59 protein-coding genes and 1 tRNA gene (1 of these 60 cut by a window edge) are annotated in these 57,671 nt (G+C 35.6%); 46 read left to right on the top strand and 14 right to left on the bottom strand.

The window, feature by feature from the left end:
• From EV142_RS20600 to EV142_RS20570, 7 genes are all read left to right on the top strand, one after another.
• Nucleotides 1-753: the 3' portion of a carboxypeptidase-like regulatory domain-containing protein gene (locus tag EV142_RS20600; RefSeq protein ID WP_132037729.1), read on the top strand. Its footprint begins 15 nt before the window's first position; the window shows 753 of its 768 coding nt (coding positions 16-768); its start codon lies off the left edge, out of view; the stop codon is at nt 751-753.
• Entirely contained in the window at nt 740-1,465 is a 726-nt protein-coding gene (locus EV142_RS20595) for a carboxypeptidase-like regulatory domain-containing protein (RefSeq protein WP_132037728.1), read from the top strand. The genes EV142_RS20600 and EV142_RS20595 overlap by 14 nt, the downstream gene beginning before the upstream one ends.
• A complete protein-coding gene (locus EV142_RS20590; RefSeq protein WP_132037727.1) occupies nt 1,455-2,210 on the top strand; it encodes a hypothetical protein in 756 nt (251 codons plus the stop codon). The genes EV142_RS20595 and EV142_RS20590 overlap by 11 nt, the downstream gene beginning before the upstream one ends.
• Nucleotides 2,207-2,713 (top strand): DUF6702 family protein, encoded by a 507-nt coding sequence (locus EV142_RS20585; protein WP_132037726.1) that lies wholly within the window; start codon nt 2,207-2,209, stop codon nt 2,711-2,713. The genes EV142_RS20590 and EV142_RS20585 overlap by 4 nt, the downstream gene beginning before the upstream one ends.
• Nucleotides 2,714-2,778: 65 nt before the next feature.
• The gene (locus tag EV142_RS20580) at nt 2,779-5,022 is read left to right on the top strand and encodes a M1 family metallopeptidase (RefSeq protein ID WP_132037725.1); all 2,244 of its coding nucleotides are present in this window, start codon (nt 2,779-2,781) and stop codon (nt 5,020-5,022) included.
• Between the two features lie 188 nt (nt 5,023-5,210).
• Nucleotides 5,211-5,570 (top strand): Sec-independent protein translocase subunit TatA/TatB, encoded by a 360-nt coding sequence (locus EV142_RS20575; RefSeq protein ID WP_132037724.1) that lies wholly within the window; start codon nt 5,211-5,213, stop codon nt 5,568-5,570.
• Nucleotides 5,570-6,154 (top strand): phosphatase PAP2 family protein, encoded by a 585-nt coding sequence (locus EV142_RS20570; protein WP_132037723.1) that lies wholly within the window; start codon nt 5,570-5,572, stop codon nt 6,152-6,154. Before EV142_RS20575 ends, EV142_RS20570 begins: the two co-directional genes overlap by 1 nt.
• Before the next feature lie 54 nt (nt 6,155-6,208).
• Here the strand turns inward: EV142_RS20570 and EV142_RS20565 are convergent, their stop codons facing one another.
• The 4 genes from EV142_RS20565 to EV142_RS20550 all read right to left on the bottom strand — a co-directional run bounded on the left by EV142_RS20565 (nt 6,209) and on the right by EV142_RS20550 (nt 8,845).
• Nucleotides 6,209-6,925: a phytanoyl-CoA dioxygenase family protein gene (locus tag EV142_RS20565; RefSeq protein ID WP_132037722.1), complete on the bottom strand. Its 717-nt coding sequence runs from the start codon at nt 6,923-6,925 to the stop codon at nt 6,209-6,211.
• A gap of 33 nt (nt 6,926-6,958) precedes the next feature.
• A complete protein-coding gene (locus tag EV142_RS20560; protein ID WP_132037721.1) occupies nt 6,959-7,600 on the bottom strand; it encodes an O-methyltransferase in 642 nt (213 codons plus the stop codon).
• A 113-nt stretch (nt 7,601-7,713) separates the two neighbouring features.
• A complete protein-coding gene (locus EV142_RS20555; protein WP_132037720.1) occupies nt 7,714-8,046 on the bottom strand; it encodes a hypothetical protein in 333 nt (110 codons plus the stop codon).
• 205 nt (nt 8,047-8,251) lie between these two features.
• Complete coding sequence (locus EV142_RS20550; RefSeq protein ID WP_132037719.1) at nt 8,252-8,845, bottom strand: YceI family protein; 594 nt, start codon at nt 8,843-8,845, stop codon at nt 8,252-8,254.
• 440 nt (nt 8,846-9,285) lie between these two features.
• Between EV142_RS20550 and rlmN the strand changes: the two genes are divergently transcribed.
• Both rlmN and EV142_RS20540 read left to right on the top strand, forming a co-directional pair.
• Entirely contained in the window at nt 9,286-10,329 is a 1,044-nt protein-coding gene (rlmN, locus tag EV142_RS20545) for a 23S rRNA (adenine(2503)-C(2))-methyltransferase RlmN (protein ID WP_132037718.1), read from the top strand.
• 247 nt (nt 10,330-10,576) lie between these two features.
• Nucleotides 10,577-11,554, top strand: a complete 978-nt coding sequence (locus EV142_RS20540; RefSeq protein WP_132037717.1) for a polyprenyl synthetase family protein — start codon at nt 10,577-10,579, stop codon at nt 11,552-11,554.
• Nucleotides 11,555-11,600: 46 nt separating this feature from the next.
• On the opposite strand, the gene EV142_RS20535 is transcribed toward EV142_RS20540, so the two are convergent.
• A complete protein-coding gene (locus EV142_RS20535) occupies nt 11,601-12,125 on the bottom strand; it encodes a GNAT family N-acetyltransferase (RefSeq protein ID WP_132037716.1) in 525 nt (174 codons plus the stop codon).
• A gap of 342 nt (nt 12,126-12,467) precedes the next feature.
• Here EV142_RS20535 and EV142_RS20530 point away from each other — a divergent pair, with 342 nt between their 5' ends.
• The 4 genes from EV142_RS20530 (at nt 12,468) to dnaG (ending at nt 17,051) form a co-directional block, all read left to right on the top strand.
• Nucleotides 12,468-13,028, top strand: a complete 561-nt coding sequence (locus EV142_RS20530) for an RNA polymerase sigma factor (protein ID WP_132037715.1) — start codon at nt 12,468-12,470, stop codon at nt 13,026-13,028.
• Nucleotides 13,015-13,734, top strand: coding sequence for a hypothetical protein (locus EV142_RS20525; RefSeq protein ID WP_132037714.1), 720 nt, complete (start codon nt 13,015-13,017; stop codon nt 13,732-13,734). Before EV142_RS20530 ends, EV142_RS20525 begins: the two co-directional genes overlap by 14 nt.
• Before the next feature lie 74 nt (nt 13,735-13,808).
• Entirely contained in the window at nt 13,809-14,861 is a 1,053-nt protein-coding gene (locus EV142_RS20520) for a hypothetical protein (RefSeq protein ID WP_132037713.1), read from the top strand.
• A 126-nt stretch (nt 14,862-14,987) separates the two neighbouring features.
• A complete protein-coding gene (gene dnaG / locus EV142_RS20515) occupies nt 14,988-17,051 on the top strand; it encodes a DNA primase (RefSeq protein WP_132037712.1) in 2,064 nt (687 codons plus the stop codon).
• On the opposite strand, the gene EV142_RS20510 is transcribed toward dnaG, so the two are convergent.
• A complete protein-coding gene (locus tag EV142_RS20510; protein ID WP_026730588.1) occupies nt 17,048-17,677 on the bottom strand; it encodes a response regulator transcription factor in 630 nt (209 codons plus the stop codon). The genes dnaG and EV142_RS20510 overlap by 4 nt on opposite strands.
• 92 nt (nt 17,678-17,769) lie before the next feature.
• Nucleotides 17,770-18,576 carry an NAD(+) synthase gene (gene nadE / locus EV142_RS20505; RefSeq protein ID WP_132037711.1) on the bottom strand — a complete coding sequence of 269 codons (807 nt, stop codon included), beginning with the start codon at nt 18,574-18,576 and terminating at the stop codon, nt 17,770-17,772.
• A 102-nt stretch (nt 18,577-18,678) separates the two neighbouring features.
• On the opposite strand from nadE, the gene gldB reads away from it, so the two are divergent.
• Nucleotides 18,679-19,635, top strand: coding sequence for a gliding motility lipoprotein GldB (gene gldB, locus EV142_RS20500; RefSeq protein WP_132037710.1), 957 nt, complete (start codon nt 18,679-18,681; stop codon nt 19,633-19,635).
• Nucleotides 19,635-19,970, top strand: a complete 336-nt coding sequence (gene gldC, locus EV142_RS20495; protein WP_026985662.1) for a gliding motility protein GldC — start codon at nt 19,635-19,637, stop codon at nt 19,968-19,970. Before gldB ends, gldC begins: the two co-directional genes overlap by 1 nt.
• Nucleotides 19,971-20,161: 191 nt before the next feature.
• On the opposite strand, the gene yihA is transcribed toward gldC, so the two are convergent.
• Entirely contained in the window at nt 20,162-20,782 is a 621-nt protein-coding gene (gene yihA, locus EV142_RS20490) for a ribosome biogenesis GTP-binding protein YihA/YsxC (protein ID WP_132037709.1), read from the bottom strand.
• Between the two features lie 42 nt (nt 20,783-20,824).
• Nucleotides 20,825-21,589 (bottom strand): alpha/beta fold hydrolase, encoded by a 765-nt coding sequence (locus EV142_RS20485; RefSeq protein ID WP_132037708.1) that lies wholly within the window; start codon nt 21,587-21,589, stop codon nt 20,825-20,827.
• A 378-nt stretch (nt 21,590-21,967) separates the two neighbouring features.
• Between EV142_RS20485 and EV142_RS20480 the strand changes: the two genes are divergently transcribed.
• The 16 genes from EV142_RS20480 to EV142_RS20405 all read left to right on the top strand — a co-directional run bounded on the left by EV142_RS20480 (nt 21,968) and on the right by EV142_RS20405 (nt 39,482).
• Nucleotides 21,968-22,441 (top strand): division/cell wall cluster transcriptional repressor MraZ, encoded by a 474-nt coding sequence (locus EV142_RS20480; protein ID WP_127339382.1) that lies wholly within the window; start codon nt 21,968-21,970, stop codon nt 22,439-22,441.
• Nucleotides 22,416-23,324 carry a 16S rRNA (cytosine(1402)-N(4))-methyltransferase RsmH gene (gene rsmH / locus EV142_RS20475; protein ID WP_194100185.1) on the top strand — a complete coding sequence of 303 codons (909 nt, stop codon included), beginning with the start codon at nt 22,416-22,418 and terminating at the stop codon, nt 23,322-23,324. The genes EV142_RS20480 and rsmH overlap by 26 nt, the downstream gene beginning before the upstream one ends.
• 12 nt (nt 23,325-23,336) lie before the next feature.
• Nucleotides 23,337-23,684: an FtsL-like putative cell division protein gene (locus EV142_RS20470; RefSeq protein ID WP_132037706.1), complete on the top strand. Its 348-nt coding sequence runs from the start codon at nt 23,337-23,339 to the stop codon at nt 23,682-23,684.
• The gene (locus EV142_RS20465; RefSeq protein WP_132037705.1) at nt 23,675-25,684 is read left to right on the top strand and encodes a penicillin-binding protein; all 2,010 of its coding nucleotides are present in this window, start codon (nt 23,675-23,677) and stop codon (nt 25,682-25,684) included. Before EV142_RS20470 ends, EV142_RS20465 begins: the two co-directional genes overlap by 10 nt.
• Nucleotides 25,681-27,144: a UDP-N-acetylmuramoyl-L-alanyl-D-glutamate--2,6-diaminopimelate ligase gene (locus EV142_RS20460; protein ID WP_132037704.1), complete on the top strand. Its 1,464-nt coding sequence runs from the start codon at nt 25,681-25,683 to the stop codon at nt 27,142-27,144. The genes EV142_RS20465 and EV142_RS20460 overlap by 4 nt, the downstream gene beginning before the upstream one ends.
• A 110-nt stretch (nt 27,145-27,254) precedes the next feature.
• Nucleotides 27,255-28,484, top strand: a complete 1,230-nt coding sequence (gene mraY, locus EV142_RS20455; protein WP_132037703.1) for a phospho-N-acetylmuramoyl-pentapeptide-transferase — start codon at nt 27,255-27,257, stop codon at nt 28,482-28,484.
• A gap of 51 nt (nt 28,485-28,535) precedes the next feature.
• Nucleotides 28,536-28,886: a four helix bundle protein gene (locus EV142_RS20450; protein ID WP_132037702.1), complete on the top strand. Its 351-nt coding sequence runs from the start codon at nt 28,536-28,538 to the stop codon at nt 28,884-28,886.
• 69 nt (nt 28,887-28,955) lie between these two features.
• On the top strand, nt 28,956-30,287 hold the full coding sequence (gene murD / locus EV142_RS20445) for a UDP-N-acetylmuramoyl-L-alanine--D-glutamate ligase (protein WP_132037701.1): 1,332 nt from the start codon (nt 28,956-28,958) through the stop codon (nt 30,285-30,287).
• A gap of 141 nt (nt 30,288-30,428) precedes the next feature.
• Nucleotides 30,429-31,748, top strand: coding sequence for an FtsW/RodA/SpoVE family cell cycle protein (locus EV142_RS20440; protein WP_132037700.1), 1,320 nt, complete (start codon nt 30,429-30,431; stop codon nt 31,746-31,748).
• Nucleotides 31,749-31,790: 42 nt separating this feature from the next.
• Nucleotides 31,791-32,876: an undecaprenyldiphospho-muramoylpentapeptide beta-N-acetylglucosaminyltransferase gene (murG, locus tag EV142_RS20435; protein WP_132037699.1), complete on the top strand. Its 1,086-nt coding sequence runs from the start codon at nt 31,791-31,793 to the stop codon at nt 32,874-32,876.
• A 154-nt stretch (nt 32,877-33,030) separates the two neighbouring features.
• Nucleotides 33,031-34,380, top strand: a complete 1,350-nt coding sequence (gene murC, locus EV142_RS20430; RefSeq protein ID WP_132037698.1) for a UDP-N-acetylmuramate--L-alanine ligase — start codon at nt 33,031-33,033, stop codon at nt 34,378-34,380.
• On the top strand, nt 34,367-35,089 hold the full coding sequence (locus EV142_RS20425; protein ID WP_132037697.1) for a cell division protein FtsQ/DivIB: 723 nt from the start codon (nt 34,367-34,369) through the stop codon (nt 35,087-35,089). The genes murC and EV142_RS20425 overlap by 14 nt, the downstream gene beginning before the upstream one ends.
• A 6-nt stretch (nt 35,090-35,095) precedes the next feature.
• Nucleotides 35,096-36,517: a cell division protein FtsA gene (gene ftsA / locus EV142_RS20420; protein WP_132037696.1), complete on the top strand. Its 1,422-nt coding sequence runs from the start codon at nt 35,096-35,098 to the stop codon at nt 36,515-36,517.
• Between the two features lie 84 nt (nt 36,518-36,601).
• Nucleotides 36,602-38,587: a cell division protein FtsZ gene (gene ftsZ, locus EV142_RS20415; RefSeq protein ID WP_132037695.1), complete on the top strand. Its 1,986-nt coding sequence runs from the start codon at nt 36,602-36,604 to the stop codon at nt 38,585-38,587.
• Nucleotides 38,588-38,878: 291 nt separating this feature from the next.
• The gene (locus tag EV142_RS20410) at nt 38,879-39,328 is read left to right on the top strand and encodes a GatB/YqeY domain-containing protein (RefSeq protein WP_132037694.1); all 450 of its coding nucleotides are present in this window, start codon (nt 38,879-38,881) and stop codon (nt 39,326-39,328) included.
• Between the two features lie 80 nt (nt 39,329-39,408).
• Nucleotides 39,409-39,482, top strand: a tRNA-Arg gene (locus EV142_RS20405).
• Nucleotides 39,483-39,616: 134 nt separating this feature from the next.
• On the opposite strand, the gene EV142_RS20400 is transcribed toward EV142_RS20405, so the two are convergent.
• Nucleotides 39,617-40,129, bottom strand: coding sequence for a hypothetical protein (locus EV142_RS20400; protein ID WP_132037693.1), 513 nt, complete (start codon nt 40,127-40,129; stop codon nt 39,617-39,619).
• 241 nt (nt 40,130-40,370) lie between these two features.
• On the opposite strand from EV142_RS20400, the gene EV142_RS20395 reads away from it, so the two are divergent.
• From EV142_RS20395 to EV142_RS20385, 3 genes are all read left to right on the top strand, one after another.
• Nucleotides 40,371-40,778 (top strand): MFS transporter, encoded by a 408-nt coding sequence (locus tag EV142_RS20395; protein WP_132037692.1) that lies wholly within the window; start codon nt 40,371-40,373, stop codon nt 40,776-40,778.
• Nucleotides 40,779-40,808: 30 nt separating this feature from the next.
• Nucleotides 40,809-41,687 (top strand): LytR/AlgR family response regulator transcription factor, encoded by an 879-nt coding sequence (locus EV142_RS20390; protein ID WP_132037691.1) that lies wholly within the window; start codon nt 40,809-40,811, stop codon nt 41,685-41,687.
• A 154-nt stretch (nt 41,688-41,841) separates the two neighbouring features.
• Complete coding sequence (locus tag EV142_RS20385; protein WP_132037690.1) at nt 41,842-42,984, top strand: acyltransferase family protein; 1,143 nt, start codon at nt 41,842-41,844, stop codon at nt 42,982-42,984.
• A gap of 195 nt (nt 42,985-43,179) precedes the next feature.
• Here EV142_RS20385 and EV142_RS20380 read toward each other — a convergent pair whose 3' ends face one another.
• Nucleotides 43,180-43,647: an Mpo1 family 2-hydroxy fatty acid dioxygenase gene (locus EV142_RS20380; RefSeq protein WP_132037689.1), complete on the bottom strand. Its 468-nt coding sequence runs from the start codon at nt 43,645-43,647 to the stop codon at nt 43,180-43,182.
• A gap of 286 nt (nt 43,648-43,933) precedes the next feature.
• Here EV142_RS20380 and EV142_RS20375 point away from each other — a divergent pair, with 286 nt between their 5' ends.
• The 3 genes from EV142_RS20375 (at nt 43,934) to EV142_RS20365 (ending at nt 45,835) form a co-directional block, all read left to right on the top strand.
• Nucleotides 43,934-44,803, top strand: a complete 870-nt coding sequence (locus EV142_RS20375; protein ID WP_132037688.1) for a hypothetical protein — start codon at nt 43,934-43,936, stop codon at nt 44,801-44,803.
• A gap of 1 nt (nt 44,804) precedes the next feature.
• A complete protein-coding gene (locus EV142_RS20370; protein ID WP_132037687.1) occupies nt 44,805-45,143 on the top strand; it encodes a hypothetical protein in 339 nt (112 codons plus the stop codon).
• A gap of 137 nt (nt 45,144-45,280) precedes the next feature.
• Nucleotides 45,281-45,835: a DUF4494 domain-containing protein gene (locus EV142_RS20365; protein WP_132037686.1), complete on the top strand. Its 555-nt coding sequence runs from the start codon at nt 45,281-45,283 to the stop codon at nt 45,833-45,835.
• A 343-nt stretch (nt 45,836-46,178) separates the two neighbouring features.
• On the opposite strand, the gene EV142_RS20360 is transcribed toward EV142_RS20365, so the two are convergent.
• On the bottom strand, nt 46,179-47,069 hold the full coding sequence (locus EV142_RS20360) for a winged helix-turn-helix domain-containing protein (RefSeq protein ID WP_132037685.1): 891 nt from the start codon (nt 47,067-47,069) through the stop codon (nt 46,179-46,181).
• A gap of 102 nt (nt 47,070-47,171) precedes the next feature.
• Between EV142_RS20360 and EV142_RS20355 the strand changes: the two genes are divergently transcribed.
• Nucleotides 47,172-48,245, top strand: a complete 1,074-nt coding sequence (locus EV142_RS20355; RefSeq protein WP_238698609.1) for a ligand-binding sensor domain-containing protein — start codon at nt 47,172-47,174, stop codon at nt 48,243-48,245.
• A gap of 60 nt (nt 48,246-48,305) precedes the next feature.
• Complete coding sequence (locus EV142_RS20350) at nt 48,306-48,959, top strand: YceI family protein (protein ID WP_158286355.1); 654 nt, start codon at nt 48,306-48,308, stop codon at nt 48,957-48,959.
• Between the two features lie 145 nt (nt 48,960-49,104).
• Here EV142_RS20350 and EV142_RS20345 read toward each other — a convergent pair whose 3' ends face one another.
• Together EV142_RS20345 and EV142_RS20340 are read right to left on the bottom strand one after the other, a co-directional pair.
• Nucleotides 49,105-50,334: a TMEM143 family protein gene (locus tag EV142_RS20345; RefSeq protein ID WP_132037683.1), complete on the bottom strand. Its 1,230-nt coding sequence runs from the start codon at nt 50,332-50,334 to the stop codon at nt 49,105-49,107.
• 55 nt (nt 50,335-50,389) lie between these two features.
• A complete protein-coding gene (locus EV142_RS20340) occupies nt 50,390-51,082 on the bottom strand; it encodes a hypothetical protein (protein WP_132037682.1) in 693 nt (230 codons plus the stop codon).
• Nucleotides 51,083-51,460: 378 nt separating this feature from the next.
• Here EV142_RS20340 and EV142_RS20335 point away from each other — a divergent pair, with 378 nt between their 5' ends.
• From EV142_RS20335 to EV142_RS20305, 7 genes are all read left to right on the top strand, one after another.
• Complete coding sequence (locus EV142_RS20335) at nt 51,461-52,891, top strand: hypothetical protein (protein ID WP_132037681.1); 1,431 nt, start codon at nt 51,461-51,463, stop codon at nt 52,889-52,891.
• 7 nt (nt 52,892-52,898) lie between these two features.
• Nucleotides 52,899-53,477, top strand: coding sequence for a DUF6705 family protein (locus EV142_RS20330; protein WP_132037680.1), 579 nt, complete (start codon nt 52,899-52,901; stop codon nt 53,475-53,477).
• A gap of 59 nt (nt 53,478-53,536) precedes the next feature.
• Nucleotides 53,537-54,115: a DUF6705 family protein gene (locus EV142_RS20325; RefSeq protein WP_132037679.1), complete on the top strand. Its 579-nt coding sequence runs from the start codon at nt 53,537-53,539 to the stop codon at nt 54,113-54,115.
• 59 nt (nt 54,116-54,174) lie between these two features.
• Nucleotides 54,175-54,723, top strand: a complete 549-nt coding sequence (locus EV142_RS20320) for a DUF6705 family protein (RefSeq protein WP_132037678.1) — start codon at nt 54,175-54,177, stop codon at nt 54,721-54,723.
• A gap of 84 nt (nt 54,724-54,807) precedes the next feature.
• Nucleotides 54,808-55,251 carry a hypothetical protein gene (locus EV142_RS20315; RefSeq protein ID WP_132037677.1) on the top strand — a complete coding sequence of 148 codons (444 nt, stop codon included), beginning with the start codon at nt 54,808-54,810 and terminating at the stop codon, nt 55,249-55,251.
• Between the two features lie 300 nt (nt 55,252-55,551).
• The gene (locus EV142_RS20310; RefSeq protein ID WP_132037676.1) at nt 55,552-56,037 is read left to right on the top strand and encodes a hypothetical protein; all 486 of its coding nucleotides are present in this window, start codon (nt 55,552-55,554) and stop codon (nt 56,035-56,037) included.
• A gap of 228 nt (nt 56,038-56,265) precedes the next feature.
• The gene (locus tag EV142_RS20305; protein WP_132037675.1) at nt 56,266-57,234 is read left to right on the top strand and encodes a toxin-antitoxin system YwqK family antitoxin; all 969 of its coding nucleotides are present in this window, start codon (nt 56,266-56,268) and stop codon (nt 57,232-57,234) included.
• Nucleotides 57,235-57,671: the final 437 nt, after the last annotated feature.

The following is a 57,671-nucleotide window of genomic DNA, read 5'->3' as shown; positions in this document are numbered from 1 at the left end:
TTATGTCTTTTTATTATTGTTTTGAGCCAGACTATATGGGGGCAAAATCAGGAACGTATCATTATTAATGGAAAGATAACGTCCAATACCTATGATTTGGAAGGTGTTTACGTGGTAAATGCCGAAACAGAAAGTATGGTTACAACAAATGCCGACGGAACTTTTTCGATCAAAGCCAGGGCAGGAGACACACTTGTTTTTTCTTCCATACAATTTAAAGAAAACAGAACCGTATTGACACAGGAAAATTTTTCGGATCTCAATTTTTCCGTAAAATTAAATTTGGTAGTACATCAGTTGCAGGAGGTAATTGTTCGAAATTATAATAATATTAATGCAGTCTCTTTGGGAATTATTCCGCAGGGGCAAAAATCCTATACGGAAGCAGAGAGAAAGTTACATACGGCCAATGCTCTGAATCCAACTGCGAGCGCCGGAGGAATGGCAGGAGGATCAATTTCGGCAGACCCTTTCTTAAATTTTTTATCAGGCAGGACGGCAATGCTGAAGAAAGAAGTGGCAGTAGAGAAAAAAGAATTTTTCATGAAACTTTTGGAAAGCATGTTCAGCCTGGATCATTTTGTGAACAGGCTCTCAATTCCTGCTGAATATGTAAAAGGATTCGAGTATTACGCTGTTGATAATGATAAATTTACGATTGTTTTGAACTCCAAAAATAAAACATCAACTGAATTTTTGCTGGGCGAATTAGCGGTGAAATATAAAGAAATACTAGCGATTGAAAACAAATAATATTTTACTGGCCCTCTTTTTATTCATTGCCGAAATCACTTTTGGCCAGTCGGCTGCGCCAAAAGAAATCCTGGGGCAGATTTTGCAGCAGTCTGTAACAGTTGAAGGAGTGAATATTATCAATAATAACAGTCAGGTTTCAACGGTCTCAGATAAAGACGGTCGATTTTCTATTGTGGCGAAAGAAGGGGATGTGCTGGTTTTTTCGGCCGTTAATTTAGACCCGGTCAAACGTCGCATTACAACAGAAGATTTAAGTGAGGCTGTGCTTCTTATTAAAATGACAGCTAATGAAGTTGAACTGAAAGAAGTAATTGTAAATGAAAATGCCAATATTACTGCCGAAAATTTAGGGATTATTCAATATGGACAAAAAAAATATACGCCGGCTGAAAGAAAAGTGTATACCGCAACTTCAACCTCGGTAGATAACTTGCTGAATAGTATTTCGGGTCGGACTACTATGTTGAAAAAAGAAGCTAATGTAGAGAAAAAAGAAGCTCTTTTCAGAAAAATAGAATATCTTTTTGAAGAGGATTATTATACGAATCGTTTGAGAATTCCGTTGGATGATATAAAAGGATTTCAATTATATTGTGTAGATGATGCCGAATTTGCTGTATCTTTGAATACAAAGAACAAAACAATGAGCATGTTTTTGATCACCGAACTAGCCAGAAAATACTTAATAATTCTAGAAAATGAAAAATAAATTAGGAATACTTATCGCGTGCTTATTTTGTCAAATCGTTTTAGGTCAGAGCAATTCAAGAAAATCATTGCACGGTCAGGTATTAAATGATTTTCTTGCCATAGAAAGTGGTTATGTAATGAATATCAATGCAAATGTCAGAACATTTATCGGAGCTGGCGGATTGTTTGATATTATGGCGAAACCAAAAGATACATTGTTGTTTTCGGGTTTGGCGTTTCAGTCTAAAAAGATTGTTCTTACAGAGAAAGACTGCTCTCAGATACTTTTTTCAGTAAAATTAGATTTGGTAAACAATCAGTTGAAAGAGGTTGTGGTTCATAAAGATTTAAAAGTGAAATCATTGGATGGCGGGTCTCAGAAGTTTGTAGACATGCAATTTGAAGATGATAAACAATCCACCGCAAAAAATACAGCGATGTACTCGGATCAGACCATTAAATACGGAACCGATTTTGTGCGTATTTTTAAGGATGTAAAGAAACTGCTGCGTAAAAAAGAAGATGTACAGGAAGATGTGATTTCTGATATTGCATTTGCAGAATATGCGAAAGATAATTTTACACCAGATTTTTTCAGTAAAACCCTGGATTTGAAACCGGACGAAATTGAGCTGTTTTTAATGTACTGCTCCAACGATGCTGAATCAAAAAAATATTTAAAACCGGACGATAAATTCCAATTGATGGATTTTATGGTCAATAAAAATAAAGAGTTTAAAAAAGCTACTATTATTCAAAAATGAAAAATAAATTAGTTTATCCTTTAATCGGGGTCTTATTTTTATCACTTTCGGCGTTTACATTTCATAAGTTTTACATGGGTGTTTTTCAGGTTAATTATGTGACTGAGAAAAAGATGATCCAGATTACCTCCCGTATTTTTGTTGATGATCTGAATAACGGGATGGAAAAAAAGTACCATAAAAAAACCTTTGTGGGTACAGACAGGGAAACTCAGGCTGATATTGATCTGTTGAAAAAATACCTTGCCGATAATTTTTCTGTAAAGACAGACGGTCAGCTCAAAACGATTACGTTCTTGTCTAAAGAAGTAGAAGCAGGTGACGTTTTAGTTTGTTATTCGCGAATAAAAGACATCGATAAATTCAAAACAATTGAAATTTCGAACTCTGTTTTAGTGGATTGGAATAGCGAACAGCAGAATATTACACATGTTTCAGCATTTGGAATCAAAAAGAGTGTTCTTTTTACAGAATCTTCAAGGAAAGAAGTGTTAAAGTATTAATTGATAGGTAGAATTATCATATTAATTGTTATTTTCACAACCTCAAAAAAAACCAAAAAGCATTTATGAAGAAGCTTTCTTTATTACTACTTTTCCCTGCTATGATGATAGCTCAGGAGAAGTCAGCACCTGTTGCACCCAAACAACAAGGTAAATACGATACGAACAAATTTAGCCAGATGTACGATTTACTGGCAACGCCTAATATGTTTCGTACCGCTTCCGGTGCACCCGGACCTGCTTATTATCAACAACAGGCAGATTACAAAATTGATATTGAATTAGATGATAAGAACTCAAAATTAACGGGTTCTGAAGTTATTACGTATTCAAATAATTCTCCGGATAGTTTAGAATACTTATGGATTCAGTTAGATCAGAACCAGGCTAAAGCAAACACTCAGACTTCTTTGGCTGAAAGCGAAAAAATAAATCAGGTTTTACCACTTGACGGGTTTTCGGGCAAGTATCTGAAAAAAGATTTAGAGCGCGGTTTCAATATCGAACAGGTTAAAGATGCTAAAGGGAATCCAATGTCGTATACCATTAATGAAACCATGATGCGTATTAATCTGGCAACTCCCTTAAAACCGGGTGAAAAAATTGCATTGGCTATAAAATGGTGGTACAATATCAATAATTATAGAAAAGAAGGTGGACGTTCCGGTTATGAATTATTTGAAAAAGACGGAAATAAATTATATGTAATTGCACAGTTCTACCCAAGAATGGCCGTTTACAACGATGTTGAAGGATGGCAAAACATGCAATTCTGGGGAAGCGGAGAGTTTGCGCTGCCTTTCGGAAATTTTGATGTGAACATTACTGTTCCTGCAGATCACGTTATTGATGCTACCGGAGAGTTAACCAACAGAGCCGAAGTTTTTACGGCCGAACAGGTAAAACGTTACGAACAAGCTCAGAAATCATTTGATAAGCCAGTAGTAATTGTAACGCAGGCTGAAGCTGAAGCAACTGAAAAAGGGTTCTCTGAAAAGAAAAAAATATGGAAATTCAGCGCTAAAAACGTACGTGATTTCGGAATTGCCTCTTCAAGAAAATTCATTTACGATGCAATGGCTGTAAAATTAGGGGGTAAAATTGTTATGGCAGAATCCGTTTATCCTAAAGAAGCAAATCCGCTTTGGGGAGAAACTTCAACAATGACAGTGGCACATACTTTAAAAAGTTATTCTTCACATACTTTCGACTATCCTTATCCAAAAGCAGTCTCTGTTTCAGCAGAAGATCAGGGAATGGAATATCCGATGATTTGTTGGAATTTTGGTCGTCCTGACGAAAACGGGGTGACGAGTAAAGAAGTTAAAAACGGAATGATTGGTGTTGTAATTCACGAAGTGGGTCATACTTTCTTCCCGATGATTGTAAATTCAGATGAACGTCAATGGACCTGGATGGACGAAGGTTTAAATTCGTTTTTGGAGTATTTGGCAGAGCAGGAATTAGATCCTAATTTCCCTTCAAGACGTGGACCTGCGAAAAATATTGTTCCTTACATGAGTGGGGATCAAAAGTTTTTAGAGCCAATTATGTCAAACTCTGAAACCATTGCACAGTTTGGTAATAACGCTTACGGAAAACCGGCTACAGGACTTAATATGTTAAGGGAAGTAGTGATGGGACGAGAATTGTTTGATTATGCATTCAGAACGTATGCCAACAGATGGAAATTCAAGCATCCGACTCCTGAAGATTTCTTCAGAACTATGGAAGATGCTTCTGCAGTAGATTTAGACTGGTTTTTCAGAGGATGGTTTTATTCAACAGATTTTGTAGATATCGGAATCAAAGAAGTGAAACAATATTACGTTTCTGATACGCCAACAGCAGATATTAAAGATGTAAAAGTTAGAAAAGGACGTTTCGGATTCGAAAAAGGTCCATTTGTTTACTTAGTGTCCGGAGATAATACCGAAGTAAATACGTCTAAGAAAAAAGCGTTAAAAGTTGAAGATGTTAAGCTATTGGCGGATTACGTGGATCAGACTTTTACAGCGGAAGAGAAGGCAGGTTTGAAATCTCCTAAATATTTCTATGAAGTTGAGTTTAACAAACCAGGCGGAATGATCATGCCAATTTTGGTGGAGATCACTTACGAAGATGGTTCTGTTCAAAACTTTCAATATCCGGCACAAATCTGGAGAAAAAATAATGATACGGCCAAGAAAGTTTATGCAACCGAAAAAGCAATCAAAAGCATTCAGATCGATCCGAAATTAATGACTGCTGATATTGATGTTACCAATAATTCCTGGCCAAAAGTAGAGCAGAAATCAAAATTTGACTAAAAATAAAAGTTAACTACAGGGTTCACAAAGACAATAGGCAGTAATGGAAAAATTTCCTTTGCACACCTTTCCGCATCTTTGTGAACTTTGCGGTTAAAATAAATAGTACTTAGAGCTTCTTTTTAAGTAAATTTTAAAACTCTCGGCTACAAAATTTAATATCTTTGTGGCACATAAAAATAAAAGATATGTTTGGTATAGGAGGAGGAGAACTAGTTTTTATATTGTTTATAGTATTAATGCTTTTTGGTTCAGACAAAGTGCCGGAAATTGCCCGTACAATGGGTAAGGCGATGGCGCAGTTAAAAAATGCAACCAACGATATTAAAAGCGAAATTCAGAAAGGAGCTGAGGCTAATGGTCTTGATGCGAAATCTTTGACCGATATCACCGGAAATATCAATGCCCAGATTAACGATGCAAAAACGAATTTGCTGGGAGATACTACTAATTTATCAAGTAATTTATTGGGTGATACTGCTACAGAAATCAATAAAGTAAAAGAAGACATTGACTCTATTTCCGGACCTGTAAAACGCCAAGGATAATGCTCGAAAAAATACAAGAATTAGATACCAGACTCTTTGTGTATCTTAATGGTTTAGGTTCTGAAAATTACGATAAATTATGGCTGATCATTACAAATCAATTGTATTGGACACCGCTTTTTTTATTCCTGTTTTTTCTTATTTATAAAAAAATTGGAGGAAAACAAACCTTGTATTTATTACTTTTTATTGCCATTCTAATTGCTTTTACAGACCAGACCACCAACTTGTTTAAACATACTTTTGAGCGTCTGCGTCCCTGTAACAATCCTGAAATCAAATCGTTTATCCGAATTGTTCAGGTTAGGACATCCTTTAGTTTTTTCTCAGGTCACGCTGCAAATACAATGGCTGTAGCAACCTTTTTATACTTAGTTTTAAAACGCCATTTTAAATATTTGGGATTCCTGTTCTTGTGGCCCTTAATTTTCGCTTACAGCCGTATTTACCTGGGACTACATTATCCGGGAGATATTCTTACGGGTTATTTCTTCGGAGCACTTTTCGGTTTTTTACTTTATTTAGTTTATAAAAAATTAAAACCACAATATTTTCCGGATACAATTCTGGAAAAAAGCGTCTAGGCTGACGTTGGAAAAACTCAAAGTCTTATTGTATCATTGCCTTAAAATAATTATTTAATTTCGAATAGAATCTTTTTCGCTCCAGTCCAATCCGTCTGGAAGTTGTTGGTTGCTGAATTCGATGTGAATGACGCGCCTTCTTTCGTTATTTGTTGTTTTATTGGAAGCGTGAAAAAGTAAAGGTTTCATAATCATGATGCCCCCTTTTTCAACTTCACAAATGGTTTCATTTTCAATCTCCAGATTTTCGACTCTGAAAATTCCTTTGGAATGGGAATTGTTAATCACTTTTAAAGCACCATTTTCTTTTGTAGTTTTATCCATATGAATTCTTATGGTGAAATTTTTCTCAAGAATTGCAGCAGGAGGCTGAACAGCAAACTGATTTTGTTTTACAGTCCAGTTTTCAAAATTTTCGATTTCAGTTTTTTTATCCACAGAAATCGTTAAATCCTGATGGTAAGCAACAAACCAATTTGATTTTTCAGGTTTATCAAAATAGATTGACTTGGTGATGAAATATCCTTTTCCAAAAGTATTTTCGATAATGTTTTTTAAGTTCTTATTAAAAATAAAAGCTAAAGTTTCAGGAATTTCTTTATGAAACTGCCTGATCGCAAATAAATCCTGAGATTTTCTAAAAGTTGTATTTTCAGTTTTCTTTTCAGTGGTATTTTCAATCAAAGAGATTATCTTCTCAATCTCATCGTCGCTGTAAACATTTTCAATTATTGTAAAACCTTCAGTATTTATTTCGCTTAGATATTTCATTTTGTAATTAATTTTTTATAAAAAGGGAGATATCTAAAGCACCCTGCTAACGGTCAAACCATCACGAATAGGCAATAAAACCGTTTCAACTCTCGGATCATTCTTAAGAAGTAAATTGTACTCCAGAAGCACTTTTGTACTCACATCATTAGGATGTACCGGTTCCAGGATTTTACCGCTCCATAAAACATTGTCAGACAGAATAATTCCGCCCTTATTCATTTTCGGAACAATTAGTTCCCAATAGTTGAGGTAGTTTTCTTTGTCAGCATCAATAAAAACCAAATCAAATTTTACATCCAGCCCCGGAATGATATCGACTGCTTCTCCTAAATGCTGAAAAATTTGATTTCCCCATGGAGATGCATCAAAGTATTTACGTTGAAAATCCATTAATTCTTCCTTGATGTCAATGGTGTGCAGTTGCCCGTTTTCCTGCATTCCTTCACACAGACACAAAGCGGCATAACCTGTATAGGTTCCAATTTCAAGGATGTTTACAGGGCGAATCAGTTTTGATAACATACTTAAAACACGACCTTGAAAATGCCCGCTCAACATTCTCGGCAAAAGTATTTTTTGATACGTTTCCTTATTTAATTTCGCCAATAACTCCGGTTCGTTTTCAGAATGCTGTTCGATGTAATCTTCTAATTCCTGTGATATAAAATGCATGGGATGATCTTCTAAATTTAAAGCACAAAAATACAAAAAATATCGTGTAACTTTTTTGCATAAAAAAACCATTCGTTGTTACGAATGGTTTCAGTTTTGAATTCTAAAAAAAATTATTTTTTCAAAGCTTCATTTACATCTTTAGCTGTTTTTACAGTTCCGTCTTTAGCTGCTTTTGCAGCGGCTTCTACTTTATCAGCCCCTTTTTTAGTGGCATCTTTTGCGTCCTGTACAGCATTTTCTGAAGCTTCTTTAGCTTTAGCGGCAGCATTTTCGGCTTTAACTACAGCACTGTCTTTTACTTCTTCGATATCACTTGTCAGGGTATCGACTTTGTTTCCAAGAGTTAATTCTTCTTCAGGTTTCGTTTCTTTTTTGTTATCGCATGATTGTGCAGTGAATCCCAATAAAGCAATAAGAGCTAAGCTTAAAATTTGTTTTTTCATGATTAATTAAATTTTTAAAGTTGATAAAATATAAAGGTTATAAAGCTGAAAAAATAAAAGTACAAATTTTAAAATGATTGAGCTCTTTGTAAGATTATCTTTCTGTCGACAGAAAGACAATTCTCGTGCCAGAATTTTGTTTTTTAGAGCTGAAGCTTAATTTTTTTTTAAAATAATTTAATTTTAAAAACAGCATAGTTTGTTACTATTTGATTACCAGAACATTTTCATTTTTAGCGTAATCAGTTAAAGTAATATGGAATAAGACGGTTAGTTCTTTGCCTGCTTTAACCACTCCAAGAGCTGCTGTTGGAGGTGTCATTTCAAAATCAAGAAAAGTCATTCGGTTAGAGCCCTGTAATGTAAAAGTGCCATTATCATTGGTTGTTATTTTTATCTGGGTTTTATAATCTTTACTGACACCTGCAATGGTGTAAGTTCCGGTTAACAGCCAGGTGGTTTCGTTTAGTTTTTCAGCAGCTTTTAAAACGTACCTGATGTTTTTGTATGTTTTGGTATCTAAAGCTTCATAAGCCACATCATCCATGCTTGTTTTGCTGCTTTTTATGCTTTCGGCTAATAATGTAATCGTTAAATTTTTAATGTCCGTCAGTTTAGAATCCGTAACCGTAAAAATGGCACTGCCGGTTCCTTCCGTAGATCGCATTACCCAGTCATGTATGTTGGAAGTTCCTGCAACTTCAAAAGTTGATTTTGCAACGCTATATCTTCTTTGTGCGTTTACCTGTAATGACAATGTGATTACTATTGCCCATAAAATTGATTTGATCGTTTTCATCTGTATGTGGTATTTAGTTAATTCAGCTTGTTTTTGAGATGATATAAACAGCTGTCTTTTTCTTGGATCAAATTTATTACGACTGAATAGGAAAAGAGCTGATAAAAATCATGGCCAGGATTTTATTAAAGACTTATAATAAAATCGTAAAGAAGTGTTTTTGGGTCAGTGTTTCTTTCTAAAAAGATATTTCTATAAGTTAAAATACTGATTGTTATAGGTATAATTGTTTTTTATTTGAATAGAGTTTTCTTTTTAATTTTGAGGAATTTTCAAAGTCAAAAAAAAGAACAATCTGGAAAAAAGAAAGTGAGCAGGTAAAGGTTTTAGATTCAATACAGCAGTAGAAATTTTCAAAAAAATAGTTTCCTTCTTTTGGTTTTAACTAAGAATGGTTATAAAAATCAGGAAAAAATAACAAAAGTGATTAACTTTGCACCATGCAAATCGAGAAAAAAGACATACGAGCTTTATCAAAAGATCAATTACGGGATTTTTTTGTCGCCAATAACGACAAAGCTTTCCGTGGTAACCAGGTCTATGAATGGTTATGGAGTAAAGGAGCACACAGTTTTGATGATATGACCAATGTAGCGAAACCTACCAGGGCCATGTTGGAGGATAATTTTGTAATCAACCATATTAAGGTAGATACCATGCAGCGCAGCAGTGACGGAACCGTAAAAAATGCCGTTCGTTTACATGATGGTCTGGTGGTAGAATCTGTTTTGATTCCTACCGAAACCAGAACAACGGCCTGTGTTTCAAGCCAGGTGGGCTGTAGTCTGGATTGTAATTTCTGTGCGACCGCAAGATTAAAAAGAATGCGAAATCTGGAACCGGGAGAAATCTACGATCAGGTTCTGGCAATAGATAAGGAAAGCCGTCTGTATTACAATCATCCGCTTTCCAATATTGTTTTTATGGGAATGGGTGAGCCTTTGATGAATTATAATAATGTCATCAAAGCCATCGATATGATTACCTCACCGGAAGGTTTGGGAATGTCACCAAAACGAATCATGGTGTCAACATCCGGAATTCCGAAGATGATTAAAAAAATGGCCGACGACGATGTGAAATTCAAATTGGCAGTTTCCCTGCACTCTGCGATTGATGAGATTCGTGCCCGGATCATGCCTTTCAGTAAAAATTTCCCTTTAGCGGATTTACGGGAAGCATTGGAGTACTGGTATAGAAAAACAAAAAACAAAATCTCATACGAGTATGTTGTCTGGAAAGGAATCAATGACGATAAAGCTTCCATTGATGCCCTGGTTAAGTTTTGTAAATATGTGCCTTGTAAGGTCAATTTAATCGAATACAACCCAATTGATGACGGTGAGTTTCAACAGGCTTCGGAAGAATCTATTCTGGCGTATATAAAAGCCTTAGATAATATTGGAGTAGTTTGTAAAGTACGCAGAAGTCGCGGAAAAGATATTGATGCTGCCTGCGGACAACTGGCGAATAAGGAAGGATAAATTTTCTAATTTCAAAATAAATAAAAAGCATTAAAAACGAGAGTTATTCTTGTTCTTAATGCTTTTTTGGGCAAAAAAGGATTATTATTGTTCAGCTCTGTTTGTTTCCGTAATAAAGTAGAAGTCAGTTTTGGTATTAAATCAAGAATGCTTTTGGTCTGTTTTCTTAATTATTCTTTAAATTGTTACTATACTAACCTAAAATAGACAACGTTTTTTTATTAAAAATAGTATATTTGGAGTCGAAATGAATATTACTTCTCAAATAAAACAGCCCATCTTTCACGAGATGGAACTTTTTGAAAAAAAGTTCCATGAATCGATGACTTCAAAGGTCGCACTGCTAAACCGTATTACCTATTATATTGTAAACAGGAAAGGAAAACAAATGCGTCCGATGTTTGTTTTTTTAACCTCCAAGATGGTTTCAGGAGGTGTTGTAAACGAAAGAACCTATCGCGGAGCATCCGTAATTGAGCTGATTCATACAGCAACTTTAGTACACGATGATGTTGTGGACGATAGTAACCGCCGTCGCGGATTTTTCTCGATCAATGCACTTTGGAAAAACAAAATTGCGGTTTTGGTTGGAGATTACCTACTTTCAAAAGGACTGCTGCTTTCTATCGATAATGGCGATTTTGATTTGCTTCGAATTATTTCTGTTGCCGTTCGCGAAATGAGTGAAGGAGAATTACTTCAAATCGAAAAAGCCAGAAGACTAGACATTACCGAAGCTATTTATTACGAAATTATCCGAAAAAAAACCGCAACACTTATTGCAGCTTGCTGTGCACTTGGTGCAAAATCGGTAATTGAAGACGATATTCAGGTCGAGAACATGCGCAAGTTTGGAGAGCTTATCGGAATGGCTTTTCAAATTAAAGATGACTTATTCGATTATAGCGAAGAAGCCATCGGAAAACCAACCGGAATTGATATTAAGGAACAAAAAATGACTTTGCCTTTAATTCACGTTTTAAACACCTGCACACCTCAGGAAAAAAAGTGGCTGATTAACTCCATCAAAAACCACAATAAAGACAAAAAACGCGTCAAAGAAGTGATTGCTTTTGTAAAGGATAATAATGGTTTGGCTTACGCCGAAAACAAAATGGTCGAATTCCAGCAGGAAGCACTTGCATTACTCCAGAACTTTGAAGATTCTGAATACAAAGACGCTTTGATTTTGATGGTGAATTATGTTATTGAGCGAAAGAAATAAGGTCAGTTTTTTTTCAGAAATCCTATTCCTTTTGCTTTAAAGTAATTTACGCTTTCAATTGCAGCTTCATCATGATATCCGTCTGTTCATCATTTCCTAATCTGAAAATGTGTTTATCAAATTCTGTAAAACCATTTTTCTTATAGAAACTCAGTGCTCTGTGATTTTCTTCCCAAACACCTAACCATACATAATCTACATTTTTATGTTTGGCCACCTGAATTGCTTTTTCATAAAGAACCTGACCTACACTTTGACCGTGATATTCTTTTGGCACATAAATTCTTTCGATTTCCAATGCTTTGCTGTCCTTCAATTCTGTTTGGGATGCTCCGAAGTTTAGTTTTAAATATCCAATGACAGCAGTATCAAGAACAGCGAAATAAAATTCAGAGTCGGTGTTGTTGAGTTCAGCCGTCAGCTTTTCTATTGAAAAATGCTCCTCTAAATATTTGTTCATGTCCTCTTCAGAATTGTCTCCTGAAAAAGTCTCAGAAAAAGTTTGCTTGCCTATTTGCTGTAATTGATCAATATCGTTTAGGGTTACTTTTCGGATGTCAATATTTTTCATTTTATGCTGAAGTGTTTCTTTATGGGATTTTAGCTGTAATTTCTACAGTTTTATTACATTCAAAAATACCAAATTAGAAGACGGTTTGCAACTCAAAGGATAACTTTCGATTAACTTTGTGTAGGAGTGGCATTATTCCGGTAAAAATAATTACATTTTTTGAATTTTATGAAAACTTGTATTTACTTGTATATCAATACTGTAATGTTGGTATTTGGAATTTTTACAGATAATCATTGGATTTTAAATTTAAATATTTTCCCCTTCATGCAACCATTTTACAACTTCACTCGTCTATGCTAATAGAAGACTATTCCAAAAACAAAACCTGAACGCTTATTAATGAAAATTATTCGTTTACATCAAGAAGAAACCGAAATCATAAAGTTGGCTGTTGAGAATAATCGACAAGCACAGCAACAGATTTATAGTCGGTTTTCATCGAAAATGCTGAGTGTTTGCCGACAATATATAAAAGACATTCAATTGGCCGAAGATGTAATGATAACTGCCTTTATGAAAGTGTTTACCAATTTAAACAAATTTGAAAACAAAGGAAGTTTTGAAGGCTGGATCCGCCGAATCATGGTTAACGAATGTATATCATATTTAAGAGTTCAGAAGAAAGTAAAATTTGCCGAAGATGAGATTTATACGGAAGAAAGTTTTAATGCCATCGACAGCCAGTTTTCGACAGATCAGATTCAGTTTTTAATAGATGCTTTACCGGATGGCTATAAAATGGTTTTCAATTTATACGCTATTGAAGGTTACAAACACAATGAGATCGCAAAGATGTTAGGAATTAATGAAGGAACATCGAAATCACAATTATCGCACGCCAGAAAAATGCTGCAAACACAAATTAATACCTTAAAAAAACAAGATAATGGAACCGAATAATTTTGAAAAGGATTTCCGTGAAAAACTAAATCAGCGCAGGATCGAACCAAGCGAAAAAGCTTGGGACCGATTAGATGCCATGTTGAGTGTCGCCGAAGAAAAGAAACCAAAAAATAAAAATAGATGGTTGTATATCGCCGCCAGTATTGTGGGGTTTTTAATGGTAGGGACTTTCTTTTTTAATCAGGAAAAAAAGGTAGAACTTCAAAAAAATCAAGTGGTTATTGAAGATAATAGTCAAAAAGATTCCGTTGTTAAACTAGGTTTTAAAGAGACAGATGCGAATAAAGACCAAATAGCAGTTTCAGAAAAAGAACCAACTCAGGACGCAGGCGATTCAAAAAAAGAAGAAAAAATTTCAAATCAAAAAGGAATTAAAGTAGTTAAGAATACAGCAAATCCAATAGCGGAGGTTTCAGTCATCAATCAAAAAAATCAACAATCACCATCCCTTAACAATCAAATTACGGCACCTGAAACAGTTAAAAACGAAACGGCAGATCAGTTGCTAAACACTGCAGAAAAAACTGTGGTTGCAGAAAATACGGTTAAACCCAAAGCAAAAATTAAAGTCAATGCCAGCGATTTATTAAATCAGGTCGATGGCGAATTGGAACTTTCGTTTAGAGAAAAAGTAATTACCAAAGTCAATAAAAACTACCAAACCGTAAAAGTCGCGCTGGCAAACAGAAATCAGAAGGAATAAAAAATAAACAATCAACCATAAACGATCAAACAATTAAAAAATATCATCAATCAATTTTAAAAAATCAATCAATCATGAAAAATTTTACTATTTATCTCGTCATCCTTGTTTTCTTATTTGTAAGTAAGGTATTGGGTCAGGAAACTTTTGAGTCAAGAGCAAAGCAAATTGCCAATAAAATCGAGAAAGTCACCAAAGAAGAAAAACAAGCATTAAAAGAAGAAATCGAAGCTGTAAATGTTCAGTTTTCAGAAGGCAAAATCACGCAGGAACAAGCGGATAAACGCAAAAAAGAACTGGCTGAAGCAAGAGCCGTAATTATTGAAGAAAAAGTTACTTTGGCCCAAAACGAACTTAATGATTTGGTACAGCAAAAAGTAGATGGCAAAATCAAAGAAGGAGATTCGATCAGCAAACATACTCTGATTATTCATTGGAACGATAAAGACTGGAGCGGTAAGAAAAGAAGCAAAGATTCTATTCACGGTGAAAAAAGAACCACCTCGCAGTTTGTATTTGCAATGGGTTTGAACAATACAATGATCGATGGAAAACTTCAGGATTCCAGGTATAGTTTTATAGGGTCGCATTTTTACGAATGGGGTTTTACCTATAATTCAAGATTAATGAAAAATGATAATTTGTTACATGCCAAATACGGTCTTTCGGTAATGTATAACAATATTCGTCCAACGGATAACCGCAGTTTTGTGGTAGACGGAAATCAGACTAATCTTGAAGTGAACGCGATAAATATGGATGAATCTCGTTTTAGAAATGTGTATATCGTTTTGCCGGTGCATTTGGAATTTGATTTTACAAGACCAAAAGAAAGTAATGGAAAGACCTATTTCAGAACACATAAAAGTTTCCGTTTCGGGATTGGAGGTTACGCGGGAATCAATGTAAAATCCAAGCAAATCCTAAAATTTGAAGAGGAAGATTTAAAATATAAAACCACTATAAAAGGCGATTATAATGTAAATAATTTTATTTACGGACTGAGTTCCTACGTTGGTTATAAAGAAATGAGTTTGTATTTAAAATATGATTTGAATCCTTTATTTCAGGATAATTTAATCGATGAAAATAATATTTCACTAGGGTTACGATTTGATTTGAATTAAGTATGATTAAGTTTAGGTAGTGAGAAGTGCTTCGGGAGAAGCACTTTTTTTTATTTGAAATCGTTACATTTCAGGGAAGATTTTGTTTACTTTTACAGGCTCTCAACTTTAAAAATATTTTACGTTTTGATTTCACAAAATACAATTGATACTGTTTTTGAAACTGCTCGTGTAGAGGAGGTTATTGGTGATTTTGTCAATTTAAAACGAGCCGGAAGTAATTTCAAGGGATTGAGTCCTTTCTCTGACGAGCGCTCTCCGTCGTTTATGGTGTCGCCTGCCAAAGGAATCTGGAAAGATTTTAGTACCGGAAAAGGAGGGAACTCTGTTAAATTCCTGATGGAGCACTCCCAGTTTACCTATCCGGAAGCCATTCGCTATCTGGCCAGGAAATACAATATTGAGATTGAAGAAACAGAACAAACCGATGCTGAAAAAGCCATGACCGATGTTCGCGAAAGCATGTATCTGGTCTCGGAATTTGCAAAAGAATATTTTCATAAAACACTTTTAAATTCAGAAGAAGGAAAGGCAATCGGACTTTCATATTTTAAGGAAAGAGGGTTTACCAATGAAACCATCAAAAAGTTTTCTTTAGGTTATTCACCGGAAACGTGGGATGCCCTGACCAAAGAAGCTTTGGGTAAAGGATACAAACTGGAATTCCTGGAAAGTACCGGTCTGACAATTGCCAGAGAAGATCGTCCTTTTGACCGTTTTAAAGGTCGTGTGATGTTCCCTATAGAAAGTATGTCCGGACGTGTATTGGGTTTTGGAGGGCGTATTTTAACAAATGATAAAAAAGCAGCAAAATATTTAAACTCGCCGGAAAGTGATATTTACCATAAAAGTAAAGTACTTTACGGAATTTTTCAGGCCAAACAATCCATAGCAAAACAGAACAATTGTTATTTGGTTGAAGGGTATACAGATGTAATTCAGTTTCATCAGGCCGGAATAGAAAATGTTGTGGCTTCATCCGGAACAGCTTTAACGCCGGATCAAATCAGGCTGGTCAATCGACTGACTAAAAACATCACTGTTCTTTTTGATGGAGATGCTGCCGGATTGCGCGCGTCGATCCGTGGAATTGATTTGATTCTGGAGGAAGGAATGAACGTAAGGGTTTGTGCTTTTCCTGACGGAGAAGATCCGGATAGTTTTGCCAGAAAAAATTCGCATGACGATTTAGTGGCTTATCTGGAAGAAAACAGCAAAGATTTTATCCAGTTTAAAGCCTCGCTCTTAATGAAAGATGCTAAAAACGATCCGATAAAGAAAGCCGATTTGATCAGGGATATGGTAACAAGTATTTCTAAAATACCGGATCGTATCCAGCGTGAAATTTATACTCAGGAATGTGCCCGGATTATGGATATTTCCGAGCAGGTATTGGTGAGTACTTTATCTCAGCTGATTCAGAAAGATATTGCGGAAGCGAATAAAAAGCAAAAGCAGGAACAAAAGCCTTTTGAAGTTTTCAGAAACCAAAAGCCAAATAATACAGGATATTCAGGAGGAGATCCGGAAGATCCAAGAAACGGGCCACCAGAGGATTATCCGGGAGAGCCGGGATATACAGCACCACAACAAACCGAAAAGGTTGATATATTATACCGTCTGGAGCGAAAGGTAATAGAAATTTTATTGCTTTACGGAGATAAAACGGAAGTATTTGAAGATGTGCTTTTAAAAAGCAATGAAGAAGGAGAGATCGAAATGATTTCTGAAAAAAGGGAATATAAAGTGCATCAACGAATTTACCTGAGTTTGCAGGAAGATGAGGTAGAGCTTTCGAATAATTTGTTTCGGGATATTTTTACGGATATCATGGCTTTCTATCATCAAAATGAAAAATTCAGTCTGGAGCAATATTTAATGCGTCTGCAGCCAGATTTTGCTCAGGAAGTGACGGATATCTTGATGGAAGATGAAAAAGTGTCACTACACAATTGGGAAGGACAAAATATTTTTGCGAAAGACAAACAAGCGGGTATTGCACAATACGTGACCGAAACCATTATGTCTATGCGCTGGTATCTGGTTGATAAAATCATAGAAGAATTAAAAAGCTCTATACAACCTGATAATTCAGATAATACAGAGCTTTTGTCGATGGTCGTTGATTACTCAAAATTAGTTAATGCATTTTCGAAAAAACTAGGAAGAGTAATGTCGCGATACCATTAAATAATTTCTAAAGTCTTAGCTTTGTTTACTAAGTCAACTAAATTGGTAACGTTTAATTTAGTCAATAATCTTAGTTTGTAAGTACTGATCGTTTTTTCGTTCAGATTTAAGATTTTAGAGATTTCATTGTTTTTCTTACCGTCACTTAAGTAACGTAAAACCTCAATTTCACGATTCGAAAGCTTTCTGTAAAGACGTTCGCTCTTGCTTTGTTTAGCAATAAGGGCCATGTTTTTGCGAACAGTTTCGTTGATAATGATTTTTCCTTCATGTACTTTAATAATAGAAAGACCTAATGTTTCAAGTTTTTCTGTTTTGTGTACATACCCGGAAACTCCTGCTTTAATGGCATTTGGAGCATACATTTGTTCAGCCAGGTCGCTGAAAATCACAATTTTTGTCTTTGGGAAATTCTTCAGGATCGATTTAACTTCAAAGATGCTCGAAAGACCTTCTAACTCTAAGTCTAGAATTAGGATATCAATCTCCTTCGTCTGAAGAATATCTCTAACCATTGAAAAATTGCCGACATTGGCAACAATTGAAATTTGATCGTGGTCTTTAAAATAAGACTTAACGCCAAAGTGCGTAACAGGATGATTGTCTGCTAGACATACTTTAATCATAATTTTACCTTTTTAGAATTGTTCATGTTTTTTGGAACGGTAAAATTAATAAATAAATTCTGTAATTAATTACACACAAATGTTAAAAAGTTTTATTTTAACGTTTTTGGTATTAAACAAACCGGAATTGCATCCATTTTATGCTTGTTGCTGGTGTTTAAACGGTTATAAATTTCAAAGACAGATTTTTCTCTCCCGTTGAAGTCAGCTGGCGTCTTTCCTGACTCCGCGGCCAACATCGCCCATTCAAGTTCATCGTAACTGGCGCCTAATTGGTCTTCATCTGTTCTGTTGTCGCCAAATAATCCATCTGTAGGCGCAGCTGTTAAAATTGAGTCCGGAATCGCTAAAAATGCCCCCAAAGCATACACATCTGACTTCATTAGGTCCGCAATTGGACTTAAATCGACTCCGCCGTCGCCATATTTGGTATAAAATCCTACACCAAAATCCTCTACTTTGTTTCCTGTTCCGGCAACTAAAAGGCCGTTAATTCCTGCTAAATAATACAAAGAAGTCATTCGTAAACGAGCGCGTGTATTCGCTAATGCTAAACTTACTTTAGCATCATCATCTGTTTTGGGTACAGAGGTCTTAAAAGCTTCAAAAACAGCAGTCAGGTCAGTTTGTGTACTCGAAACATTCGGGAAGCGCTTTTTTAATTGTTCAATATGCTCTCTTCCTCTTGAAACCTGATTCTCTGCCTGGTGAATTGGCATTTCAACACATAAAACTTGTAATCCTGTCTGGGCGCATAAGGTAGAAGTAACCGCAGAATCAACTCCGCCTGAAATTCCGATTACAAATCCGTTTACTTTTGCTTTAGTAGCGTAATCTTTTAGCCACTCTACGATGTGAATATTTACTTTTTCTGTTTGAATGGTACTTTTTTTAGTCATAATAGGTCAGGTTTTAAGATACAGGAATGTATATTTGCAGAATTATTTTTTTAAGTATGAACAATACTTGAATTCCAGCAACACAAATCTAATTAAAATAAAATGAAAATTTATCGCTTTATAGTGCTTCTGTGCTTGTTTTTTTTGTCTTGTGATCAAAAAAGCAAAGTCGAAAAAGAAGTTGAAGAAATTCCTGTAGATATTAAAGTGGAACGTTTTGACAAAGTGTTTTTTGAAACCAAACCCGAAGATTTAGCTAAGGTAAAAAGACAATATCCGTTCTTTTTTCCTCCGGGCAATGATGATGCTGTCTGGCTCAAAAAAATGCAGGATCCAATCTGGAGAGAAGTGTATACGGAAGTTCAGAAAAAATACTCGAATTTTGAACCGGTAAGAGAAGAATTTAACAGCTTGTTTCAGCACGTAAAGTATTATTTTCCAGAAGTTAAAATTCCTAAAGTGATCACTGTAATTTCTGAGATGGATTACAATGCCAAAGCAATTTACGCAGATAGTCTGGTTATTGTTTCATTGGAATTGTATCTGGGAAAAGAGCATAAGTTTTATGAGTTTCCCAATTATCTGAAACAAAATTTTGAAGAAAGACAAATTATGCCCGATGTGGTGTCCAGTTTTGCGTTCAGAAAAATTTCAGGCTCATCCGACAGAAGCCTGCTTTCCCAGATGATTTTTGAAGGAAAGCAATTGTATGCAAAAGATTTACTGTTACCAAAATATACAGATGCTGAAAAAATGGGCTTCACACCGGAACAAATTAAGTGGTGTGAAGAAAACGAAAGCTATATGTGGCGTTACTTTATAGAAAATCAACTCTTGTATAGCGATGATCCAAAATTAAATACCCGATTTATAGCACCTGCACCGTTCTCCAAGTTCTTTCTTGAAATCGATAATGATTCTCCGGGAAGAGTCGGATCCTGGATTGGCTGGCAAATGGTACGTTCTTACATGAAAAATAATAAAGCAACCCTTTCGGAATTGCTAAAAACAAATGCAAAAGAGATTTTCGAAAAGTCAAAATATAAACCTAAGAAATAATGTCAGATACAATAAACTCAGAAATTAAATTCAATATAGAATTAGATGAAAACCGTGTTCCGGAAAAACTAACGTGGAGCGCTCAGGACGGAGGGGTTCAGGCGGAAGAAGCCAAAGCCATCATGTTGTCTATTTGGGACAGTAAAGCCAAAGAAACTATGCGTATTGACTTGTGGACAAAAGATATGCCGGTAGATGAAATGAAAATTTTCTTTCACCAGACATTAGTGGCCATGTCAGATACTTTTAAACGTGCTACAGACGACGAGAAGATGTCAGATACAATGAAAGATTTCTGTGATTATTTTGCGGAGAAACTGGAACTAACAAAATAAATTTCCAATCCCGAAGCCTCGGGATAAATTCCCAAGCCTTCGACTTCGCTCAGGGTGACAGAAAGTTTCAAAAAATAAGAAATCCCAAATCACAATCGTAAAATTGGAATTTGGGATTTTTTTATTGGAATTTTTTAAAATGTTGGAATTTGGAATTTATCCCGAGGCTTCGGGATTGGAATTTTATTTTTCTAAAATTGACTGTTGTTTTTAAAAACTTCCTGATTCACTTCGTCAATATAGTTTAAAACCTCGTCTTTTCCGGTTTGCTCTGTGGCGGAAGTCACAAAATAATGCGGCATTTCTTCCCAGTTATTGGCAAACATTTGTTTTTTGTAGGCAGCAATGTGAGAATCAATTTTGGTCTTGCTGATTTTGTCGGCTTTCGTAAAAATGATACAAAACGGAATTTCGCTTTCTCCCATATACGACATAAATTCAATATCGATGTTCTGAGCTTCGTGACGAATGTCAATCAGTACAAAAGCACAAACCAGTTGTTCTCTCGTTTCGAAGTAATCCGTAATAAATTGCTGGAAAACCGATTTTGTTTTTTTGGATACTTTAGCATAACCATAACCGGGTAGATCGACCAAGAACCAATTGTTGTTAATCTTAAAGTGATTAATTAACTGTGTTTTTCCTGGCCTTCCTGAAGTTTTAGCTAAGTTTTTATGATTGGTAAGCATGTTGATCAACGATGACTTACCTACGTTTGAGCGGCCGATAAAAGCATATTCCGGCAAAAAATCCTGTGGACATTTTGCAACTTCAGAATTGCTGATAATAAATTCGGCGGTATTAATTTTCATGATGTTTAATTTTAAAACCTCCTGTAAGAAGAAAGTTGAGTGCTATAAATTCTTTTTAACGAGCCACTCTTCAAGAATATTATTAAATTCCTGAGGATGTTCCATCATAGCAGCATGCCCACATTTGTCTATCCAATACAAAGTTGAATTAGGCAATAATTTATCAAATTCTTCGGCCACATTAGGAGGCGTTACGGCGTCATTTTTACCCCAGATAATACAGGTTTCCACTGTCATTTTTGGTAAATCTTTTGCCATATTATGACGAATTGCACTTTTGGCAATAGTCAGTGTTTTAATCAGTTTGATGCGGTCATTTACAGTAGCATATACTTCATCGATTAATTCCGGAGTAGCTATTTTCGGGTCATAAAAAACATCTTCAGCTTTCTTTTTGATGTATTCGTAGTCACCTCTTTTCGGATAACTGTCTCCCATAGCGCTTTCGTAAAGACCGGAACTTCCTGTTATGACAAGTCCGGCAACTTTCTCAGGATATAATTTTGTGTGATAAAGTGCAATATGTCCGCCTAATGAATTGCCTAATAAAATAACTTCGTCAAAACCTTTGAAAGTGATAAAGTCCTTTACGTATTTCGCAAAACTCTTTACGTTAGTTTTTAAAATGCTCTGAGTGTAGATTGGCAAATCAGGGATAACGACTTTGTATCCTTTTGTTGGAAAATATTGCGCTACAGCATCAAAGTTACTTAGGCCTCCCATTAAGCCATGTAAGATAACGATAGGAGTTCCTTCACCAGCTTCATAATAGCTGTACTTGCCTTCTTTTTTGTAGTGTTTGTCCATTTAATTTAATGCCAATTTCAATTTGGACAAATATAGGGTTAAAAAAATAAAAATGAATTTTTGCCACCCTTTTTTAACTAGATAATTTTTGTCGAATTACTAAGTCCTTAAAAGTCAGCTTTTAGAGGTGGTATTTGACTTCATATTGAATGTTAAAATATTTACATAATTGTTAGTTTTTTAAGAGAAAGGCTATGTATTTTTTGCAATTGTTAAACAATAGTGTCTTCAAAATAATTTATATCTAACGTGTTGATTGTCTATTAATTAATCGTTCAGGGGCGAAAGTGGTTAAACTTATCAACAAAGTGGTATAAAGTGGTAGAATGTGGTATTTTTTTTTATATTTTTGCTGTACAACTATAGTAAAACATTTTCTTGAACACAATTGTAGGAACATATGAGTGTAAGGTCGATGCTAAAGGGAGGCTAATGATGCCTGCGCCTTTGAAAAAGCAATTGGCTTCTTCTCTTCAAAACGGATTTGTTTTGAAGCGCTCTGTTTTTCAACCGTGTCTGGAGTTGTATCCGATGGAAGAATGGGATTTGATGATGCAGAAAATCAACAAACTGAATCGTTTTGTAAAAAAGAACAATGATTTCATCAGAAGATTTACGGCAGGAGTGAAAGTGGTAGAAATTGATGCATTGGGAAGATTACTGGTTCCGAAGGATTTAGTAGCTTTTTCAGGTATTGCTAAAGATGTTGTTTTCTCATCTGCGGTTAATATTGTAGAGATTTGGGATAAAGATTTATACGAAAAATCAATAAGCGGCGAAGATATGGATTTTGCAGATCTGGCCGAAGAAGTAATGGGAAATATTAATGACGACGACAATGGAATATCATAATCCGGTTTTGCTTCATCCGACAGTTGATGGTTTAAATATTAAGCCTGATGGTGTGTATGTAGATGTTACGTTTGGCGGCGGTGGTCATTCGAAAGAAATTTTGAACAGACTGGGGCCAAACGGAAAATTATTTGCTTTCGATCAGGATGAAGATGCGCTGGCAAATGCGTTGCCGGACGAAAGGTTTACCTTAATTAATGAGAACTTCAGATTCATAAAAAGATTTTTGCGTTTTCACGGTGTTAAGTCGGTAGATGGAATTTTAGCCGATTTAGGCGTTTCATCCCATCAGTTTGATGTTCCCGAAAGAGGTTTTTCAACACGTTTTGATGCCGGACTGGATATGAGAATGAGTCAGAAAAATGATTTAAATGCATATCGTGTAGTGAATGAATATGAAGAACAGGATTTACGTCGTGTTTTTTATGATTACGGAGAATTGAAAAACGCTCCGGTTTTGGCAAGAACAATTGTAGAAGCCAGAGAGCATTTACCCATTAAGACGACCGATGAACTGAAAGAAGTGCTGGCCAAATATTTACCGGAAAGAGTCCGAAACAAAATACTGGCGCAGATTTATCAGGCGATTCGAATCGAAGTAAATCAGGAAATGGACGTTCTGAAAGAATTTATAGAGCAATCATTAGAGATTTTGAATCCGGGAGGAAGATTATCTGTGATTTCGTATCATTCTTTAGAGGACAGGCTGGTAAAAAGATTTATTAAAAACGGAATGTTTGAAGGGGAGCCGGAACGTGATTTTTTTGGAAATTTCTCGGTTCCGTTTAAAACAATCGGAAAACTGATTGTTCCTGATGATGATGAAATCAAGATAAACAACAGGGCAAGAAGTGCAAAATTAAGAATTGCTGAAAAGGCATAATGTATAGGTAAGATGAAAGGTGGAGTATTTGGCATATTAAAAGCAAGATTTCTGATTAACGATGACGCAGTAAAAAACTGGAGATTCATTGTTTTTATCATTTTGCTAGCAATAATAATGATTGCTAATACGCAGCGATACGAGCAAAAAGTGTTTGAAATTGCAAAACTGAATAATGATGTAAAAGAATTACGATCAGAATTTGTAGATCGACGTTCAGAGTTAATGAAATTGAAAATGGAGTCAACGATATCGGATAAGATGCTCGAAAAGCAAATTTTCCCATCAACCGTACCTCCTGTGAAAATAGAAGTAAAAAAAGAAGAAGATAAAAGTTTCCTTAAAAGAATATGGCAGTAGACGATAAACATATATCCTACAGAATTTACCTCGTAGCAGTTTTCATCTTTTTGATGGCAATTGCTATTGTTGTTAAATTGACCAATATTCAATGGGTAGAAGGGGATTATTACAGAAAATTGGCAAAACAGCGTACCGTTCGAAATTTTGTAATTCCGGCAAACAAAGGAAATATATATTCGGCAGACGGGAGTTTACTGGCAACCTCTATTCCGAATTACGAAATTCGATTTGATGCCAAAGCGCCAAAAACAGAAACTTTCGAAAAACATGTAAAAGCCTTATCGGATTCTTTGGCGACTGTATTAGACAGGCCGGGAGGTTATTACGAGCAGGAATTAAGAAAAGCCAGAGCCAATAAAAATCGTTATTATTTGATTGCCCGAAATTTGAGTTACACGGATTATGTAAAAATTAAAGGTTTTCCATTATTCAATTTAGGAGCTTTTAAAGGCGGGATTATCATCGAACAGGAAACGGTCAGAAAACATCCAATCGGAAAAATTGCCGAAAGAACTATTGGTTACGACCGAATTGACCCTGCAACAGGAGTAGAAGTCGGTAAAGGAATTGAATGGGCTTTCAAAAGTTACCTGAATGGGACAGACGGTAAAATTTTAAAACAAAAAATTGCAAAAGGACAGTGGAAACCTATTCGTGATGTCAATGAAGTGGATCCTCAGGATGGTTTTGATGTGATTTCGACAATTGATGTTTTCATCCAGGATATCGCGCATCACGCTTTGTTGAAACAACTTCAGGATTATGAAGCAGATCATGGTTGTGTCGTGGTTATGGAAACAGAAACAGGACATGTAAAAGCAATTTCAAATTTAGGAAGAGCAGAAGACGGATCGTATTATGAAACCACAAATTACGCTGTTGCAGAATCTCATGAGCCGGGATCGACTTTTAAATTAGTTGATTTAATGGCGATTTTAGAAGATAAAGTTTCAGATACCAGTACGGTTTACGATAGTCACGGTGGGCAAATAAGATATTATGGGCGTCCTGTTACTGATTCGCACAGAGGAGGTTATGGGAAAGTTTCATTAGCACGTGGTTTCGAACTTTCGTCCAATACAGTAATGGTTCAGGCGGTTTATGAAAATTACAAAAACAATCCATCCAGGTTTGTGAATCACATTAAGAGTTATGGATTAGATAAACCATTAGGATTGCATTTTAAAGGAGAAGGAAGGCCTTATATACCGCAACCCGGAGACAAACATTGGTCGGGAATTTCACTTCCGTGGATGGCTTTTGGATATGAAGTTTCGGTTACACCAATGCAAACACTGGCATTTTACAATTCGGTTGCCAATAACGGCGTAATGGTAAAACCGCAGTTTGTATCTGAAATTAAAGAATGGAACAAAACAATTAAAAAATTCGATACAGAAGTTATTAATCCAAGGATTTGTTCACCGGAAACGATTAAAAAATTAAGAGCTGTTTTATTGAATGTGGTTAAAAAAGGAACGGCTTCTAAATTGTATTCGAAAGATTTTTCGATGGCAGGAAAAACAGGAACGGCCCAGATGAATTATGGAGGAAAAGAAGGAAAATCAGCATTGTATTATGCCTCTTCTTTTGTGGGCTATTTTCCGGCGGATCATCCTAAATATTCTTGTATTGTAGTGGTTCATAAACCCAATACATCAAAAAATAATTATTACGGAGCAGACGTTGCAGGGCCGGTTTTTAAAAGAATCGCTCAAAAAATATTTACAGATGCGCCTTCCACCAATAAAATCAAACAACTGGATTCGAGAATTCCAAAACAGGAAAACAGTTATAACGAATATTACGCCAAGGCGGAAAAGAAGACAAAACAAATTCCGAATTTAAAAGGAATGCCGGGGATGGATGCCATTGCTTTACTGGAGAACTTAGGTTTAAAAGTAAAAGTAAACGGAGTAGGAAAAGTAAAGAAACAGTCGTTGCAGGCTGGACAGCAGATTAGTAAAAACGAAACAATAGTATTAGAATTATCGTGAAAATACTGAAAGACATATTATACAAAGTAGCTATTGAATCTGTAACAGGTTCGACGGATATCGATATACACAAAATTGAGTTTGATTCCAGAAAAATCGAAGAAAAGGATATTTTCGTAGCCATTCGCGGATCACTTTCCAATGGTCATGATTTTATTGAAAAAGCAATTCAATTGGGTGCTGTTGCGATTATTTGTGACGAGCTGCCGGGGAATCTTGAAAAGGGAATTACTTATATAAAAGTTTTAGACACCAATTCGGCTTTGGCTTTTATGGCGGCTAATTATTTCGGAAATCCTTCTGAAAAATTAAAATTAGTGGGCGTAACCGGTACAAACGGAAAAACAACCATTGCTTCCTTATTGTTTCAATTGTTTGAAAAAGCAGGTTTTAAGGTTGGTTTGTTGTCAACGGTAAAAATCATGGTGGATGCAACCGAGTATAAAGCAACACATACTACGCCGGATTCGATCACCATCAATCATTATTTAAATGAAATGATTGAAGCGGGAGTAACACATTGTTTTATGGAAGTGAGTTCACACGGAATTCATCAGAAACGTACTGAAGCTTTGCATTTTGTGGGGGGAATTTTCACAAACCTGTCACACGATCATTTGGATTACCATCCAACTTTTGCAGAATACAGAGATGTGAAAAAGTCATTTTTTGATTCACTGCCCAAAACAGCGTTCGCCTTATCCAATAGTGATGACAAAAACGGAGCGGTAATGTTACAGAATACCGTTGCCAGAAAATTTACCTATGCCCTGAAATCGTATGCTGATTTTAAAGCACAGATTTTAGAAAGTCAGTTATCAGGTTTATTGTTAAAAGTAAATGATAATGAAGTTTGGGTAAAACTAATCGGAACTTTTAATGCATACAACGTTCTGGCAATTTACGGAACTGCCGTAGAATTAGGAATGGACAGTCTCGAGGCATTGCGCTTACTGTCTGATTTAGAAAGTGTTTCGGGCCGTTTCCAGTATATAGTTTCAGAAGGAAACATTACTGCGATTGTGGATTATGCACATACACCGGATGCTTTGGATAATGTTCTAAAGACAATTAATGATATCCGTACCAAAAACGAACAATTGATAACCGTTGTGGGTTGTGGCGGAAACAGAGATAAAACAAAAAGACCCATTATGGCAAAAATTGCTACAGATCTTAGTGACAAAGCAATTTTAACCTCTGACAATCCAAGAAATGAAGATCCGGAGGTAATTTTAGATGAAATGGAAAAAGGAGTTGAGGCTCATAATTATAAAAAAACAGTAAGAATTACCGATCGAAAACAAGCTATTAAAACAGCCTGTCAATTGGCTCAGCCCAATGATATTATCCTGATTGCAGGAAAAGGTCATGAAACCTATCAGGAAATAAATGGTGTTCGCCATCATTTTGACGATATGGAAACCGTGAAAGAAATATTAGATCAACTGGGGAAATAACAAAATAATAATTTCAAATTTCAAAATCCAAAATCCAATTGAAACGTTGGAATTGGAATTTAAAAAATTGGAATTTAAGTTTCAAAAACGAAATTTAAAATAAAAGATATATGCTATACTATTTATTTGAATATTTAGACAAAACATTAGACATACCGGGAACGGGTGTTTTTCAGTACATCACTTTCAGATCGGCTTTGGCATTCTTGCTTTCGTTGCTTTTGTCTACGATTTACGGAAAAAGAATCATCAACTTTTTGCGTAACCAGCAAGTGGGTGAAACGGTTCGTGAGTTAGGTCTTGCAGGTCAGAATGAAAAAGCGGGAACTCCGACAATGGGAGGACTGATTATCATTTTTGCCACACTTGTACCTGTTTTGTTATTTGCACGTCTGCATAATATTTACATCGTCCTGCTGATTGTTACTACCCTTTGGATGGGAACTATTGGTTTTGTAGATGATTATATTAAAATATTCAAAAAAGACAAACAAGGACTTAAAGGGATTTTTAAAGTTATCGGTCAGGTAGGTTTAGGAATTATTGTCGGGGCAGTATTGTATTTCAATCCGGCTGTAACAGTAAGAACAGATACCGGAAAAACAGATATTTATAAAAATGTAAGCACAACAGTAGTTTTGCCTGCACCGGTTGAAGAAAAATCAACGGCAACAACAATTCCTTTTGTTAAAAATAATGAGTTTGATTATGCTGAAATTCTAGCTTTTACAGGTGAAGGATATGAGAAATGGGCCTGGCTTATTTTTATTCCCGTGGTTATTTTTATCATTACGGCTGTTTCTAACGGGGCGAATTTAACAGATGGAATTGACGGACTCGCCGCAGGAACCTCGGCCATCTCCGTTTTGGCACTCGGGATTTTTACGTTTGTATCAGGAAATATATTTTTTTCAAACTATCTCAATATTATGTACATCCCCAATTCGGGAGAAATGACGGTTTTTATATCTGCTTTTGTAGGTGCACTCATCGGATTTCTCTGGTACAATTCTTACCCCGCCTCTGTTTTTATGGGAGATACTGGAAGTTTGACAATTGGAGGAATTATTGCAGTTCTGGCAATTGCAGTTCGTAAAGAATTATTGATCCCGCTTTTATGTGGTATCTTTTTGGTAGAAAATTTCTCAGTGGTTTTGCAGGTAAGTTATTTCAAATTTACCAAAAAACGTTACGGTGAAGGCCGCAGAATTTTCCTGATGTCGCCATTGCACCATCACTATCAGAAAAAGGGATATCACGAAAGTAAAATTGTGACCCGATTTTGGATTGTCGCGATCATGTTAGCCATATTATCAATCGTTACTTTAAAATTAAGATAATGTTCAATGAAAAATTGAGAATTAAAAATTAAAAGTTAACAGTTCTTATAAATGAAAGAAAATATTATTCAGGATAAATCATTTCTTTTTGCGGTTAGAATAATCAATTTGTACAAATATCTAACCACTAAAAAAAAGGAATTTGTCTTGAGTAAACAGATTTTAAGATGTGGAACTTCAATTGGGGCAAACATTGAAGAGTCAATTGGAGGACGTTCTGATAAAGAGTTTTTATTTAAGCTTGAAATTTCATATAAAGAAGCGAGAGAAACAATTTATTGGCTGAAATTGTTAAAAGCAACAGATTATATCTCTGTAAGTGAATTCGACAGCATCTTTGGTGAGGCTGATGAAATCTGCAGAATATTAGCAAAAATTATAATAACCCTAAAAGGAAAATAAGAATTGGATTGAAAGCCTGATTTGAAAAGTTTTTTAATTTTTAATTCTCAATTTTTAATTACATAGCGTATGAGATTAGTTGTTTTAGGAGGTGGAGAAAGTGGTGTAGGTACCGCTATTCTCGGGAAGAAAAAAGGGTACGATGTTTTTGTATCTGATTTTGGAAAAATAAAAGAAAGCTATAAAGAAGTTCTTATCATTAACGGGATTGCATGGGAAGAAGAAAAACATACTGAGGACCTCATTTTAAACGCCGATGTGGTGATGAAAAGTCCGGGAATTCCGGAAAAATCGCCCATAGTAAAAAAACTGATAGCTGCAGGAATTAAAGTAATTTCAGAAATCGAGTTCGCCAAACCTTTTACAGAAGCATTAACTATCGGAATTACGGGTAGTAACGGTAAAACGACAACCACGATGCTAACACATCATTTGTTGAAATCCGCAGGTTTAAATGTTGGTTTAGGAGGAAACATCGGAAAAAGTTTTGCCTGGCAGGTAGCCGAGAATAAATTCGATGCCTACGTGCTCGAGTTAAGCAGTTTTCAGCTCGACGGAATTATAGAATACAGACCTGATATTGCCATAATTACCAATATTAGTCCGGATCATTTGGACCGGTACGAATATAAATATCAAAATTACATCGATTCAAAGTTTCGAATAACAATGAATCAGACCGAAAGCGATTACCTTATTTACGATGCAGACGATGAGGCAATTGCAGAATGGCTAAAAAATAACAAAACAAAAGCAAAATTAATTCCTTTTTCATTGTCAAAAAAATTCGATGAGGGAGCTTCTATAAATAACAACAAAATGGAAATAAAGATCAACCAAGAAGAGTTTACAATGGAAACAGAATACATTGCGTTAGAAGGAAAACATAATACGAAAAACGCAATGGCAGCAAGCTCTGTAGCAAAATTGATGCAAATTAGAAATGCAACAATACGCGAAAGTTTATCTAATTTTCAAGGTGTGGAACACCGTTTGGAAAAAGTATTAAAAATTCAGAACGTACAATATATCAACGATTCAAAAGCAACAAATGTAAACGCTACATTCTTTGCTTTAGATAGTATGAACGTTCCAACAGTCTGGATTGTTGGTGGAGTTGATAAAGGAAACGATTACAACGAGCTGATGTCATTAGTCCGTGAAAAAGTAAAAGCAATTATTTGTTTAGGAGTAGACAACAGAAAAATCATTGAAGCTTTTGGAAATGTGGTTGACATCATGGTGGAAGTAAACAATATGAGCGATGCCGTAAAAACAGCACAGCGTCTAACAGAAAAAGGAGATGCGGTTTTATTATCTCCGGCCTGCGCCAGTTTCGATTTATTCGAAAACTACGAAGACAGAGGGAAGCAGTTTAAGCAAGCGGTACACAACTTGTAGAAAATAGTTTAAAGTTTCAGGTTTCAAGTTACGAGGAACTTGAAACCTGAAACAAGAAAAACCTGAAACAAGAAAAACCTGAAACAAGAAAAACCTGAAACAAGAAAAACCTGAAACAAGAAAAACCTGAAACAAAAAATTATGAAAGAGCTGGTAAACAAACTAAAAGGAGATAGGGTAATATGGTCATTCGTGGCTTTATTAGCGCTGTTTTCGTTTATGCCTGTTTTTAGTGCGAGTAGTAATCTGGCTTATATTGGTCACGGAACCGGAAATACATTAGGTTATCTGGTAAAACATCTGGCACATATTTGTATCGGATTCCTGATTATTTATTGGGTGCATAAAGTACCGTACCATTATTTCAGGGCCATTTCTAAAATAGCATTGCCCGTTGTATGGATTCTGCTGCTTTATACATTACTAAAAGGAACAGTAATTGCAGGAGCAAATGCAAGTCGTTGGATTCAGGTTCCGTTTATCGGGATCACGTTTCAGACGTCAACGCTGGCCTCTATAGTATTGTTCATTTATGTTGCCCGTTATTTGTCAAAAACAAAAGAAGAAAATGAGCCGTTTCAAACGTCATTAGTACAGCTTTGGCTACCGGTTTTTATAACGTTAGCCTTGATTTTACCGGCGAATTTCTCGACCACTGCATTGATTTTTTCAATGGTAATTATGCTGACATTTATCGGAAAATATCCCTTAAAATACATTGCATTCATTATAGGTTCAGGAGTGGCAATGCTGCTGTTTTTCCTTCTCATTGCAAAAGCATTTCCGGAATCGAGATTTTTCAGCAGGGTAGGAACATGGGGAAGTCGTATTGAAAACTTTACGACAGATAAACCGGATGAAGATGATTATCAGATTGAAAAAGCAAAAATTGCTATTGCATCCGGAAGATTTGGAGGTTTAGGACCCGGAAAAAGCGTTCAGAAAAACTTTTTACCGCAATCCTCTTCAGATTTTATCTATGCCATTGTTGTGGAAGAATATGGTTTGGTTGGCGGTGTTTCGATATTGCTTTTGTACTTGTTACTGTTGTTTCGATTTGTGATCGCATCACACAAAGCCAATACACTATTTGGAAAATTAGTAGTCGTCGGACTCGGTTTTCCAATGATCTTTCAGGCGATGATCAATATGGCGGTTGCCGTTGAATTATTACCGGTAACAGGGCAGACACTTCCGTTAATCAGTAGTGGAGGTAGTTCGATCTGGATGACCTGTTTCTCTCTCGGAATTATCATTAGCGTAACCAAGAAAGAGGAAGAAATTGTAGAAGAACAACAGGAAAAAGAAAGAAGAAAAGAAGCACTTCAAAGATTGATTGATAAAGAACTGGCCGAAGAAGATTTGCCTGTTGACGAAAGAGAAGAAATATACGAAGAAGAGCAGCTGTATTCCATTGCAGATAATTCCAGAAATCCAATGAATGCAGTTTTAAATAAATAAGATTACAAAGAATAATTTTTAAAAAGAATAACTTTTAAAAATATGGCAAATTATAAATTCATATTAAGTGGTGGCGGAACAGGAGGGCATATCTATCCTGCAATTGCTATTGCTAATGAATTAAGAACACAATTCCCTGATGCTGAGTTTCTTTTTGTAGGCGCTCAGGATAAAATGGAAATGCAAAAAGTGCCTCAGGCAGGTTATGAGATAAAAGGACTTTGGATTGCGGGATTGCAAAGAAAATTAACCCTGCAAAATTTGATGTTTCCGTTAAAGTTGGCAACAAGTTTGCTAGAGTCAAGACGAATCATCAAACAATTCAAACCTAACGTAGTCATAGGTACGGGTGGTTTTGCCAGCGGGCCTTTATTGCAGGCAGCCGGAGGAGCAGGAATTCCAACCGTAATTCAGGAACAAAATTCATTTCCGGGAATTACCAATAAATTACTGAGCAAGAGAGCGAATGCTATTTGTGTGGCATATGGAAATTTAGAGCGATTTTTCCCTAAAGGAAAAATTGTTTTCACTGGAAATCCGGTTCGTCAGGATTTAATTGATATTGAAAGCAAACGTGACGAAGCAATCACCTTTTACGGTTTAGATCCCGGTAAAAAAACATTGTTGGTTTTAGGCGGAAGTTTAGGAGCCAGAAGAATCAATCAGTTAATCGAGAAAGAATTACAAAATATGCTTTCACAAGATGTTCAGGTCATCTGGCAATGTGGGAAATTATATTTTGAAGATTATAAAAAATACAATCAACAGAACGTAAGGGTCATTGATTTTATTGAAAGAATGGATTTTGTATATGCTGCAGCAGATGTGATTATTTCACGTGCAGGAGCATCATCCGTTTCGGAATTATGTATTGTTGGAAAACCGGTAATTTTTATTCCCTCCCCCAATGTAGCCGAAGATCATCAAACCAAAAATGCCCAGGCAATTGTAGATGTAAAAGGAGCAATTTTGTTGAAAGAATCAGAATTAGACAGTCAGTTTAGTATTGTTTTTGAAGCTTTACTAAAAGATCACGGCAAACAAAAACAGCTCAGTGACAATATCAAAAAGCTGGCAATGCCAAATGCTACAAAAGTTATTGTAGAGGAAATTAAAAAGTTGTTATAATGTAATTTTTTATAATAATTGTAGAACATCAAAGGAATTGAACTATGTTATTTTAGGCATTTTTGATTCATAAACAAAAGAAAATACAAAGGCTTAAAGGTTAGTTTTTTATAAAATATAAAAGTCTGGTTTTAAGTCGAAAACATAAATTGAAATGAATTTAAATCAAATACAAAACGTTTATTTTATTGGTATTGGAGGCATCGGAATGAGTGCCCTGGCCCGTTATTTCAAATACATCGGGAAACAGGTTTCAGGTTACGATAAAACGCCGTCAATGCTTACCAATGAGTTGATTGAAAGTGGTATTGATATTCATTTTGAAGATAATATAAGTTTAATTCCGAGTGATTACTATGTAGAAAATACATTAGTCATTTTTACACCGGCAGTGCCTAAAACGCATTCCGAATGGAATTTTTTCATAGAAAGACATTACGAGGTTAAAAAGCGTGCTGAAGTTTTGGGAATCATTACAAGAGACACTTTTTGTTTCGCTGTTGCCGGAACACACGGAAAAACAACAACATCAAGTATTTTAGGGCATATTCTGCATGAAAGCGGTGCTGATGTAACGGCTTTTGTGGGTGGAATTGTAGAGAACTACAACTCTAATTTAATCGGAAACGGAAAAACCGTTACCGTGGTAGAAGCAGATGAGTTCGACAGATCCTTTTTGCACCTGCACCCCAATATTGCCTGCATAACCTCTATGGATGCGGATCATTTGGATATTTACGGTACCAGTGAGGCTATAGAAGCTTCGTTTGTAGAATTTGCTTCAAAAGTTGAGGATAAAAGTAAACTGTTTATAACTAAGGAATTACCTCTTGAAGGCGTTCAGTGTGCTATAAATGAAGATGCTGTATACAAAGCATTCAATGTTCGTATCGAAAATGCCAATTATGTTTTTGATGTGCAGACACCATCAGAAACGATAGAAAATTTACGTTTCGGATTGCCTGGAAAACACAATTTGATGAATGGACTGATGGCTATTGCAATGGCAAAAACTTTTGGCACCCCGACCGAGTCCATTGCAAGAGCTATTGGCTCATTCAACGGAATCAGAAGACGTTTTTCCTATCAGATCAAGACCGATCAGTTAGTTTATATAGATGATTATGCACATCATCCGACAGAAATAAATGCAGTACATCAGGCGGTTAGGGAATTATATCCGAATCGTAAAGTACTGGCGATTTTTCAGCCGCATTTATTCAGCAGGACAAGAGATTTTGCTGATGGATTTGCCGAAAGCTTATCTGCTTTTGATGAAGTGTTTTTAATGGATATTTACCCGGCACGCGAACTTCCGATGGAAGGGATTACATCAGAGTGGCTGCTAGGTAAAATGACAAATTCAAACAAAAGAATTGTTGCAAAAAGCGATTTATTAGCGTCCATCGAAGCCAGTGATGCGCCAATAATTGTGACAATAGGAGCTGGTGATATCGGTGAAATGGTTCCGTCAATTAAAAAAATGCTAAATGAAAATATTTAATTGGACAAATATTCGGTTAATTCTCATTTTTGGGCTGGTACTTTTTCTGTATTCGTTTGCCCAGCATCGAAACGGGAATCGGAAATTAAAGAAATCTGCTGTTGTTTTTGTAGGAGAAAATACGCTGTTTGTAAAGCCTGAAACGGTTAATAAATTGTTGATAGAAAATAAAACAGACGCTTCCAGTATCCGAAAAGATGAAGTAGATTTGAATAAGATAGAAAAAAACCTCGATACGCAGGACATGATTGAGAAGTCAGACGTTTTTGTAAGTATCGATGGTGTTCTGAAAGCGGTAGTAAAACAGAAGACTCCGATCGCCCGTGTTTACGATGGTGACCGGTCTTTTTATATTGACTATGAGGGAAATAAAATGCCTTTGTCGGACAATTTTACGGCTCGGGTTCCGCTTGTTTCCGGGGCAATAAATGAAAAAAATAACGAAGATTTAGCTACGCTGTTTCGCACAATTTATGACGATGCGTTTTTGAAAAAAAACATCATTGCAATTCAAATTATGCCTAATGGCAGCTTAAAAATGTTTAACAGAAATTATAATTACTTCATCGATTTTGGCAGAACGATGAATGTTGATAAGAAATTCAGAAACTATAAAGCCTTTTTTCAAAAAGCAGTTTTAGATAGTTCGTTATACAATTACAAAAAAATTGACCTTAGGTTTACGGAACAAGTAGTTTGCACAAAATAATAGAAAATGGAAAAAGATAACATTGCAGTAGGTCTAGATATTGGAACGACAAAGATAGTTGCCATGATCGGCAAGAAGAACGAGTATGGAAAGCTGGAAATTTTGGGTATTGGTAAATCCAAAAGTTTAGGAGTTGCGAGAGGAGTTGTAAACAACATCACGCAAACCATTCAATCCATTCAGCAAGCAATACTTGAAGCAGAAAACAATTCAGGTTATAAAATAAAAGATGTAGTTGTTGGTATTGCCGGACAGCACATCAGAAGTATTCAGCATACAGATTATATCAGCCGTAGTAATCCGGAAGAAGTAATCGGCGAAAATGATATTCAGCTTTTAATTGACCAGGTCAATAAATTAGCCATGTTACCGGGAGAAGAAATTATTCACGTTTTGCCACAGGAATTCAAAATCGACGGGCAGTCTGAAATTAAAGAACCTATCGGAATGTACGGTGGAAGACTGGAATCCAGTTTTCACGTAGTAGTAGGGCAGGCCTCTTCTATCAGAAACGTCGGAAGATGTATTCAGAGTTCCGGAATTGAATTGTCAGGATTAACATTAGAACCGTTAGCTTCTGCTGATGCGGTTTTAAGCCAGGAAGAAAAAGAAGCGGGTGTAGCACTTATCGATATCGGTGGCGGAACAACAGATTTGGCCATTTTTAAAGATGGTATCATTCGTCATACTGCCGTAATTCCTTTCGGAGGAAATGTGATTACAGAAGATATCAAGGAAGGATGTTCGATTATAGAAAAGCAGGCAGAGCTTTTAAAAATAAAATTCGGATCAGCATGGCCGGGAGAAAACAGAGACAACGAAATTGTTTCTATTCCGGGTTTAAGAGGAAGAGAGCCGAAAGAGATTTCGCTTAAAAATTTATCTAAAATTATACATGCCCGTGTGGTAGAAATTGTAGAGCAGGTTTTTGCTGAAATTAAAGCATATGGACACGAAGATCCGCGTAAAAAATTAATTGCAGGAATTGTGCTTACTGGCGGTGGTGCTCAGCTGAAACATATTAAACAGTTAGTAGAGTATATCACAGGAATGGATACCAGAATCGGATATCCAAATGAGCATCTGGCAGGGAATTCAAGCGAAGAAATTTCAAGTCCGTTATTTGCAACAGCAGTTGGACTTGTCATGAATAGTATCGAAAATAGTACACAAAGTGCTGTTAGAATGGAACTTGTAAACGAGCAGCCGAAAGTGGTGTACAGAAATGTTAACGCTTCGCCGCAGCAACCTGTACAGCAGCGATACGAAGTGGAGGAAAACTACGTTGAAAGAGTAGAAACTTTCGAGAATCACAGAGAAGTCAGTAATGCCGTGAGCCAGGAAGAATCTACCGAAACAAAAATAAGAAGATCATTTTTTGATCGCTATGTCGATAAAATCAAAGATTTTTTAGATAACGCAGAATAAAAGAATAAGAAACGAAAAGGATTACTTTTTGCCCCAAGTCAAGAAGTAAAAAATGTATTTAATAAGAATTTCAAAACCAAAAAGATGATGAGCAACTCAGAATTTGGAAGTATTTCATTTGATTTACCGAAAAACCAATCAAATGTAATCAAAGTAATAGGTGTAGGCGGAGGCGGAAGTAACGCAATCAACCACATGTTCAAGCAAGGTATTAAAGGGGTAGATTTTATCGTTTGTAATACAGACTCACAAGCACTTCAAAATAGTGCTGTACCAAATAAAATTCAGTTAGGTATGAACTTAACCGAAGGTCTTGGAGCAGGAGCAAATCCTGACGTAGGACAGCAGTCTGCTATTGAAAGTATCGCCGATATCGAAAAAATGTTAGACCGTGGTACTAAGATGGTATTTATTACCGCTGGTATGGGTGGAGGAACAGGTACTGGTGCAGCTCCGGTAATTGCACAACTGGCCAAAGAAAGAGAGATCCTGACTGTTGGTATCGTAACAATTCCTTTTCAGTTTGAAGGGAAAGTGCGTCAGGAACAAGCGCTTTTAGGAATCGAAAAATTGCGTAAGCAGGTCGATTCACTAATTGTAATCAATAATAATAAATTAAGAGAAGTATACGGAAATCTTGGCTTTAAAGCAGGATTCTCAAAAGCAGATGAAGTTTTGGCAACAGCCTCAAGAGGTATTGCTGAAGTGATAACGCACCACTATACTCAAAATATCGATTTACGTGATGCTAAAACTGTTTTGTCAAACAGTGGAACAGCGATCATGGGATCTTCTGTTGCCGAAGGTGAAAACAGAGCAAAAGATGCAATTATTTCTGCATTGGATTCTCCGTTGTTAAACGACAACAAAATTACAGGAGCCAAAAACGTATTGTTGCTTATCGTTTCTGGATCAGATGAGATTACATTGGATGAGATCGGAGAAATCAACGACCACATTCAGGCTGAAGCCGGATTTAACGCTAATATTATCATGGGAGTTGGTGAAGACGAAACTCTTGGTGAAGCTATTGCCGTGACAATTATTGCGACAGGTTTTGATGTTGAACAGCAAAACGAAATTGTAAATACAGAACCTAAAAAAATCATTCATACGTTAGAAGATGAGCAAAGAAGCGTTCATAATTTAACGAACAGAACGCTAACTTCTTTTGATTTAAATGCAGAAACAACTAGTGCTTCATCAGAACAAAAGATTGTTTTTGAGTTGATGGAAGATACGGTTGCTCCCGTAATAGCTCCTCCGGTTACTCCGGTGGCTGTTGCTCCGACAATGAATCAGGAAGAATTAGTGGTAATGTCAGAGTTTATCAAAAACCTTGATGTGACTTTTGAAATTGTTTCGCCAATTACCGACATCGATTTTAAAATTTCTACGCCGGAAGTTCCCGCTTTTCAGGAAATAAAACCTGTTCAGCAAAGAGTTTTCGAAAAAGAAGAACAAACCACTTTTTCATTCGATTTGCCTCTTTTCAGAGCAGAACCGGAAGTGAAAAAAGAACCGGCAGTTTTTGAAGACAATAAGATTCTGTTCGAATTGACAAGTGATACCCGTAATATCAAAGTAAACGATCCGGTACAGTTTGTTCCGGTAACGGAACTTTCGGATAACGGAATCATCAAATATTCGCTGGAAGAATACATGGAAGTTGAAAACGAACTGATCACTTCAAAACCGGCTGAAAAAGTAATTGAAGACGTTGTTCCTGAAGAACTGAATATTACGTTGAAACCAAGAGTTGATTTTGCTCAGGAGCCAGCTTTTACAACAACAGATCATGTTTCCCCGCTGGAATTGACAATCGAAGAAACGTTACGTCTGAGAGCGGAAGAAAGAAGAAAGAAACTAAAAGAATTTAATTATAAATTCCATAATAATGTTTCCAGAATTGATGAACTTGAAAAAGAACCTGCTTACAAAAGATTAGGTATCGATCTTTCAAATACACAGTCAAATACAACCAATTCAAGAATCTCTGTGGGTACTGACAGTAATAATGATTTGCAATTGCGTTCAAATAATTCATTTTTGCACGATAACGTAGATTAATATTAGAATCACAATATCAGGATAACCCGAAAATTGGATTTAATTTTCGGGTTATTTTTTTTATCTTCGCACAGAATTTAGAAATTTGACTTTAAAAGTGTTTATATTTAACAAATATTGTCACCCTGAGCGAAGTCGAAGGTTAATTACCTAAAAAGGCTTCGACTAAGTTTATCCTGAGCAAAGCCGAATGGACTCAGCCAGACAAATGATTAAGGTATTACAGAAGTTATAATTTCAGATAAATAATCAATCGATAAGCGTTGCTGCTTATTTAAATAAAAGAACAAAATGAGTTTACAAATACAAATCATGGATGAGATTAAAACAGCCATGAGAGCAAAAGATACCGTAGCATTAGAAGCATTAAGAGCCATTAAATCTGAAATGTTACTGGCAGCAACGGCTTCCGGATCTAAAGAAGAATTAACGGAAGACGATGAAGTTAAATTATTGCAGCGATTAGTAAAAACACGTAAAGAAAGCGCCAGAATTTTTACAGAACAAAATCGTCCTGACTTAGCAGAACCTGAATTGGCTCAGATTGCTGTAATCGAGAAATTCTTACCTGCACAATTAAGCGAAGAAGAAGTAGAAGCTGTAATTGCTAAAATTATTGCTGAAACCGGAGCTTCAGGAATTGCTTCAATGGGTAAGGTTATGGGATTAGCTTCTGCACAATTAGGCGGAACTGCTGAAGGAAAAACAATTTCTACAATCGTTAAGAAATTATTAGTTTAGTAGAAATTTCAAAAAAATAGAAAAATCCAAATTCCAACTTGGGATTTGGGTTTTAAAAAAATTGAAATTTTCACAATATTGACTGCGTAGTTCAACTGGATAGAATATCAGATTTCGACTCTGAGGGTTGCAGGTTCGAACCCTGTCGCGGTCACTAAAAACCTATTTCGTAATGAAATAGGTTTTTTTTATGGCTTTTTATAAAAGTAATGGTGAATGGTTTTGCGGTTAAATGGGCAGAATTATAAACTCTTTAGAATATTCTCTTTATTGTGCCTTCGGGAATTTTCAATGTAAATGATTGTTTGCGTTTACTCTGGAATCACTTATGAAATTGTTCCAGACATTTAAAGGAATTATATACGATGTCTGATAACTCGTATCAAAAATAAAGGCTTTGTCTTTTACTCTTAAAGTATCAACATTGAACCTTTTTAATCTTTTTTTTTGCTTGAATAAATCGATTATATAATGAGTTTGTGGACAACAGCAATATCCTCCGTTTCTTGTTGAATCAAACAATGAATCAAATTCTTTTATTTTTTTTACATCTAGAATTCTATCTATTCTAACAAGTTTGGTAGTGTCCTGCGAATCAGTATCTTTAATTTTATATAGAGAAATTTCTATTTTATCCATTTCTTTTCGTAACTTTTTAAAGTAGTTTTCATGATAGTGTAGAACTAAATCTCTTTTATTTGTATTATGCTCTTTCTTTGGCTTTACAACTTCATCTTTTTTATTACAAGAGCTGGATAATATGGCAACACCAATAATAATTACTTTTTTAAGTTTAATCATATGTATAAAATTTATGAATTAAAGTTGATTTTTCGTTTTTGTAAGTGCTAATATATAAACTATATTTTTACAAGTAGAATTGTTTTTTTGGACTCAATTATTAAACAACAAATTTCTCTATAGTATGTAAATAAGTTTAAATAAACTTTTAAACCTGAAGTCTCCCACAATTGACATTTAAAACAAATTCTCGTTTTATTTCCTATATTCGTTTTACAAAATCTACAGAACCAAAACTTCAATGAAAGAAAAAATAAAAATCCTGCAGACCATTCATCTTGCCGTCTGTGCAGGAGTGAGCATTGCTTACTTTCTGGTAGAACAGCCTTCTACGGCACATCTGAAAATTCCAACTATTGATTCCTCATCAGTAATCTATCTCATCATACCAATTGCAGCTTTGTTGGCGAGTAATTTTATGTTCAAATTACAATTAAAACAGACCGATCCAGAATTAAAACCCGAAGAAAACTTACCCATTTACCAAACGGCTTCCATTATGCGCTGGGCAATTCTGGAAGGGGCTGCTTTTATCATATTGTTCCTGAAACCTGATTTCCTGCTGGCTGGAATACTATTAATTGTATATCTTATTTCGTTAAGGCCAACGGAAGAAAGAGTGATCAGCGATATCAAAAACAGAGTATAATAAAAAGCAACCGAAAGCACGTTTATCATTATGCCATTCTACATCAACAGCGAACATTTACTTAAAGAAATAGAATATCCCCTGAGATTTCAGCCTGCAAATTTGCTCAAAAGTGCTGTTGTTGTTTTTGTTACGCTCTTGGTTTTTCTTTTGCTGTTTACCCCATTTGGAGTGTATGAACCCGAGCATAAAATGAATTACTTTTTTATCTGTGGTTTGCATGCTTTTTCGCCTGCGTTGCTTTTCGTTGTTTATTTCTCCATTGTCAATTATTTCAGAAAAGGAAAAGATCAATCTCATAACTGGAACTTGCTCAAAGAATATCTCAATATTGGAGGTTTTCTTATTTTATCAGGTTTGGTCAGTTTCTTAATGCGTGATCTGATTTACAATAACTCGGGTAATTGGTCGCTTCGTTATTTATATGAAGAAATCAGAAACTGTTGTATTGCCGGGATCTTCTTTTACTTTTTTCTCAGAGTGGTAAGTTTTTATTTTCAATCACAGAAAGGAGCACCATTTGTGCTTCAATTTCAGCCACTCCAGACAGAGCACGATAAAAAAGAGATTCCAGCCATACTTTTCATCAATACACAAGTAAAGCAAGATGATTTTAGTCTGAATATAGACGATTTATTATTTGTAAAAGCAGACGGAAATTATATCGAATTAACAAAGTCAGTCCATAACAAAATAGAAACGGAATTAAAAAGAATTTCCCTCACCCAATTTGAAACGCAAATTTCGGCCTACCCACATTTTTTCAGATGCCACAGAACCTATTTAGTCAACATGTTCAGTATTCAAAAAGTCACCGGAAATTCACAAGGATATCTGTTATCATTTGCCGATACCAGCGAAAAAATCCCGGTCTCCAGAAAACAGCTGGACAGTTTCAATAGCTGTTAGCAACGCCTCAGACAGCATTATATAGCTTAACCTTGTTGTTCATCACAAAAGCTAGTTGCTGATAACAACCCCGGGTTACAAGCCTTTTTCTTGTTGTACGTTTGCGGCAGTCAACCGATAGCCGGTTGCAAAATAACGGTAAAAGCAAACCATCATGTCATCAGCAATTTCGACTTCCGCTTCATCACACAAATTAGTATACATAGACAATATCAAAATAATACTGACGGTATTGGTCATTCTGCATCATACCGTTATTACCTACGGAGGTTCAGGCGGCTGGTATTGGGTTCAGAAAACAAGCTGTTTTGCAGCACTTGTTCCAATGACCATGTTTGTGAGTATCAACCAGTCCTTTTTCATGGGCTTTTTCTTTCTGCTGGCCGCTTATTTTACCGAGTCCTCCTATCTCAAAAAAGGCACCGCTAGATTCATTACAGACCGATTGGTCAGGCTGGGAATACCGTTATTGTTTTATTCCTTTGTACTTTCTCCGATATTGAGCTATTTGGTGTATTATTTTGCAAAAGGGCATCATATTACCTTTCTTCAATATCTTTCAGGCTACGACAGCTGGATCGATTTTGGGGTAATGTGGTTCGTAGCGGCATTGTTGGTTTTCACGATGCTCTATGTATTCGTGCAGCAGTTTGTCAAAACCGATTTTAAAAAAGCAATTCCCGCTCCAGGAGTATTTAAAATGCTGGCATTTGCAGTTGTATTAGGAACAATCAGTTTTATCGTCAGAATAGTATTTCCGGTTGGATGGGTTTTGGAGCCGGTTGGTTTTCAATTAGGACATTTTACACAATATATTTCCTTGTTTATAATTGGTATACTGGCAGCCAGAAACAATTGGTTAGATCAGATCACAGACCAGACCGGAAAACACCTGAAACAATCAATAGGGTTATTTTTGTTGTTCTTTCCCGTATTTTTCCTGATCCGCGCAAAATTAGACATGCCTGTTTCGTGGTATTCAGGCGGATTTCACTGGCAGTCGCTGTTGTATGCCGTTTGGGAACAATGCATCGGACTTTCAATCATAATCATATTTCTTACAAAAGGAAGAAAAAGCTGGAACCACACCTCCGGGTTACGTACTAAATTATCCCGCAGTAATTTTGTCGTGTATATCTTCCATCCGCTGGTAATTGTAGGCTTAACGTTAATGATCAGAAACTGGCAAATCGATCCGGCCTTCAAATTCATTATCATTGCACCGATAATAGTGATCGCAAGTTATGTTTTGGGAGCATTGCTTTTGCAAATTCCGGGAATTAAAAAAATCCTTTAAAAGATTATCATAATCAGCGAGACAAAGAAGCAGTTTTTTGTCCCCATTTTGTTTAGGAGCTGATTCCGGCCATCCACTGTATCTTTTGTGGCCATCCCGAAGCCTCGGGACCGCCACAAAAGGATGCCGTTCCTGTCCGGGCTAGGGCATCATCGGAACAATTACATTAATTTTGGTTAGAAAAATTACAGGTAATCATCTCTTTCTGGAAAACAAATTCTCTACGACCCAGGCCGGGCCAATCATTAAAAACTGAAGATCTTTCAGGAAGGAAGGTTTTTTACCCTCAATGTTATGGCCGTAGAATTGCCCGATCCAGGCGATTACAAACACGCCGATTGAGAACGCCCATAAAGGTAAAACCTGTCCGATATAATAATTTACAACCAGACAAACAGCAGAAAGAATAGCAATCTTCATCGCCATCGCAACCGATAACCGAATGTAAAAAACAAGTACAAAAAGCAGCACAATAAAAGCCCAGTTTTCTATAATAGGGGCGTTTAATTGTAAAACAGAAGCAATAATACCACTCGGAATGCTCATTAATAAACCAACAATCGAAAAGTAAATCGCCGGAACACAGACATAATGAATCGCCTTGTTTTTTGGATTCTGATGACTTACTGCATATTCTTCAAACCATTGCTCTAATGTTCTCATATTTTTGGATTTAGGTATATAACAAAGCTATTGAATATTTTGCATTTTTATCACTGGGACTGATAAAAGTATGCAACAGGAATTTTGAATGTCTACTCGGACGCAGGAATATTACAGTTCCGCCGGCTATTAAAAAGATCGTAAAACAAAAAATCAGCCTGATTTATTTTTAATAGGTGAACTCTTTTTTTTGTAATTTTATTCCTTCACGCAAAAGAAGTGTCAAACAGTAAAAATATATTAGTTTGATGCGTACAAACAGAAGCTCCACCTAAAACGAAATAGAATGAAACAAAGTCTGATTGTCTTATTATTACTCTTTCTAACCTCCTGCTCCTCTTCAAAAATCATTGAATTGGGAAGTGCAACAGCCTCAAAAGGGATGGATGTCTCACAAAAAGCACAGGGTATTTATGCATCATTATCCGATCAGGCAGGGATCGATAAGTCACAGCAGGATCAGGTAAAAGTGCTTACACATCCAAGTCCGTCAACGATGGCATTACCGGATACCAAAGCCCCGGATTTCTCCAAACAATTAGAACCGCGTATACAGGCTTATCAAAACTTATTTGAAGTGTACAAAGCCTTTGCACTTTTAACAGACCCTAAATTTTCAGACAAAACCAAAGACGCGATGACAGCCCTGCAGGATAGTTACGACGCAATCGAAAAAATGCCCGACTTACCCGCTGATGTCAAAACGAAACTGCCGAATGTTCTGAAAATGGTTGGAGAAGCTGTTCAGGCAAAAGAAGTAAAGAAAAATAATGAAATATTATACGTCCTTTCAGAAGTTTATTTAGAGTTATGGAATGCCGATAAACAAACCTGGAACGACTATATTGATTTGATTTATAATTCTTATGCCGAAGGACTTAATACCGTTGATTCCAAACGATATGACGTCAACAAAATTTCTCAAAGTAATTCCGAGCCTTACAGTGACAACGCGACTATTATTCTAATGTACAGATTGAGGAACCGGGATGACATCATGAAGCAGAAAAATGATTTGAAAAAACAACTGGCCACTTTTGGTCAGGCGCTTGAGGAATTGACCAAAGCTCATGCTGAAATTGCCAAACAAAGCACAAACATGAGTACTGTTATCTCATCCTTAAACAAAATTGAAGAACTTCTAAAAGACAAGTAAAATGCAGGAAGAATTAAAAAAATCATTATCAGAAGCTATTACTCAGTTTAACAACAGAAGAACGCAGCTTTTGCAGGATGCCTTTCAGGAGGGAGGAGAACCTGCCCTTGATAAACTGGTAGAGGAATATGATGCGCTTCGGGATGCGTATTTTGAGATTTTGAAAAGAGAACTGGATAAAAACAACCCTCGCTATACCCAGCTCACAACGGCTACAAAAGCAGAAGCCGACAATTTAGCCAAAAGCTTAAAAAAGCTTAATAATGTAAATGAAATCGTTGCTTTGACCACCTCGGTTATTAACCTGGTCGGAAGAGTTTTAATTGTTTTGGGGATATAACAAAATGGTTCTGTTTGAAAGATAATGAGTTACAGAGTCAATCCTGAAATTCATTCGAAATTGTGAATATCTATTTTGGGAATTGTCGATTTTTTGCCCGTTAAAATCTATCTTTGACATCCTTAAAAATAGAAGAAATGAGCGCAATTTGGTACGAATGCAAAGTAAAATATAGAAAGACCGATGAGACTGGAGGACAAAAAGTTACTACAGAACCGTATTTGGTAGACGCTGTGTCTTATACAGAAGCAGAAAGCAGAATCAATGAAGAAATGGCTGCCTATGTGAGTGAAGAATTTAAAATCACTAATATAAAAGTGGCAAACTATGCCGAGATCCATCCGTTTGAAAATGCTGATCGCTGGTTTAAGTCAAAAGTTACTTTAATGGCTTATGATGAAGAAAGCGGTAAAGAAAGAAAAACCAATATGTATCTTTTGGTACAGGCCAATGATGTAAAAGAAGCCTACGACAATACTATTGCAGTAATGAAAAATACAATGGGAGATTACACCATTCCTGCTATTTCAGAATCTCCGATTATGGATGTTTTCCCATATTTCAGCGGAGAAGAAGGAGAATTAGAACAATTGGAAAGATTCAATGCGCTAAAAGCTTCAAAACCGGAACTGGTTGCTGTTGGTGACATGGGAGAAACCGTAGAAGATCTTATTGAGGTTGAAAATGAATAATTCACAATATTATACAACAAAAAAGAGAACTATTTGGTTCTCTTTTTTGTTTTTTAAATAGGCGTCCCGGGATTTTTATTGATAACGGACTTAGTAAAAAAACTTTTAATAGTTACGAAGAATTACAGTTAACACGATCAAAAATGATAAAGGAAGAAAGTCTGAGACTTGGTCAAATAAGGCAGCTTAAAAATTCTCTTTTTATAATGTTAAGAAATTTCATTTTTAGAGTAATAACTACCAAGAGAGCAATAAAGATGCCTGGCAAATTTTCTCCTACACACTTATAAAATTAATTGAACGTTAATTTATCCCATCAAAGCGCTATTATAGGTTCCTCTGCCTAAGAGCTGATGGAAAGCTTATATCCTTTGCCGCGTATAACAACAATTTTGATGTTCGGATCATATTCCAGTTTTTTTCTTAGTTTTGATATGAACATATCCAGACTACGGCCCACAATAACCCCTTCATCTTCCCATATCTCTTTTTGCAGTCGGCTTCTCTCTATGACTTCGTTGGGAGATAAGGCAAAAATAAGCAATACACGGGTTTCCGTTCCGGTGAGGCCTACTGTCTTTTCATTTATGATCAGCTTACGGTTCTTCGCATCAAAAACCACCGAACCTAAAGCGAACAGATTAGTGTAATCACCCTCAGGCAGCATTACTTTTGGCTTAGCAGCTTTAAGAAAAACAAATCCCACAAAGGCTAATAATGACAAACTGCCCAAAAAATATTCATTTTTTACTTTGTTTATAACCAGTGGTTTAAATTTGATGTTAATCATGTAACATGCTACGGGCTGTTTTCTTCCTATACATGCTACAATATCATCTTTCTTATTTTTTGATATAGCAAATCCATAAGCTGTACTGCCATTGCCGCAGTTTACTACCTTCACAATATATTCACTAGCGAGCAGGTCTTTGGCTAACAAACGCTGAGTAGTATTTACTAAGGAGTCGGTTTGAAAAGTAAGCTCATTCTCAAACGTGATTTGGTACTCATTTTCGGCAATCTTTTTTACCGGTAGCACTCTTGAAGTACTGTCGCCAGATTGTAAAAGCAGTTCATGTCCAATCCTGCGGAGTGAAACTTCCCTCCTGGCAATAGCAAAGTCATCACTGTCCTCTGTATTGAAAGCCACACACATTACAGCCATACATAAGAGTAGTATCAACCCAAACAGGTATTTGTGTTTTCCGAACAGGAGATTTCGACTATCAATCATAGTGTCAAGTTTTTATTTACAAAGTTTACATTTTTATTTACAATCCTGATTACTAAGGCCTAAAAATATCAAAGTAATTTCGTTTAAATAAATTTTACAAATATGAAAAATAAAAGAAATGTTTTGTACAGCCTGCTTATCATGCTGGCAGGAGTGGCCAATTTTGCAGTAGAGGCCCAACAAAAAAATGATGCTCAAGTTACCGTTGAAACCAAAGAAGCATTCAATTCTCATGTACCCAACGGCATCGTTCGCACCATCAAACAAGATACAAAAGGTAATATCTGGATTACTTCATGGGAAGGGGTCTTTAAATATGATGGAAAATCTTTTACCAATGTTACCAGTAAAGTAAGTTCTGCCCGTTTCTTTTCTGTTTTAGAAGATAGAAAAGGGAATTTTTGGTTCGCTAGTATTGGCTCAGGTGTTTATTATTACGATGGGAAATCCTTTCAAAATTTCACCACCAAGGATGGACTTGCCAATGATGTGGTCACTACTATTTATGAAGATAAAGCCGGTACTATTTGGTTCGGCACAGGAAACGGAGCAAGCCGTTATGATGGCAAGTCCTTTCGGAATTTTAAAATGAAAGAAATGCCACCTGCTGCTCAGTCTGATTCTGTTCCTGTTTCAGTTTATCAACATCCGCTTCCGGACCAGGTTGCCTGGATGCATAATGATGTTAATGCTATTGTTGCAGACAAAAGAGGAAAACTTTGGTTTGGCACAAGGGGTTATGTCTATGTTTATGACGGAAAGGAATTTACTCCTGTAACCAATAACGGAAAATCTTTTGCGAATGTTCGTTCTATAATCAAAGATAAAAAAGGCAATATCTGGCTTGGTGGTTATGATGGCCTTTGGCGCTATGACGGCAGTACGTTTACCAATTTTACCCAGGATTTTGTTGGGTATATCTACGAAGATAAAAAAGGTACTATTTGGACCAGCTCAGGAAAGGATAGTAATAACCTGGGCTGGACACTTTCCAGATACGAAGAAAAGACCTTGTTTGACAAAAAGCCAACGGTAACCACAATAGCCAATAAGCCAATGATCTTCGGGATTTTAGGAGATGACAAAGGAAATATTTGGTTTGGCGCCTTAGATGGAGTGTATCGTTATGATGGAAAGACCATAACGGACTTTAAACGTAAAGAAGGGCAGCAATAATGGGTATTGCTTGTTTTAAAACATTTATCAATTATTATGAATCAATATAATTTCTATAGTATGAACAACAAGTTAACAATCAGTTTCTTAATTTTAATTAGTGCTCCTTTCTTTTTTGCCTGCCGTGGACCTGTAAAAGAGGAAAATAAAAATAATGCACCATCAGGCTCCTTATCCTTACATGAAGGGAATAAAAACTATGTTACCATAGATACGAAGGAAAGTGTTGTAACATGGAAAGGTGCTATGCTGATTGGTCCCAACAGCCACACAGGGTTTGTCTCTATATCAAAAGGAGAATTGATGATTGAAAACGATCAACTTATGAATGGTACTGTCGAGGTCGACATGAATACCATTGAAGATGAAAATCATCGAAGTGATAATGGACTTATTGATCATTTAAAAGATCCGGATTTTTTTGATGTTAAAAAATTTCCCATTTCTACAATCGTACTTGCCAGGGCAGCATCAATAAATGGTGAGAACAAGCAAATTACAGGGAACCTAACGATTAAGGGTATCACACACCCGGTTACTTTTCCGGCTACAATAGAAGTTAAGAATGGAATTGTCAAAATGAATGGTAAGCTGGTCATTGATCGGACAAAATGGGATGTCCGTTACAAATCAGGAAAGTTTTATGATCTTTTGGCTGATCAGACTATGTCGGATTCTATTAAATTCCAGGTAAAGATTATAGCAAAAAAATAAACATCTGAATGTTTAAGATTTTAATTAAATTCAGATCAAATTATTATATTCCGATACAATTATGAAAAGAGAACTATTTGGTTCTCTTTTTTGTTTAGTTACTTTATATTAAAAAAGCGAACTTGCGTTTAAAATTGTATTAAACTTATTTCTCATTATACTCAAAAACACTATCCCACAATGCATCAATCTTCACGAGGGCTTTATCCAGAGCGATAACTTCCCATTTTCCGTTTGTTTCTAAACCCAGGCCAATATTTTTTAGCTTGTCTAAAGCATCTTTTACATCAAAATCAAGGTCGGCATGAAACTTAGTCCTGAACCAGGATTCAATTTGATGATCGAGTTCTTCCGCAGTGATCGGATTTGGACTACGGTCTAAAAAAGCATAGGCGAGTATCGTTTCCTTAAGCACTTCTTCTTCCGAAGAATTTAAGAGCGAATAGAAAGCACCGCTGTTGTTTCCGAGATTCTTAAAGTAAAGACTGTCAGAAAGCATTTTTCCGTATTTGATTTTTTTATTGATAAAGTTGCTGTACTGGCGAAACAAGTAGGCAGACAAGATTCCTAAAGCAATTAAACCCTGATTTAGCGAAGCTTTACTGTTTAACAAATCAATTGCTTCACCGGACTGATACGCTGCGTACATACCAATTAAAGCCGGAATTACGGTGGTACTCAATAACGAGATGCCGCCTCCGATTCCAGGAACCCAGAAGAATAGCTTATCTCTGGTAGACATTCTCGGAATGGCATTAGGAAATATCGTTTCAAGATCGTTTTTAGGAACCCTTTTAAAAATCTTTAATCCGATGGACCCCGGATCAACAGGCATTTTTCCTAGTTTTACTTTCTTTTCTTTCAGATAATCGGCTTCGTTATAGTTCAGGTAAATCATGACGCGGTCATAATATTCGACTTGTATTTCCTTTTTCCAGAAAATAAATTTCTTAACCGTTTCTTTCGCTTTATGATGTCCGCGAACGTACAATTCATAATCTTTGAAAGCATTAAAATCTATGGAAAGATTCAGGCCTATCAAATCAGATTCCTTAAAAGCCCTGTCTAAAGTTTCCTGATCTATGCGGGTATAATTTCCATGTTTTAAAACCGTGAGAAGAGTTTCCTTAAACACCGAAAAATCACTTTTACCAATAAACCCTTCACGCTCTTTCGGACTCAGGTCGGGATCGAATAAAGCATAATGCTGCTTCAGATTCCGGTTCAGGTTAAAAGCCTCGTAATGAAAGTAGTGTTCGACAATATCGAAAAGTTTTTTAAAATCATCAACCTTTTTTTTGTCTTCAGAGAACGTGGCTATTTGTTGTTCGAGCAAGAATTCCTTGTTAAAGGGAATATAATTTTCTCGTGTCATATTCAGTTGGGGACTTTAATGGATGGGCTGTGTTTTAAAAATAAGAAGGTACGAATTACAAATCTGAATTATCTGCGTTATCTGTTTTTTCTGAAACTTTTGGTAGTAGTGGTTCCGTATTGACAATTCTAAAACGCCCGGGATATTTTCCCCAGATATTTTTTTTGTTGCCATAATAGTCCATGTATTCTTCACAAACAAAAACGGCATGTGCTGTAGACCAGGCCACAACGCCGCAATATTCACTTCCGGATAGTCGCTTTAAGGGTAGTATTTGTTTGTCTTTTTCGAAACCCAAATATTTATAAATGGTAGGGGTATATACTTCACCATCTTCCAAATCCTCCAAGGCCTTGTCAAAAGTCGACGCCCTGTCGATAATTTGTTTGTATTTCGCCATCACGGCATAGGTCAGTATAGCGTAGTCTTTTATTCTTTTGCTTTCTTCATTCGTTTTGATAAATACAAAACCGGCAGAAAATTGAGCTTTCTCCAGTTCCTCTTTTTTCAGTTGAAAGGAGGCGTGGTTTTTTAAGGTGATATAATGTAAACTGTCGGCTGTTTTTTCGGCTGTAAAAAGATTATCCAGTCCGTAAATATTTAAAGCGGCCTTAATAAAAGCAATCGAAGAACAGTTGGTGCGTTCTCCCTGTTTAAAACTTTCGAATATTTTATCTGAACTCAATTGCGAGTAACAAGTTGAACAGGCAAACGTTAAAAATAAAAATGTTAAAAAAACAGCTTTCATTGTTCTAAGATTTTATAATTTTTTTCCTCCTGATGACTTTCGGAAAATAGATTTTACAAATCTATGAAAATCAACTAATAGTTGGTGGTTTTACTTCTTAATTTTTGAAAGATTACCAATTGATAAAAACCTGAAAAAAAGAGCAGGGACAGAAAAGCGTTTGACACTTTTTTCAGGAGAATTCCACCCAAATTTAGGTTGCATCGAATCAATTAACAACACTTATCAATTGGTTCCCTACAGTTATCAATTGGTGTATCAAACTACAAAAAATATTCTTTTACTTTATAAAAAGAACACCTTTTAAGCCTTAGCTGCAGCAGCTTAAAAGGGCGTTTTTGTTCAGAAAAAATCAAAACAATAACCTAAAAGAATTACATGATGAAAGAAAATTTTAAGAGAGCAGCAGGTGTTATTACTGTTGTGCTGATTGCTGTCTTTTTTACAAGATGTCAGCAGGAAGATGAAGTTGTAAGTGAAGGGAGCGCCACATTGTCTTCCGCCAAAGCATGGTTTAAGGAGTACGAGGCAAAAGGAGATAATTATGTTTACCTCCAGAACCTCCTTTACGATTGGCCGGGGGCGATCGTGAAACAAGCTGAAGACGGGACTGAAACGATTGTGGTCCCGATAAAAGAATTAAAAACAGATCAGGCAGAAATCTGGCAACAGCGCTTATATCTCTATAAATTACCCGATGGCAGCTACAAGGCCTCACTGGTTGAAATCTATCCCGACAAAGCCGCCCCACAAGAGGACCAGTCTATGGAGGGCGGAAATTTTAACGGATATATCAGCGTCTGGGATCTCAAGAAAGGTTTTGTAAAAGCAGCTCAATTTAAAGACAATCACGCTGTGGAAGACGGAATTGTGGAAGTGTTGCCCAGAGAAGATAAGACAACTTACAGGGCACCTTCTCTTAATCCTTGTGGTGATGGCTGCAATGATGGGGCAGGTGGGGGCAACCCAATTCAGGTGCCAAGAATACTACCAACCGAATTAAGAGAAGTTGTTAAGATTAATTCTTATACCGGACCTAAACCTAAATTGGGAACTCCTGTGGCCTACTATGGACCACGTTCTCCTGTAATTGGAGGAACAACTCCCGGGGGTTATACCTCACATGGTGGCGGTAATGGTGGCGGTGGTACTGCTCCCCCTCCCGCGACGGCTGTAAATCCTTGTGATAAATTAAAGACACTCTTGACAAATGCAAATTTTAAAGCCAAAGAAGAGGAACTTAGGAAAAAAACAAATTTGAAAGTGGAAACGGGATATATGCAAAGTAAAAACGGCCCTTTTACACCCCTTACAGGAACTTCAAGTACGGAAAATTCAGATAAGATAAGTCTTGGATCAGATGCGAATACAGTAGGCTATATCCATACCCATCTTGACCCTTATGAAAGAGTAAATGCAGATGGCGAAACACAATCTGTAGAGCCGATAAAAATGTTTTCTCCCGGAGATGTAAAAGCGTTTGTAATTTTGCTTCTAAATAGCAGTAGGAACAGCATTCCTATTGATAATATTTACGGAACAATGGTTTCCAGTTCAGCAACCTATCAACTGAGGTTCTCAGGAAATATAAATGATGTTATTTTAAAAGGCGGCAGTATTAATTGGGTGGGGTTAGATGATCTCTATATAGAAACAATGAAAAACAATAGTCTCGAAAAAGGATTTTTAAAATTTTTAAATGAGCAAATAGGAATCAGCGGGATTGAATTATATAAAATTGAAGCCTCTGGAAATTCTCAAAAAACATTGGATAATACCGGAAAAGTATCAACTATTAATTGTAATTAAAATAAACATGAAAAAAATATTCATATTAGGAATTATTCTGCTATTTACAATGTCTTGTAAAGCGCAAACAATTGTACCAGTCGAAAAATTTATTGACTATAAAAGAGCAGGAGATGGCGTACCAGACAACACTTACCTGAAAGATGTAAATAATTTACTTAACAAGTATGTAGGTACTTGGAAAGGAAATTACCAAGGTAAAAACTACACTTTGTATATTACTAAAATCACTAACACTATTGATAAAGTAACTTTTGATGAATTAAGGATTCATTACTTAATTACATCATCTAACAATAGTACATTGGAAGATACCAGAAATGTACCGGACAACAATACTTATGTCATAAAAGGAAATTATTTCAGCAAGGATTTGGCCGTGTATGCGTTAAATTTTACTGGTAAAAATTCGCTGTGTGGAAATGCAGGAACAGTATTTATTCGTACCAAAAATGCAGCAAATACAATAATTTCATTGGGTTTTGAGCCAAATAAAATCATGATTTCTGAGGAAACCTGTCCCGGTTTTAAATTAGCAGAACTCACATTTCCACGTAACAACTCAATTATGCTTACTAAACAATAGTTTGAATCTAAAATCCTCAAATATTCTTGTATACTTGAGGATTTAAAAAAAATAAGACTATGAAAAAAATATTCATATTAGGATTTATAATATTATCTACAATATCATGCAGAGCGCAAACAATCGTTCCTGTAGAAAAAATGGGAGATTATATTGATGCTGGAGATGGTATACCAGACAACACTTACTTAAAAGATGTAAATAATTTATTAACCAAGTTTGTAGGTACTTGGAAAGGAAATTACCAAGGTAAAGACTATACTTTATATATTAGTAAAACTACTTCTAAGTATGAGACAATAACTCGTGATCGGTTATTAATCCGTTATTTAATCACATCTAGTAATGGCAGTGTTTTAGAAAATACTCAAAGCATTCCCGATAATAGTCCGTATATAATTGCAGGCTCTTATTTTAGCAAGGATTTGGCCGTGTATGCATTAAATTTTGGTGGTAAAAATTCTCTGTGTGGAAATGCAGGAACAGTATTTATTCGTACCAAAAATGCAGCAAATACACTAATGTCATTGGGTTTTGAGCCAAATAAAATCATGATTTCTGAGGATACCTGTCCCGGTTTTAAATTAGCAGAACTCACATTTCCACGTAATAACTCAATAATGCTTACTAAACAATAGTTTGTGTCTAAAATCCTCAAATATTCTTTTATACTTGAGGATTTAAAAAAAATAAGACTATGAAAAAAATAATAATAGGATTAACCATAATTTTAATTACTCTATCATGCAAAGCGCAACAGATCGTAGCTTTAGAGACAAAATTAGATGAAGCCCCGGTAGGAACATATTTTAAGGATAGTAATGGTTTACTTACTAAATATATCGGAACATGGAAAGGTACGTACGAAAATAAAAATTACACTTTTATAGTAACACCATACAAAAAGGAGTTCAGGGGCGTCTTTAGTGATATACTATCAATACGTTATTTAATCACTTCAAATACAGGAGTTATTTTGCAAGATACCAGAAGTTTACCAGATGGCAATAATTTAGTAATAGCAGGCTTATATTTTGGTAAAAATTTTGGTTATTATGTATTAAGTTATATTGGCGAGAATTCACAATGCGGTCAAACTGGCGATCTTTTCATTTCTACTTCAAAAGATAATAAACAAATGAAGTTATACTTAGCAGCTTATCAGGATATAATAGATGGTAGTAAATGCCCTAAAGTAGCAGAGCAAATATTACCAACCAAATCAATGTTATTAAATAAACAATAGCAATAAATAAAAACAGCTTTCAATATTTTGAAAGCTGTTTTATTTACTTTGAAATTATTTTGACTTACCATATCAACCAAAATTATGAAAAATATTTTTTTAGTACTGATTCTTTCTTTGTTTTCATGCATAAATTATGCTCAGAATAAGCCTTTTATTCTTGAAGATTATGCGATCAAAGTAAGAGCGATAAAATCGGATCATAATAAAGTATTATGTACTGATACAACAAATTGTAAACGGATAGGTTTTGTCGCAGATTTTGAGGTAATTAACGATGTTGACATCAAAAGGTTTGGTAATAGAATTTATGCCATCGACATTTGTTATAACTATCCTGGAGATGGTGTTTTTAACCCCGAGCAAATTTGGGATTTAAAAATATCCGAGCAAAAGTATTATTTGAAAGAAATCAAAATAGTTAATGAAGAATTGCTTTTCAAAAATGTTGGCGGCAAAAAATATTACATAAGAGATTTGTCGCGAAAATATATCTTATATGAACCATTAGTAAAAAAGGATAGATAAAGCAGTGATTTTATTTTTAATATATATGGTATTTATTATGTAATAAACTATATGCAGACAAATTATCAAGTGTCATTAATTATATTAATGATTACTCTAAAACATATGACTTAAATAATTATAATTGTAGTGACTTTGCAATAGGTGCTGCAGAAAAAGGAGGGTTAAAATTACTAAAGACTACCGGTTCCTATAATGCGGTTATTGTGAATTTTAAAGGACGTAATCCTGGCGATTTAGGTAAAGATATTAGAAATATGAATACACCTGGTGGTGCAACAAAAAGTGTAACAAAAGGGAATGCCCCGAAAAAGAAAGGAGGATGCTAAAATGAAAATAAATAAATCTATGTTACTAGTTATATTGTTATTGATAACGGTTAGTTCTGTAAGTCAAAACAAAACGGAGGAGAAATTACTTGTAAACGATTTTGTAAAAGCAGTTTTTTTTGAGAAAAACACAGCAAAGTCTATTGCTGACAGTTATATATATTTTGAACCAATCAATAATACAAAGTATTCTCTTTCGCAAAGAGTAAAAATTCTTGATAAACATTTGAAAAAAATAAAGGAGGAAAAAAGCTCATTATTGGATGCTGCAGATTTCTATGTTATAACATACAATGACTATAAAGGCGATAAAATTGTTTTTGAAAAAAGAACAGATAATGTTTTTATTTTAGTAAGCAAGAATAAGCCTATAATGTATTTTTCTTTGATAAATGATAAGATAATTTCCTTCGATTATATTATTAAAGGTAAAGAAGGCTTGTTCATAAGTTACTAGTATTATAACTCAATATTCACGAGCGGGACGCTCGTGCCAGCAGTGGGGATAATTTAACTCCTAAATAAAAAGAAACAATTTATGTATCCTCCGACAGATTTCTGTAAGTATTTTATAATATTTGTTTTAGAAAAAACACATCAAAATACTTTATTTAAATACAAGGTAGATTGGGAGTATAATCTATTTTAACAATAATAAATTTCTATAATTTTAAAAACACATTTCATGAAACTTCTTGTTCATTATTATTTTAGGGCAGTCTGTTTTTTGTTCCTGACGGCAAAAGTATTCGGCCAGGCTCCGGCAACGGAAAATAAGATAACGTATTTAGACGCTGCATGGGCAGAGACAAACAGTGAAAACTATCAGTATATTAGGCTGGTTGAAGATTATTACTCTGATAAAAAACTGTATAAAGTTAAAGATTACTATAAATCAAAGACTTTGCAGATGATCGGTACGTCATCAAGTAGAGATAATATAATTGAGGAAGGACAATTTATCTACTATTATGAAAACGGGAATAAGGAATTAACAGTTAGCTATTTGAATGGAAAGAAAACTGGAAAAGAATTTTCATGGTATGAAAACGGAAATGTAAAATCTGAAATTGAATATTTTGAAAATACAGATGGACAACACCTATTTAAGATAAACAATTACTGGAATCCTCAAAAAGAGCAAAAAGTAACGAATGGTAATGGTGACTATGAATATAGTAAAGGCCATTTTGAGCAAGGAGGAAAAGTAAAAAACGGATATCCTGATGGGATCTGGAAAGGAAAAAATATCGATCAGAAATATAGTTTTACAGAGTCTTATGAAAATGGGAAGCTGGTATCTGGAGTTAGTATTGATAGTCTGAATGTTGAGCATTCTTACAATGTTGTAAATCAGGGTGCAGTCCCCAAAAAAGGTATAGAATCTTTTTATACTTATGTAGCAAGGGAAATGTCAACATACATGATGAACTTTGATGGCTTTAACGGACAAAAAATGCTTTTGAGTTTTATTGTAGCGAAAGACGGCAGCCTGACTGAGCCTAAAATAATACGAGGAGTTCACCCCATGCTGGATGAGAAGGCAATGAAAATAATAAAGAAAGCAAAAAAATGGAACCCTGGACTTGTAAGAGGTATGCCGGTAAAATTTCTTTATTCATTACCGCTAACATTAGGAGAAAGCAAGCCGTAAGGAATAATTTAATTTTAAACATAAAAGAGGATGTCAAATTTGGCATCCTCTTTTTGTATGAGTTAAATCCCTGTATCGTGCAGTTCTGTCATTTCGAGGAACGAGAAATCTCCGCAAGTAACTCCATTTCAGTATGTATAAAACTTTGTCGAGCTTCTAACGGAGATTTCTCCCTTCGGTCGAAATGACAATATTGTGGTTAAGTATTGTTTGTCGTGCAGTTCTGTCATTTCGAGGAACGAGAAATCTTCGCAAGTAACTCGATTTCAGTGGGTATAAAACTTTGTCGAGCTTCTAACGGAGATTTCTCCCTTCGGTCGAAATGACAAATATTGCGGATAAGTATTGTTTGTCGTGCAGTTCTGTCATTTCGAGGAACGAGAAATCTTCGCAAGTAACTCGATTTCAGTGGGTATAAAACTTTGTCGAGCTTCTAA

This window comes from Flavobacterium circumlabens, assembly GCF_004345565.1.
GTDB classification, from domain to species: Bacteria; Bacteroidota; Bacteroidia; order Flavobacteriales; family Flavobacteriaceae; genus Flavobacterium; species Flavobacterium circumlabens.
This window is presented reverse-complemented; position numbering and strand designations above follow the sequence as displayed.

What these genes read in the sequence shown, in the direction of transcription:
- EV142_RS20590 (WP_132037727.1), top strand. Translation starts at nt 1,455, where the DNA reads ATGAAAAATAAATTAGGAATACTTATCGCGTGCTTATTTTGTCAAATC.
- EV142_RS20585 (WP_132037726.1), top strand. Translation starts at nt 2,207, where the DNA reads ATGAAAAATAAATTAGTTTATCCTTTAATCGGGGTCTTATTTTTATCA.
- EV142_RS20580 (WP_132037725.1), top strand. Translation starts at nt 2,779, where the DNA reads ATGAAGAAGCTTTCTTTATTACTACTTTTCCCTGCTATGATGATAGCT.
- EV142_RS20575 (WP_132037724.1), top strand. Translation starts at nt 5,211, where the DNA reads ATGTTTGGTATAGGAGGAGGAGAACTAGTTTTTATATTGTTTATAGTA.
- EV142_RS20570 (WP_132037723.1), top strand. Translation starts at nt 5,570, where the DNA reads ATGCTCGAAAAAATACAAGAATTAGATACCAGACTCTTTGTGTATCTT.
- EV142_RS20565 (WP_132037722.1), bottom strand. Translation starts at nt 6,925, where the DNA reads ATGAAATATCTAAGCGAAATAAATACTGAAGGTTTTACAATAATTGAA.
- EV142_RS20560 (WP_132037721.1), bottom strand. Translation starts at nt 7,600, where the DNA reads ATGCATTTTATATCACAGGAATTAGAAGATTACATCGAACAGCATTCT.
- EV142_RS20555 (WP_132037720.1), bottom strand. Translation starts at nt 8,046, where the DNA reads ATGAAAAAACAAATTTTAAGCTTAGCTCTTATTGCTTTATTGGGATTC.
- EV142_RS20550 (WP_132037719.1), bottom strand. Translation starts at nt 8,845, where the DNA reads ATGAAAACGATCAAATCAATTTTATGGGCAATAGTAATCACATTGTCA.
- rlmN (WP_132037718.1), top strand. Translation starts at nt 9,286, where the DNA reads ATGCAAATCGAGAAAAAAGACATACGAGCTTTATCAAAAGATCAATTA.
- EV142_RS20540 (WP_132037717.1), top strand. Translation starts at nt 10,577, where the DNA reads ATGAATATTACTTCTCAAATAAAACAGCCCATCTTTCACGAGATGGAA.
- EV142_RS20535 (WP_132037716.1), bottom strand. Translation starts at nt 12,125, where the DNA reads ATGAAAAATATTGACATCCGAAAAGTAACCCTAAACGATATTGATCAA.
- EV142_RS20530 (WP_132037715.1), top strand. Translation starts at nt 12,468, where the DNA reads ATGAAAATTATTCGTTTACATCAAGAAGAAACCGAAATCATAAAGTTG.
- EV142_RS20525 (WP_132037714.1), top strand. Translation starts at nt 13,015, where the DNA reads ATGGAACCGAATAATTTTGAAAAGGATTTCCGTGAAAAACTAAATCAG.
- EV142_RS20520 (WP_132037713.1), top strand. Translation starts at nt 13,809, where the DNA reads ATGAAAAATTTTACTATTTATCTCGTCATCCTTGTTTTCTTATTTGTA.
- EV142_RS20510 (WP_026730588.1), bottom strand. Translation starts at nt 17,677, where the DNA reads ATGATTAAAGTATGTCTAGCAGACAATCATCCTGTTACGCACTTTGGC.
- nadE (WP_132037711.1), bottom strand. Translation starts at nt 18,576, where the DNA reads ATGACTAAAAAAAGTACCATTCAAACAGAAAAAGTAAATATTCACATC.
- gldB (WP_132037710.1), top strand. Translation starts at nt 18,679, where the DNA reads ATGAAAATTTATCGCTTTATAGTGCTTCTGTGCTTGTTTTTTTTGTCT.
- gldC (WP_026985662.1), top strand. Translation starts at nt 19,635, where the DNA reads ATGTCAGATACAATAAACTCAGAAATTAAATTCAATATAGAATTAGAT.
- yihA (WP_132037709.1), bottom strand. Translation starts at nt 20,782, where the DNA reads ATGAAAATTAATACCGCCGAATTTATTATCAGCAATTCTGAAGTTGCA.
- EV142_RS20485 (WP_132037708.1), bottom strand. Translation starts at nt 21,589, where the DNA reads ATGGACAAACACTACAAAAAAGAAGGCAAGTACAGCTATTATGAAGCT.
- rsmH (WP_194100185.1), top strand. Translation starts at nt 22,416, where the DNA reads ATGACGACGACAATGGAATATCATAATCCGGTTTTGCTTCATCCGACA.
- EV142_RS20470 (WP_132037706.1), top strand. Translation starts at nt 23,337, where the DNA reads ATGAAAGGTGGAGTATTTGGCATATTAAAAGCAAGATTTCTGATTAAC.
- EV142_RS20465 (WP_132037705.1), top strand. Translation starts at nt 23,675, where the DNA reads ATGGCAGTAGACGATAAACATATATCCTACAGAATTTACCTCGTAGCA.
- mraY (WP_132037703.1), top strand. Translation starts at nt 27,255, where the DNA reads ATGCTATACTATTTATTTGAATATTTAGACAAAACATTAGACATACCG.
- EV142_RS20450 (WP_132037702.1), top strand. Translation starts at nt 28,536, where the DNA reads ATGAAAGAAAATATTATTCAGGATAAATCATTTCTTTTTGCGGTTAGA.
- murD (WP_132037701.1), top strand. Translation starts at nt 28,956, where the DNA reads ATGAGATTAGTTGTTTTAGGAGGTGGAGAAAGTGGTGTAGGTACCGCT.
- EV142_RS20440 (WP_132037700.1), top strand. Translation starts at nt 30,429, where the DNA reads ATGAAAGAGCTGGTAAACAAACTAAAAGGAGATAGGGTAATATGGTCA.
- murG (WP_132037699.1), top strand. Translation starts at nt 31,791, where the DNA reads ATGGCAAATTATAAATTCATATTAAGTGGTGGCGGAACAGGAGGGCAT.
- murC (WP_132037698.1), top strand. Translation starts at nt 33,031, where the DNA reads ATGAATTTAAATCAAATACAAAACGTTTATTTTATTGGTATTGGAGGC.
- EV142_RS20425 (WP_132037697.1), top strand. Translation starts at nt 34,367, where the DNA reads ATGAAAATATTTAATTGGACAAATATTCGGTTAATTCTCATTTTTGGG.
- ftsA (WP_132037696.1), top strand. Translation starts at nt 35,096, where the DNA reads ATGGAAAAAGATAACATTGCAGTAGGTCTAGATATTGGAACGACAAAG.
- ftsZ (WP_132037695.1), top strand. Translation starts at nt 36,602, where the DNA reads ATGATGAGCAACTCAGAATTTGGAAGTATTTCATTTGATTTACCGAAA.
- EV142_RS20410 (WP_132037694.1), top strand. Translation starts at nt 38,879, where the DNA reads ATGAGTTTACAAATACAAATCATGGATGAGATTAAAACAGCCATGAGA.
- EV142_RS20400 (WP_132037693.1), bottom strand. Translation starts at nt 40,129, where the DNA reads ATGATTAAACTTAAAAAAGTAATTATTATTGGTGTTGCCATATTATCC.
- EV142_RS20395 (WP_132037692.1), top strand. Translation starts at nt 40,371, where the DNA reads ATGAAAGAAAAAATAAAAATCCTGCAGACCATTCATCTTGCCGTCTGT.
- EV142_RS20390 (WP_132037691.1), top strand. Translation starts at nt 40,809, where the DNA reads ATGCCATTCTACATCAACAGCGAACATTTACTTAAAGAAATAGAATAT.
- EV142_RS20385 (WP_132037690.1), top strand. Translation starts at nt 41,842, where the DNA reads ATGTCATCAGCAATTTCGACTTCCGCTTCATCACACAAATTAGTATAC.
- EV142_RS20380 (WP_132037689.1), bottom strand. Translation starts at nt 43,647, where the DNA reads ATGAGAACATTAGAGCAATGGTTTGAAGAATATGCAGTAAGTCATCAG.
- EV142_RS20375 (WP_132037688.1), top strand. Translation starts at nt 43,934, where the DNA reads ATGAAACAAAGTCTGATTGTCTTATTATTACTCTTTCTAACCTCCTGC.
- EV142_RS20370 (WP_132037687.1), top strand. Translation starts at nt 44,805, where the DNA reads ATGCAGGAAGAATTAAAAAAATCATTATCAGAAGCTATTACTCAGTTT.
- EV142_RS20365 (WP_132037686.1), top strand. Translation starts at nt 45,281, where the DNA reads ATGAGCGCAATTTGGTACGAATGCAAAGTAAAATATAGAAAGACCGAT.
- EV142_RS20360 (WP_132037685.1), bottom strand. Translation starts at nt 47,069, where the DNA reads ATGATTGATAGTCGAAATCTCCTGTTCGGAAAACACAAATACCTGTTT.
- EV142_RS20355 (WP_238698609.1), top strand. Translation starts at nt 47,172, where the DNA reads ATGAAAAATAAAAGAAATGTTTTGTACAGCCTGCTTATCATGCTGGCA.
- EV142_RS20350 (WP_158286355.1), top strand. Translation starts at nt 48,306, where the DNA reads ATGAACAACAAGTTAACAATCAGTTTCTTAATTTTAATTAGTGCTCCT.
- EV142_RS20345 (WP_132037683.1), bottom strand. Translation starts at nt 50,334, where the DNA reads ATGACACGAGAAAATTATATTCCCTTTAACAAGGAATTCTTGCTCGAA.
- EV142_RS20340 (WP_132037682.1), bottom strand. Translation starts at nt 51,082, where the DNA reads ATGAAAGCTGTTTTTTTAACATTTTTATTTTTAACGTTTGCCTGTTCA.
- EV142_RS20335 (WP_132037681.1), top strand. Translation starts at nt 51,461, where the DNA reads ATGATGAAAGAAAATTTTAAGAGAGCAGCAGGTGTTATTACTGTTGTG.
- EV142_RS20330 (WP_132037680.1), top strand. Translation starts at nt 52,899, where the DNA reads ATGAAAAAAATATTCATATTAGGAATTATTCTGCTATTTACAATGTCT.
- EV142_RS20325 (WP_132037679.1), top strand. Translation starts at nt 53,537, where the DNA reads ATGAAAAAAATATTCATATTAGGATTTATAATATTATCTACAATATCA.
- EV142_RS20320 (WP_132037678.1), top strand. Translation starts at nt 54,175, where the DNA reads ATGAAAAAAATAATAATAGGATTAACCATAATTTTAATTACTCTATCA.
- EV142_RS20315 (WP_132037677.1), top strand. Translation starts at nt 54,808, where the DNA reads ATGAAAAATATTTTTTTAGTACTGATTCTTTCTTTGTTTTCATGCATA.
- EV142_RS20310 (WP_132037676.1), top strand. Translation starts at nt 55,552, where the DNA reads ATGCCCCGAAAAAGAAAGGAGGATGCTAAAATGAAAATAAATAAATCT.
- EV142_RS20305 (WP_132037675.1), top strand. Translation starts at nt 56,266, where the DNA reads ATGAAACTTCTTGTTCATTATTATTTTAGGGCAGTCTGTTTTTTGTTC.